Genomic DNA, 56,929 nt, shown 5'->3' on the forward strand with positions numbered 1-56,929 from the left:
ATCGTCAACGCGATGACGGTCACGCTCTCCACCGACCACCGCTGCGTTGATGGTGCGCTCGGCGCCGAGCTGCTCGGTGCCTTCAAGCGCTACATCGAAAGCCCGATGGGGATGCTCGTCTGATAGCGGGGTGCGACCATGAAGACGGTTCTCTGCTACGGCGACAGCCTGACCTGGGGTTACAACGCGGAAACGCTCGACCGGCATGCCTTCGAGGATCGCTGGCCGAGCGTGCTCGCCAAAGCCCTGGGACCTGACGTCACCGTCATCGCGGAGGGTCTCAACGGCCGCACCACCGCCTATGACGACCATCTGGCGGATTGCGACCGCAATGGTGCGCGCATTCTGCCGACGATTCTGCACAGCCACGATCCGATCGATCTCGTCATCCTGTTCCTCGGCGCCAATGACATGAAGCCGACCATCTGCGGCACAGCCTTCGGCGCCGTTCAGGGCATGGAGCGGCTGGTGGAGCTGGTGCGTCACCACGCCTGGTCGTTCGATAGCGCTGAGGGGCCGGAGGTGCTCGTCGTCTCCCCGCCGCAGCTTTGCGAAACGGCCAACACTGCCTTCGCGGCGATGTTTGCCGGCGGCGTCGAGCAATCGGCGATGCTAGCGACGCTCTATGCGGACCTGGCGGATGAAACCGGCTGCGGCTTCTTCGATGCCGGCTCGGTCGCGGAGACGACACCGCTCGACGGCGTGCATCTCGATGCGAAGAACACACGCGCAATCGGCAAGGGTCTCGAGCCGGTCGTGCGCATGATGCTCGGATTGTAATTCTAGAGAACGTGAGACGCGGCTATAGGCCCGCGCGAGAAACAAGGCAGGAAACGACATGGCTCAGACTTACGACGTCATCGTTATCGGTTCGGGTCCGGGCGGCTACATCGCCGCGATCCGTGCAGCGCAGCTCGGCCTGAAGACGGCCATCGTGGAGCGTGAACATCTCGCCGGCATCTGCTCCAACTGGGGCTGCATTCCGACCAAGGCGCTGCTGCGCTCGGCCGAAATCTTCCACTATGCCCAGCACCCCGGCGACTACGGCATCAAGGTCGAGGGAACGGTGACGCCGGACCTGAAGGCCATCGTCGCCCGCTCGCGCGGCATTGCCCAGCGCATGAACGGCGGCGTCGGCTTCCTGATGAAGAAGAACAAGGTCGACATCATCTGGGGTGAGGCCAAGATCACCAAGCCCGGCGAGATCGTCGTTTCCAAGACGACGAAGGCGATCCAGCAGCCGCAGGCACCGCTGCCGAAGAACGTTCTGCCCGAAGGCACCTACACGGCGAAGAACATCGTCATCGCAACGGGTGCGCGTCCGCGTGCGCTGCCGGGCATCGAGCCGGATGGCAAGCTGATCTGGACCTATTTCGAGGCGATGAAGCCGGAGGAAATGCCCAAATCGCTGCTCGTCATGGGCTCGGGCGCCATCGGCATCGAATTCGCCTCCTTCTATCGCACGCTGGGCGTCGATGTGACGGTCGTCGAAGTGATGAAGACGGTCATGCCGGTCGAGGACGTCGAAATCTCGGCACTCGCCAAGAAGCAGTTCGAAAAGCAGGGCATGAAGATCCATCTGGAAGCCAAGGTCGCCAAGGTGGAGAAGGGCGCCAACTCGATTACCGCCCATGTCGAAATGAAGGACGGCAAGGTCGAGAAGATCACCGCCGACCGCATGATCTCCGCCGTCGGCGTGCAGGCCAATATCGAGAATATCGGCCTTGAGGCCATCGGCGTGAAGACCGACCGCGGCTTCATCGCCATCGACGGCTACGGCAAGACCAACGTGCCCGGAATCTATGCCATCGGCGACGTCGCCGGCCCGCCGATGCTCGCCCACAAGGCCGAGCACGAAGCCGTCATCTGCATCGAGAAGATCGCCGGCCTGCCGAACGTCCACCCGATGGACAAGTCCAAAATCCCGGGCTGCACCTATTGCCACCCGCAGGTCGCCTCCGTCGGTCTCACGGAAGCCAAGGCCAAGGAACAGGGCCGCGATATCCGCGTCGGCCGCTTCACCTTCGCCGGCAACGGCAAGGCCGTGGCGCTCGGCGAGGACCAGGGCATGGTCAAGACGATCTTCGACAAGAAGACCGGCGAACTGCTCGGCGCCCATATGGTCGGCGCTGAAGTGACCGAGATGATCCAGGGTTTTGTCGTCGCCATGAACCTGGAGACGACAGAGGAAGAGCTGATGCACACGATCTTCCCGCATCCGACGATCTCGGAAACGATGAAGGAAAGCGTGCTCGATGCCTATGGGCGTGCGCTCAACGCTTGAACGTGCTAAAGCCCGCCTCCACATGAGGCGGGCTCGCTTTTTCAATGTCCGCAAGACAGGCGCAACGGCCTGCTAGGAAGTGGATAGACATGGTCACGATTCTCGACCGCACCAAACTTGATCCCGAAGCCAAGCGCGTGCGCCATCCGGAAAAGGCCAAGCGGCCGGACACGGAAGTGTTGCGCAAGCCGGAATGGATCCGCGTCAGGGCGCCGGTTTCCAAGGGCTATCAGGAAACGCGCGATCTGGTGCGCTCGCACAAGCTGGTGACGGTGTGCGAGGAAGCGGGCTGCCCGAATATCGGCGAGTGCTGGGACAAGAAGCACGCGACCTTCATGATCATGGGCGAGATCTGTACCCGCGCCTGCGCCTTCTGCAACGTGGCGACGGGCAAACCCAATGCGCTCGACATGGCGGAGCCGGAAAACGTCGCCAAGGCCGTCAAGCAGATGGGCCTTTCGCACGTCGTCATCACCTCGGTCGACCGTGACGATCTTGCCGATGGTGGCGCCGAGCATTTCGAGAAGGTGATCTGGGCCATTCGTGCGGCCTCGCCGCTGACCACGATCGAAATCCTGACGCCGGACTTCCTGAAGAAGCCGGGCGCGCTGGAACGTGTCGTCGCCGCCAAGCCCGACGTCTTCAACCACAATATGGAAACCGTGCCGGGCAACTACCTGACCGTCCGTCCGGGTGCGCGCTACTTCCACTCCGTGCGCCTGTTGCAGCGCGTGAAGGAACTCGACCCGACCATGTTCACCAAGTCGGGCATCATGGTGGGCCTCGGCGAGGAGCGCAACGAAGTGCTCCAGCTGATGGATGATCTGCGCACCGCCGATGTCGACTTCCTGACCATCGGCCAGTACCTCCAGCCGACCCGCAAGCACCATGCCGTCATGAGCTTCGTGACGCCGGAGGAGTTCAAGTCCTACGAAACCGTCGCCTATTCCAAGGGTTTTCTGATGGTGTCGTCGAGCCCGCTGACCCGCTCCTCGCACCATGCCGGCGACGACTTCGCCCGCCTCAAGGCTGCGCGTGAGCGCAAGCTTCTGGTCGCCGCGGAATAGACTTTCCGCCGCGAATGGATTTTCCCAAACGCTTCCTTTAAACCCGCCGTCCGCCCGACGGCGGGTTTTTCGTTTCAGGAGGCTGCGATGACGATGGCTCCGGAGGCTGCGGCCGAACGGTTGAAGACGGCGGAGCGTGTGCTGGTGATCGGTTGTTCGGGAAGCGGCAAAAGCACGCTGGCCCGACAACTCGCCGACAGGCTCAGCCTGCCTTATGTCTCGATGGACCGCGAGATCTTCTGGCTGCCGGGCTGGCAGTCGCGGCCGCGCGCCGAGGCCTTGGCGCGCCTGGAAGGCATGGTTGCGCAGGAGCGCTGGATCATGGATGGCACAAGTCCCGGCACCTTGCCGCTGCGCCTGCCGCGCACCGATCTCGTCCTCTGGCTGCGGCCGCCGCGCTGGATGTCGATCTATGGTGTGGTTTCGCGCTGGCTGCGCTATCGCGGACGCACGCGGCCCGAGATGGCAGAGAACTGCCCGGAGCGGATCAACCGCGAATTCCTGACCTATGTGTGGAATTTCGAGAAGACCGAGAGCCCGGAGATCGAGCATAATCTTGCGGCCTATGGCCGCGACGTGCCGGTTTGCGTGTTGAAATCGCGGTCGGAGAACCGGGCGCTACTTGCGCTTCTAGAGGCGAAATACTAGCTCTCGGCCATGCCCAAGTTCGAAACCCGCCGTTCTGTTCCCTATACCCCCAAGCAGATGTACGACCTTGTGGCCGACGTCGAGCGCTACCCACAGTTCCTGCCACTCTGCGAGGCCCTGACCGTGCGTTCGCGCAAGGAGCGCGAGGGCAAGGAACTGCTGATCGCCGATATGACCACCGGCTACAAGGCAATCCGCGAAACGTTCACGACGCAGGTGCTGCTGGACCCGGCCGAATGGGCCATCGACGTGAAATATATCGACGGTCCGTTCCGCTATCTCGACAACCGCTGGCGTTTCGAGCCGCTGCCTGATGGTGGATGCTCGGTGTATTTCTTCATCGATTACGAGTTCAAGAGCCGCATTCTCGGCGCGTTGATGGGCTCGATGTTCGACCGTGCCTTCCGCATGTTCACCGAGGCTTTCGACAAGCGCGCCGCCGCGATTTATCCGGCCGCCTGAATTTTTCTGATCGATCGTCCGTTACCGGGACATGATCACCCGGTTTGCGCCCTTCGCCCTCATCGCCTTCATTTGCACGCCTGCGGCCGCGCAGGAAGCGCCGGGAGACTACATCCTGCTTCTCGACGAACAGAGCCGGCCGCTCGCCGGCAGTTATCGTGTCGGGCCTGATGTGAAGATGACGATCGAGGGCAGAGAGGGCGGCTTGCCCCGAAATCCGGTCTATCTGGATCGCGCCTTCTTCCCCACGCGCGAGGCGGAGATGCTGGCTTTCTACAATACGCGCCATGCCTATTCCTCCGATCCGGCGGCCATCGACGTCGGCGGCGAGATGCGCATCGTGGACAAGGAGACGCTGCAGCCGCCGCTCTTCAAGGACCAGAAGCCGGAGCGCGAGAAGGCGCTGAAAGTGAAGGTCTCGGCGCGTCTGGCCTTCGAGGCGAGCGGCTACAAGCTCGTCGGCAAGGCCTATACCGTCGAAGGGGCCGAACTTGGCGACGAGGACCGGCGCCTCGGGGATTTTTTCCATGTCGAGACGTTCGATATCGTGCTGCCTGCGCCGGCGGCTCGCAAGATCGCTGCCGTCGAGATCGGCAAGGCCTTGAGTTCAAGCGATTTCGAGGCGCTTTTCGTGGAGCGGACAAGCCCCATTCCGGATTTCACGAAATGCATCAGCGACAAGCGCAAGACAGCTGACTACAAGGCGCTCGCCGAAAAGCAGAAGGCGAGCGTCGATGCTTTCCTCGCGAAGAATTTCCCGGAGGGGCAGGTTTTCTGGGCAGATACGGCGCGCTACGAGGCGAATTTCGCCATGAGCGTCTATGCGCTCTGCCCGAATTAATCCCGCGCGATCTCGATCAGCATTTCCAGCGCGGTGCGCACCGTCGCAAGTCTGACGGCATTGCGGCCGATATCGCCATAGCGCATTTCCCGATGCAGCGTCTCATGGCCCGTGCGCGCGGCAGCGAGGTGGACGAGACCGACCGGCTTTTCCTCCGTGCCGCCGCCCGGACCGGCAATACCGGTCACGGCAATCGAGATATTGGCGCCGGAATTGCCGATGGCGCCCTGCGCCATTTCCAGCGCGGTCGGGCGCGAGACGGCGCCGTGCGCCTTCAGCGTCGCGTTGGCGACGCCGATCATTTCGCGCTTGGCCTCGTTGGAATAGGTGACGAAGCCGCGGTCGAAGACAGTCGAGGAACCGGGGATTTCCGTGATCACGCCGGCAATCAGCCCTGCGGTGCAGGATTCGGCTGTGGCGATGAGCAGCTTTTTCTCCGTGAAATCGGCAACGATGCTGCGCGCGGTCTCTTCGATATCTTCAGGCCAGAAACTCATGCGTCGGTTCCCTTGTAGACGACGGTGGCGGTGGCGATGGCGGCAATGCCTTCGCGGCGGCCGATGAAGCCGATCTTCTCGTTGGTCGTGGCCTTCACCGAACAGCGGTCGATGGAGATGCCGAGGAAATCCGAGAGGTTCTGGCGCATGGCATCGCGGTGCGGGCCGACCTTCGGTGCCTCGGCGATCAGCGAGATGTCGGCATTCATGATCGTGCCGCCGTTCGCGCGCACGATGTTTGCCGCGTGTTCCAGGAAGATGCGCGAGGCGGCTCCCTTCCACTGCATGTCCGACGGCGGGAAATGATCGCCGATATCGCCGGCGCCACAGGTGGCCAGCAGGGCATCGGTGAGGGCGTGCAGCGCGACGTCGGCGTCGGAATGGCCGGACAGTTTCTGGTCGTGCGGAATGAACAGGCCGCAGAGCGTCACGCCATCGCCGTCGACGAGCTGGTGCACGTCATAGCCGTTGCCGGTGCGCACATCGGGCAAACCGTGGGAAAGGCGCTGATCGGCCATGGCGATATCCTTCTGCAATGTAAGCTTGACGTTACCGGCGCTGCCTTCGACGAGATGCACGCGCACGCCGGCCCATTCGGCAATCGAGGCGTCGTCGGTGAAATCCGTGCGGCCGGAGGCGGCTGCGCGACGATGCGCTTCGAGGATGGTGGCGAAGTGGAAGGACTGCGGCGTCTGCGCGGCAAAGAGGCCGGAGCGCGAGACGGTTTCCGCGACGTTGCCGTTCGCATCGGCGCGCTTCAACGTATCGGCGACCGCGACGGCGGGCAGGACGGCGCGCGCACCGTGGCTGAAGGCGGCAAGCGTGCGTTCCAGGATGGCAGGTTCGACAAAGGGGCGCACGGCATCCTGGATCAGCACATGACTGATCTCGTCCTTCTCCAGCACTTCGAGGCCGGCAAGCACCGATTGCTGACGGGTCGTGCCGCCATGCACGACGGTGAGGCGATCGCCGGCGGGCAGGGCGTTTTCGCGCGCCATCTCGAACAAGGCCGCGTCATCGGGATGTATCACGACCACGATACGCCGGGCGGGCTGCCAATTGACAAAGAGATCGAGCGTATGGGAGATGACCGGCCTTCCGCCGATGCGGCGGTATTGCTTGGGGCCTTCGGCATGACTGCCGGCCCGCTCACCGCGACCGGCGGCAACGATCACCACACCGCAGGAATGCGCGTTTTCCGCCTGCATTTCGGTCATCGACCTCCCGTTTCAAAGCGTTTTGAGGTGGTTTAGCCGGAAGGATGCCGCATTTCCAGCGCTGTCAGGAAAAATGCAGGTTCGCAGGATTGCGGCTTGGCAAGTACGACAATGATGGCTAAAAATAGTGCAGAGACATGACCTGCTTGAAAGATGAGCATTTGACGATCCCCGCCCTGTCGGCACCGCTGGCGATCCGAAACCAGACTCTGCGCAACCGCGTGGTCCTAGCGCCGATGTCGGGCGTCACGGACCTGCCGTTCCGCGATCTCGCCTGGCGTTTTGGCGCGGGGCTGGTCGTGACGGAGATGGTGGCGAGCCGGGAACTGGCGCTGAATGCGCGGGAAAGCTGGTCGCGCATCCGCAATTGCGGCATCGCGCCGCATATGGTGCAGCTCGCCGGGCGCGAGGCGCACTGGATGGCGGAAGCCGCGAAGATCGCCGAAGGCGAGGGCGCCGATATCATCGACATCAATATGGGCTGCCCCGCCAAGAAGGTGATCGGCGGTTATTCCGGTTCCGCACTGATGCGCGACCCCGATCATGCGCTCGGGCTGATCGAGGCGACGGTCAATGCCGTGAAGGTGCCGGTCACGGTGAAGATGCGGCTCGGCTGGGACCATGATTCGCTGAACGCGCCGCATATCGCATCCCGTGCCGAAGCGGCGGGTGCCGCGATGATCACCGTGCATGGCCGCACGCGCATGCAGTTCTACGAGGGCAAGGCGGATTGGGACGCCATTCGCGCAGTGCGCGACGTGCTGTCGATCCCGCTTGTCGCCAATGGGGACGTCGAGACATCCGAAGATGCCGCAGAGATCCTGCGCCGCTCGGGCGCCGATGCCGTGATGGTCGGCCGTTCCGCACAGGGCCGGCCCTGGCATCCGGCGGTTCTGGCCGACGCCATCGAACATCCCTCGCTGGATGTGGTCGCGTCGACGGCTGTGGAGCACTATCGCATGATGCTCGATTTCTACGGCGTAGAGGGCGGCCTGCGCCATGCCCGCAAACATGTCGGCTGGTATCTCGGACATTACGCACCGGACATATCAGGCGCGATGAAGGCGGAGATCATGACGGCGCGTGACAGCGACTTCGTCGCAAACCGCCTGGAGGCCGCCATTCTGGAGGCGGGTGCCGCAGGGATCGGAGAGGCCGCATGACGGACAAGGCCCCAGAACAGAATGCCACCAAGGCGCCGGACCTGGCGCTCGCGGTGCTCAACTCCATTCAAAATCCGGTTATCCTCGTCGATATCGATGGCCATGTCGCCTTCGCCAACTGGGAGGCGGAATCCTTCTTCGGTGCGAGCGCCAACCATCTGGCGAAACACAAGGTTTCGAGCCTCATTCCCTTCGGGAGCCCGCTTCTGACGCTGATCGACCAGGTGCGCGAGCGCAAGGCGCCGGTCAGCGAGTACCGGGTGGACCTGTCCTCGCCGCGTCTCGGCGCGGACAAGCTGGCCGATATCTACGTGGCGCCCGTGACGACCGGACCGGCGGGCTCCGTCGTGGTCGTCATCCAGGAGCGTTCGATGGCGGACAAGATCGACCGGCAGCTGACGCACCGGGGTGCCGCCCGCTCCGTCACTGGCCTTGCCTCGATGCTGGCGCATGAGATCAAGAACCCGCTGTCCGGCATTCGCGGTGCGGCCCAGCTTCTGGAAACTTCCGTCATCGACGAGGACCGGGCGCTGACGCGGCTGATCTGCGACGAGACCGACCGCATCGTCTCGCTGGTCGATCGCATGGAAGTGTTTTCCGACGAGCGTCCGGTCGATCGTGTGCCGCTGAACATCCATGCCGTGCTGGACCATGTGAAGGCGGTGGCGAAGGCCGGTTTCGGCCGCAACATCAAGATCACCGAACTCTACGATCCCTCGCTTCCGCCGGTCTTTGCCAATCGGGACCAGCTGGTTCAGGTCTTTCTCAATCTCATCAAGAACGCCGCGGAAGCGATCGGCGACCGGCCGGAGGGCGAAATCCAGCTGACGACGGCCTATCGACCCGGAATCCGGCTTTCCGTTGCGGGTACGCGGGAAAAGATTTCGCTGCCGCTGGAATTCTGCGTGCATGACAACGGCCCCGGCGTGCCGGCGGACCTGCTGCCGCATCTCTTCGACCCCTTCATCACCACCAAGACCAACGGTTCGGGCCTTGGCCTTGCATTGGTGGCAAAGATCATCGGCGGCCATGGCGGCATTGTCGAATGCGACAGCCAGGGTTCGCGAACCACCTTCCGCGTGCTGATGCCGGCCTCCCGCGGCGTCAGTGAAGACGACGGCTTTTCCAAGACCAAAGGACATATCTGATGACAGGCGCCACAGTCCTCGTTGCCGATGACGATGCCGCGATCCGCACGGTTCTCAACCAGGCGCTCAGCCGGGCCGGCTACGACGTGCGCATCACCTCCAACGCGGCGACGCTGTGGCGCTGGATTTCGGCCGGCGAGGGCGACATCGTCGTCACCGACGTCGTGATGCCGGACGAGAATGCCTTCGACCTCCTGCCGCGTATCAAGAAAGCGCGCCCGGATCTGCCGGTGCTGGTGATGAGTGCCCAGAACACCTTCATGACGGCGATCAAGGCCTCGGAAAAGGGCGCCTACGACTACCTGCCGAAACCCTTCGATCTGACCGAACTCATCGCCATCATCGGCCGGGCGTTGGCCGAACCGAAGCGCAAGCCGGCCCGCCTCGACGACGACACGCAGGACGGCATGCCGCTGGTCGGCCGCTCGGCGGCCATGCAGGAAATCTACCGCGTGCTGGCGCGTCTCATGCAGACGGACCTGACGCTGATGATCACCGGCGAATCGGGCACCGGCAAGGAGCTCGTCGCCCGCGCGCTGCATGACTATGGCAAGCGCCGCAACGGCCCCTTCGTCGCCATCAACATGGCGGCCATTCCGCGCGACCTGATCGAATCGGAACTGTTCGGCCACGAGAAGGGCGCCTTCACCGGCGCGCAGAACCGCTCGACCGGCCGCTTCGAGCAGGCCGAGGGCGGCACGCTGTTCCTCGACGAGATCGGCGACATGCCGATGGATGCGCAGACGCGCCTGCTGCGCGTTCTCCAGCAGGGCGAATACACCACCGTCGGCGGTCGCACGCCGATCCGCACCGACGTGCGCATCGTGGCGGCAACCAATAAGGACCTGAAACAGTCGATCAACCAGGGCCTGTTTCGTGAGGATCTTTATTACCGCCTCAACGTCGTGCCGCTGCGCCTGCCGCCGCTGCGCGACCGTGCGGAAGACATTCCCGATCTGGTGCGCCATTTCGTGCAGCAGGCGGAGAAGGAAGGGCTCGACGCCAAGCGATTCGACCAAGAGGCGTTGGAACTGATGAAGGCGCATGCCTGGCCGGGCAATGTGCGCGAACTGGAAAACGTCGTGCGCCGCCTGACCGCGCTCTACCCGCAGGACGTCATCACTCGCGAGATCATCGAGACGGAATTGCGCGCGGATATCCCTGACAGCCCGATCGAAAAGACCGTGGTGCGCAGCGGTTCGCTTTCCATTTCACAGGCGGTGGAAGAGAACATGCGGCAGTATTTCTCAAGCTTCGGCGACGCGCTGCCGCCGGCCGGTCTCTACGAACGCGTGCTGGCCGAGATGGAATATCCGCTGATTCTCGCCGCCCTGACCGCAACGCGGGGCAACCAGATCAAGGCTGCCGATCTGCTCGGCCTGAACCGCAACACACTGCGCAAGAAAATTCGCGAACTGGGCGTCTCTGTGTACAGAAGTTCGCGCTCTGCTTGACTTCACGGCAGGGGGCGTTGCATTTTGGCCACAATCTGTTGCTTGAGGGTAACAGAGGGGTTTGCGGCCGAATAGGTCCGCGTGCCTGATCGTCAAGGATCCGGGTGCGAATGCGGCCGGTCCTCCTGCGGTTGGCGCCATCCCGAAAACACGAGAAGAACGCCGACACCCTTCTACGGTGCACGGCCGGGGAAGCGATGCGGCAGATGGACCAGGGCATAGACCTGCTTGCAGGTGACAATGAGGGAAAGGTGTCGGCCGACCGGCGCGCATCCTTCGCCCTGCCGGGTCTCGTGCTGGCCGGTGGCGCGCTTGTGGCCGCGACGCTGTCGCTGTTCATCCTGCTCGGCCTGACGCCGATCAAGCCGGTCGCCAATGTCGTCATCGCCTCGGCCGCGATCAACGCAATCTTCATCGTTGGCCTGATGTTCCTGATCGGTCGGGAAATCCTGCGGCTGCTGCGTGCCCGTAGCCGCGGCCGTGCGGCCGCGCGTCTGCATGTGCGCATCGTCGCCCTGTTCTCGATCGTCGCGATCACGCCGGCCGTGCTAGTCGCCATCTTCGCCTCCATCACGCTCGACGTCGGCCTCGACCGCTGGTTCTCCATCCGCACGCAGTCGATCGTCAGCTCCTCGCTGAACGTGGCGCAGGCCTATATGTTGGAAAATGCCAGCTATTTGCAGGGCCAGACGGTTTCGATGGCGAACGACCTCGACCGCAACCGGCAGCTCTATAGCCTCGACCGTACGGGCTTTACCGATCTGATGACCCGGCAGGCGCGCGGGCGCGGCATGCTTGGCGCCTTCCTGCTGCGCGCCGACGGCTCGACGATCCTTCAGGCGAACATTCCAACCGAAAACCGGCTGCCGGCCGCGCCGGAGGATGCGCTGCGCGCTTCGGCCGCCGGCCAGCCGACGCTGATCCCGCCGGGCCAGACAAACCTCGTCGGCGCCATCATCAAGCTGGACAACGTGCCCGACGCCTTCCTCTACACGATCCGTACCGTGGACCCGGAAGTCATGCGTTCCATGCGGCTGATGGAGGAGAATACGGCCGAATACCGCGCGCTCGAAGCGGGGCGCACATCGCTGCAGATCGCTTTCGGCGTGCTCTATCTCGGCTTCGCGCTCATCGTGCTGCTCGCCGCGATCTGGACGGCCATCGCCGTTGCCGACCGGATCGTACGGCCGATCCGCCAGCTGATCGGCGCGGCCGATAGTGTCGCTTCCGGCAATCTCGACGTGACCGTACCGGTGCGCGCGGTGGATGGCGACGTCGGCAATCTCTCGCGCACCTTCAACAAGATGATCGCTGAAATCCGTACCCAGCAGGGCGAAATCCTCGACGCGAAGGACGAGATGGATCACCGCCGCCGCTTTATCGAGGCCGTGCTGTCCGGCGTCACGGCGGCCGTCATCGGCGTCGAGGGCGACGGGCGTATCACGATCGTCAACCTCTCGGCGGAAATCCTGCTCGGGCGCAATGCCGCGGACCTCGTCGGCGAGCCGCTGGTCGGCGTCGCGCCGGAAATCGCGGCGGTGCTTGCCGAGGGAGCCGCACGCCACCGCAATGAATTCCGCAAGCAGATCAATATCATGCATGGCGGCAAGGAGCGGACGCTGAACGTGCAGGTCATCCGCGAGGAACAGAAGGACGCCCAGGAATCCTTCGTGGTCAGCGTCGACGACATTACCGATCTCGTCATCGCGCAGCGCTCGACGGCCTGGGCGGATGTGGCTCGCCGCATCGCCCATGAAATCAAGAACCCGCTGACGCCGATCCAGCTCTCCGCCGAGCGAATTCGCCGGCGCTACGGAAAGCAGATCGATCAGGAGGATCGCGCCGTCTTCGACCAGTGTACCGACACGATCGTGCGTCAGGTCGAGGATATCGGCCGCATGGTGGACGAGTTCTCCTCCTTCGCCCGCATGCCGAAGCCGACGAAAGAACGTTCCGACCTGCGCAACATCCTCAAGGATGCCGTGTTCTTGCGCGAGATGGGCAACAACCACGTCGCCTTCCTGAAGGAACTTGGCGATGTGCCACTGACAGGGCTGTTCGACGCGCGCATGCTCGGGCAGGCGTTTGGCAATCTCGTCAAGAACGCGGTCGAGGCAATCGAGGCGCTGCCGCCGGATGCCGAGCGCACGGAGCGGAAAATCCTCGTGCGCGCCGAAGCCGACGATGCGGGGCGGCGTTTCGTCGTCGATGTCGTCGACAACGGCAAGGGCCTGCCGACGGAAAATCGCCATCGCATTCTCGAGCCCTATATGACGATGCGCGAGAAGGGCACGGGCCTTGGCCTCGCCATCGTCAAGAAGATCATTGAAGACCATGGTGGGCAGCTGGAACTGCACGATGCCCCCCACGATTTCGACAACGGCCAGGGGGCGATGATCCGCGTGATCTTGCCCTACGAGGAAACCGCGGCCGTCGATGCGGACAAGAATAAGAGCAAGGAAATGAGCCATGGCGTCTGATATTCTCGTAGTGGACGACGAAGAGGACATCCGCGAGATCGTCTCCGGCATCCTGTCTGATGAAGGGCACGAGACGCGCACCGCCTATGACAGCGACAGCGCGCTCGCGGCGATCAGCGATCGTGTGCCGCGCCTCGTCTTCCTCGACATCTGGATGCAGGGCAGCAAGCTCGACGGACTGGCGCTGCTCGACGAGATCAAGAGCCGCCATCCCGATCTGCCGGTCGTGATGATTTCCGGCCACGGCAATATCGAGACGGCCGTGTCGGCGATCCGTCGCGGTGCCTATGACTTCATCGAGAAACCGTTCAAGGCGGACCGGCTGATTCTCATTGCCGAACGCGCGCTGGAGAATTCCAAGCTGCGCCGCGAGGTGACGGAGCTGAAGAAGCGTTCGGGCGATCCGGCCGAGCTGATCGGCACCTCCGTCGCCGTCTCGCAGCTGCGCCAGAACATCGACAAGGTATCGCCGACCAACAGCCGTATCATGATCCTCGGCCCCTCCGGCTCCGGCAAGGAGCTGGTGGCGCGCATGATCCATCGCAAGTCGACGCGATCGGGCGGCCCGTTCGTGGTGCTGAACGCTGCGGCGATCACGCCCGAACGCATGGAAATCGCGCTGTTCGGCACCGAGGGCACACCCGGCCAGCCGCGCCGCACCGGCGCGCTGGAAGAGGCCCATGGCGGCATCCTCTATCTCGACGAGATCGGCGAAATGCCGCGCGAAACGCAGAATAAGATTCTTCGCGTGCTTGTGGATCAACAGTTCGAGCGCGTCGGCGGCTCCAAGCGGGTGAAGGTGGACGTGCGAATCATCTCGTCGACCGCGTACAATCTCGAAAGCCTGATCGCCGAGGGCGGTTTTCGCGAAGACCTCTATCACCGCCTCGCGGTGGTGCCGGTGCGCGTGCCACCGCTTGCCGAGCGGCGCGAGGACATTCCCTTCCTCGTCGACATGTTCATGCGCCAGGTCAGCGAGCAGGCGGGTATCCGCGCGCGAAAAATCGGTGACGACGCGCTCGCCGTGCTGCAGGCGCATGACTGGCCGGGCAACATCCGTCAGCTGCGCAACAATATCGAGCGCCTGATGATTCTCGCCCGCAGCGACGGTCCGGATACGCCGATCACCGCGGACATGCTGCCTACGGAAGTGGGCGACATGCTGCCGAAGATTTCCACGCAGGGCGACCAGCACATCATGACGCTGCCGCTGCGCGAGGCGCGCGAAATGTTCGAGCGCGATTATCTTATCGCCCAGATCAACCGCTTCGGCGGCAACATTTCCCGCACCGCCGAGTTCGTCGGCATGGAACGCTCCGCGCTTCATCGCAAACTTAAGTCGCTTGGCGTATAAGGCGCCAGGGGACTGAGGGATTCGCGGACATGAAGGTCATCATCTGCGGCGCAGGCCGCGTCGGCTACGGTATTGCGGAGCGGCTCTCCGAAGAGGGCAACGACGTTTCCGTCATCGATACGCAGCCGTCGCTGATATCGGCCATTACCGATACGCTCGATGTCAGCGGTGTCGTCGGTCACGGCGCGCATCCGGAGGTGCTGGCCAAGGCGGGCGCCGATCAGGCGGACATGCTGATTGCCGTCACGTTGTTCGACGAGATCAACATGGTCGCCTGCCAGGTGGCCCATTCGCTGTTCAACGTACCGACCAAGATCGCCCGTATCCGCGCGCAGAGCTATCTCGCGCCGGAATATTCCGACCTTTTTTCGCGCGACGACATGCCCATCGACGTCACCATCTCGCCGGAGGTGGAGGTGGGCAAGATGGTGCTGCGCCGTATTTCCTTCCCCGGCGCGACCGATGTCGTGCGCTTCGCCGATGATCGCATCGTCATGGTTGCGATCGAATGCATGGAGGATTGCCCCGTCGTCGAGACGCCGCTGAAGCAGCTCAGCGAGCTTTTTCCGGACCTCAACGCGACCGTCACGGGCATCTTTTCCAACGGCAAGCTTACCGTGCCGAATTCCTCCGACCAGCTGCATTCCGGCGACCTCGCCTATGTGGTCTGCGACAAGGGGCATGTGCGGCGCACGCTCGCCCTTTTCGGCCATGAGGAGCAGGAGGCCGCGCGCATCGTCATCGCCGGCGGCGGCAATATCGGTTACTTCGTTGCCAAGACCATCGAGGACTACCAGCCGAAGACCCGGTTGAAGATCATCGAAAGCGACCGGGAGCGGGCCGTGGTGGTGGCCGACAAGCTGCGCAACGCCGTCGTCCTGCACGGCTCGGCCCTCGACCAGAAAATGCTCCTGCAGGCCGACATTCAGGATGCCGACCTGATCGTGGCGCTGACCAACAACGACCAGATCAACATCCTCGGCAGCGTCATGGCCAAACGGCTCGGATGCAAACAGAACCTCGTTCTGATCAACGACCCGAGCTACCAGGGTTTCACCAAGACGCTCGGCATCGACGCCAGCATCAATCCGCGCGCCGTGACGATCTCCGGCATCCTGCAGCATGTACGAAAGGGGCGTATCCGTTCCGTCTACGCGGTGCAGAAGGGCTCGGCGGAAGTCATCGAGGCCGAGGCGCTGGAGACGTCGCCGCTCGTGGGCAAGCCGCTGCGCGAAATCGAGCTGCCACCGGGCATCCGCATCGGCGCGATCTACCGCGACAAGGCGGTGATCCGCCCGGATGGCAACACGAAGATCAAGGCGAAGGACCGGGTCGTCCTCTTTGCCGCGGCGGCAGCCGTGCGTCATGTCGAGCAGCTTTTCCGCGTCAGCATTCAGTATTTCTAGGATCGCCATGCCGCGTTTTGCCTATGTCAACGACCGCTATGTCCGCCATGCCGACGCCGCGGTCTCCATCGAGGATCGCGGCCTTGTCTTTGCCGACGCGGTCTACGAGGTCTGCCAGGTGCAGAAGGGGCTTGTCATCGACCTGACGCGCCACCTCGACCGGCTGGATCGTTCGCTCGCGGAAATCTACATTCGGGCGCCCATGACGCGCGCTGCCCTGACGGGGATCATGCGCGAGGTTCTGCGCCGCAACCGGGTCGTCAACGGCATGGTCTATCTCCAGGTGTCGCGGGGCGTCGCCCGGCGCGACCATGTGTTCCCGTCGCCGGAGGTGCGGGCGTCTCTCATCGTCACGGCAAAGAGCCTGAACCCAGCGGTGAACGCGGCGAAATACGCGACCGGCATCAAGGCGGTGACTGTGGCGGACAACCGCTGGGGCCGGGTGGATATCAAGACGGTCGGCCTGCTTCCGAATGTGCTGGCCCGCCAGCAGGCGAAGGAAGCGGGCGCGCAGGAGGCGATTTTCGTCGATTCCGAGGGGAACGTCACCGAGGGTGGCGCAACGAACCTGTGGATCGTCGACAAGGCGGGAACGCTGGTGACGCGCCCCGCCGACCACGCGATCCTGCGCGGCGTCACCCGGACGACGTTGATGGATGTCGCCGAAAAACTCGGTCTTTCCGTAGACGAAAGGCGCTTTTCCGTCGCGGAAATGCTCGAAGCGCGCGAAGTGTTCGTCACGGGTGCCACAACCATCTGCCTTCCGGTCGTGTCCATCGACGGACAGACCATCGCCAATGGCCATCCCGGCATGATGGCGCAGAAAATCAGAGACGCTTTTTTCGCCGTTGCGGAGAAGACCGTGATTTGATACCAAAATCGACGGCCGGGCACATTGGCTGCCGGGCCTGGGGGCAATTTATTTCAGTCAACCGGTCTCAAGGGCCGGCAATCAGAAAGAAGCGGCGCGATGGCGGAACGTTCTCAGAACCTGCAGGATCTTTTTCTTAATACCGTTCGCAAGCAAAAGATTTCTCTCACGATCTTTCTCATCAACGGGGTCAAGCTGACCGGGGTTGTCACCTCCTTCGACAATTTCTGCGTGCTGCTCCGTCGCGACGGTCACTCGCAGCTCGTGTACAAGCACGCGATCTCGACTATCATGCCCGGCCAGCCGCTGCAGATGTTCGAGACCGAGGAAAGCGGCTCCTGACAGGACCCAAGACCATTAAAACACCTGATTCATCCAAGGAATCCATCGTCCCGGACGTCGAAAAGCGCCGGGACGACATGCGTGCCGTCGTGATCGCGCCCGTTCTGAAGGGGCGCACGAAGCCGGATCCGACCGTTGTGACGCGCTCCGACGAGGCTCGCCTCGAAGAGGCCGTCGGCCTTGCGCGCGCCATCGATCTCACCATCGTTGCTTCGATGCTTGTGCCCGTCAGCCAGCCGAAGCCCGGCACGCTGCTGGGCACCGGCAAGATCGAGGAGATCAAGGCGGCGCTCGACGCGCACGACGCCGGTCTCGTCATCGTCGACCATCCGCTGACGCCGGTGCAGCAGCGCAATCTCGAAAAGGAATGGAACGCCAAGGTCATCGACCGCACCGGCCTCATTCTCGAAATCTTCGGTCGCCGCGCCTCCACCAAGGAAGGCACGCTGCAGGTCGAGCTTGCGCATCTCAACTATCAGCGCGGACGCCTCGTGCGCAGCTGGACCCACCTGGAACGCCAGCGCGGTGGCGCGGGCTTCATGGGCGGCCCCGGTGAAACGCAGATCGAAGCCGACCGCCGCCTGCTTCAGGACAAGATCGTCAAGCTGGAGCGCGAGCTGGAACAGGTGCGCCGCACCCGGCAACTGCATCGCTCCAAGCGCAAGAAGGTGCCGCATCCGATCGTGGCGCTCGTTGGCTATACCAATGCCGGCAAGTCGACGCTGTTCAACCGTATCACCGGTGCGGGCGTGCTGGCGGAAGACATGCTCTTCGCCACGCTCGACCCGACGCTGCGTCGCATGAAGCTGCCGCAGGGACGCACCGTCATCCTGTCCGACACCGTGGGCTTCATCTCGGATCTGCCGACCCATCTCGTCGCCGCCTTCCGCGCGACGCTGGAAGAGGTGCTGGAAGCCGACCTCGTGCTCCATGTGCGTGACATGTCCGATCCGGACAATGGCGCGCAATCGTCCGACGTGCTGCGCATTCTCGGTGAACTCGGCATCGACGAGAAGGACGGCGCGGAGCGTATCCTCGAAGTCTGGAACAAGATCGACCGGCTTGAGCCCGAGGCGCGCGACGCGCTGGTGCAGAAGGCCGAAACGCAGCCGAACGTCATCGCGGTCTCGGCGATTTCGGGCGAGGGCGTCGATGCGTTGCTCTCCGAAATCAACCGGCGGCTTTCCGGGGTGCTTGTCGACCGCGATATCATCGTGCCGGTGACAAAGCTGCAGCTTCTGCCGTGGCTCTACGAGCATTCGATCATCGATGCACGTGAGGACTTGGAGGACGGCACCGTGCGGCTGGAACTGCGGTTGACAGAAACGGAAGCCGCCGAACTCGACCGTCGCCTCGGCATCGGCGGCAAGCCGGCGCGTGAGGATTGGGAGCGGTAACGTTACGTCATTTTTCTGACGTAACGTTACTTGAGGCTGCGTTCGATCTGCTTTGCGGCCTGCCAAAGCTCTTCCATCCGCTCCAGCGTCGCGGCTTCAAGGCTTTCCCCGCTGGCCGCGAGACTGTCCTCGATATGCGAGAAGCGGTTGCGGAACTTGGTGTTCGTCCCCCGCAGCGCCGTTTCCGGATCGGCGCCGACATGACGGCCGATATTGACCAGCGCGAAGATGAGGTCGCCGAGTTCGTCCGCCACGGCCTTCTGATCACCGTCGCGCAGGGCTTCCCGCAGTTCAGCGACTTCTTCCTCGATCTTGTCGAGGATGGGGGTCGGTTCCGACCAGTCGAAGCCGACTTTTGCGGCGCGTTCCTGAAGTTTCAGCGCTTCGACGAGGGCCGGGAAGGAGCGCTGCACCGAGCCGAGATGGCCGCGTAGCGGGTCTGCCGGCAGCCCGCGTTTCTCGCGCCGTTCCTTGCGCTCGCGCTTTTCGGCCTGCTTGATCGCATCCCATTGCAGCTTCACGGCCTCGGGCGTATCCGCATCCGAGCGGGCGAAGACATGCGGATGGCGGCGGATCATCTTTCGCGTCACGGCCTCGACGACATTGCCGAAATCGAACTTGCCAAGCTCTTCCGCCATGCGGGCGTGGAAGACCACCTGAAGAAGAAGATCGCCGAGCTCGTCGCAGAGATCGTCCATGTCATCCCGCTCGATCGCATCCGCAACCTCGTAGGCCTCCTCGATCGTGTAGGGTTTGATCGTTTCGAAGGTCTGGACGATATCCCAGGGGCAGCCGGTTTCCGGCTGGCGCAGGGCGGCCATGATTTCGATCAGGCGCTCGATGTCGCGGCTCGGCTGCATGGTTCTCTCAGTTCAGTGGGATTCTGTTGTCGGCCTTGCCGGACTGGTAGCTTTCCGACAGCGCGTCATAGGCGGCGCGGATTTTCGCATCCTGCGCCTTAAGATCGGCCTTGGCCATCTCGTCGGCGGTGACGATCAGGTCGGCAATGGCGGCGGAATGCCAGAAGGCGTTGGTCTTCGCATAACCGCCGGCATCAAGCCGGAAGACTTCTTTCAGGATGCGCAGGTCATGCGGGATGGCGAAACTGTCGCGCGAATCTTCGTGGCTGAAGAAGTAATAGAAATTGTCGAATCCGGCCCAGGTGATGGCCGAAAGGCACATGGAGCAGGGCTCGTGCGTCGAGAGGAACACGTAATCCTTCGTATTCGGCTTCTCCACGCGCTCGTAGAGCCGCTTCAGCGTGTGCACCTCGCCGTGCCAGAGGGGGTTTTCCGTCTCGTTGTTGGTTTCGGCGAGAACGAGCGAAAGGTCCGCCTTGTTGAGAATCGCCGCCCCAAAGACCTTGTTGCCGGCGGCGACGCCCTTTTGCGTCAGCGGCAGGATATCGTGTTCCATCACGTCGAGCAGACGTTTGGCGAGCGCGGCCTGGTCCATGGCGGGATTCCCTGTTGACGTCCTGCGGCATCCTTAGCGGGCGCCCGGGCGGAGAGGCAAGGGCGACCGGTGACTTATGCTCAAAATGCAGGGCGGTAGAGCAAAACAATACGTCGCCCCATGGGCATTGGAATTTCTGTTTCTTTTGTTTCTGGCTGTTTTTCGCGATAGTGCGCACACTTCAATCGGACCGAACCATGACCGCAGCCAACCAGAAGCTTTCGACATTCCCGGCGTTCTTCCGCGTCAGCGGCAGGACGGTCGTTGTCGTGGGGGAGGGGGACGAGGCCTTTGCCAAGGCTCGCCTGCTGTTCAACACGGATGCCCGGATCGTCGTTCTGGCCGAGGCGCCGGAAGCGGGTTTTGCCCGTTTCATCGCCGACAAGGGGCTGTCGCTGGTCCGTGCACCGTTTTCGAGGGACGCGATTGCCGAGGCCGCGCTGGTCTTCGCCGCGACGGGCGATGCCGCCGCCGATCGCGCCATTTCGAAGGCTGCGCGCGAAATGCGCATCCCGGTCAATGCCGTCGATCAGCCTGATTACTGTGATTTCTTCACACCGGCCCTCGTCAACCGGGCGCCTGTTGCCGTTGCTATCGGCACGGAAGGGGCTGGTCCCGTTCTGGCGCAGATGATCCGCGCGCAGGTCGACCAGATTCTTTCGCCGTCGCTCGGCCGTCTTGCAAGCCTTGCCAGCGGCTATCGTGAGGCCGTCGATCGCATCCTGCCGCGCGGCGTGACGCGCCGTGTCTTCTGGCGCCGTTTCTTTCAGGGCGCGGTTGCCGATGCCGTCAACAATGGCGATATCGCTCTGGCCCGCCATACGGCCGACACGCTTCTCAATGCGCAGGGCAAGGCCGCCGGCCATGTCTGGCTCGTCGGCGCCGGTCCGGGCGCGGAAGACCTGCTGACGCTGCGCGCCCAGCGCGTGATGATGGAAGCCGATGTCATCGTGTTCGATGCGCTGGTGCCACAAGCGATCGTCGATATGGGCCGCCGCGATGCCGAGCGCCTGTCGGTCGGCAAGCGCAAGGGTTGCCATTCCAAGTCGCAGGAAGAGATCAACGACCTGCTCGTCGAATTCGGCAAGGCTGGCAAGCGCGTCGTGCGTCTGAAATCCGGCGATCCCCTGGTCTACGGCCGTGCCGGCGAGGAAATGGCGGCACTGCGCCAGGCGGGCATCACCTATGAGGTCGTGCCCGGCATTACCTCCGCCTTCGCCGCCGCCGCCGATTTCGAACTGCCGCTGACGCTGCGCGGCGTGGCCTCCTCGCTGGTCTTTACGACCGGTCACGACCTCACCGGCTCCGTGCTGCCGGATTGGGCGCGCCTTGCGATTTCCGGCGCCACCGTCGCCGTCTATATGGGCCGCTCTGTCGCCGCCTCCGTCGCCGAACGCCTGATGGAAGCCGGCTTGCCGGACGAGACGACCGTCGCGGTGGTCGAAAATGCCAGCCGCCGTGAAAAGCGCCTGCTGCACGGCACGCTCAAGGATCTTCCGGGTCTCGAACACCGCGATGAACTGTCGGGTCCGGTCATGGTTATCATCGGCGACGCGGTTGCGGGCGCCAATTTCGAACATTCCGAGCCGCTTGCCGTCCGGCAGGCCGTTCGCGACACAGCAGCATTGGGAGCATGACATGGCCGACAAGGTTCTGACAGCCAACCGCCTTTCCGACGGCATTTCCGTCTGGCTGGATGCCGCCGGCACCTGGAACGAATCCCTGCAGGCCGCCTTCGTTGCGCGCCACAAGGAGGCTGTCGAGGCCCTGGAGGCCACCGGCAAGCAAGCTTTCGCCGACAACAAGGTGGTTGACGTGAACGTCGTCGACGTTGAAGAAGTCGATGGCGTTCTGCGGCCGCTGCGCATGCGCGAGCGCATCCGCGCCGAAGGTCCTTCGATCCCCTATGCCGCCGGCTACACCGGCTTGACTGCGACGGCCCCGGCCGCCTGAGGAAGTTCCAGATGTATCGCTACGACGAATTCGATCACGCCTTTGTCACCGACCGTGTGGAGCAGTTCCGCGATCAGGTCAGCCGTCGCCTTTCTGGCGAACTGGCCGAGGATGCCTTCAAGCCGCTGCGCCTGATGAACGGCGTCTATCTCCAGCTGCATGCCTATATGCTGCGCGTCGCCATTCCCTACGGCACGCTGAACGGCCGCCAGATGCGCATGCTGGCGCTGATCGCCCGCAAATATGACCGCGGCTATGGCCATTTCACCACGCGCCAGAACATCCAGTACAACTGGCCGAAGCTTTCGGAACTGCCGGATGCGCTCGCCGATCTCGCCACCGTCGAGATGCACGCGCTGCAGACCTCCGGCAACTGCATTCGCAACGTCACCGCGGACCACTTCGCTGGCGCTGCGGCCGACGAAGTCGCCGATCCCAGGCCCTATGCGGAAATCCTGCGCCAGTGGTCCTCGGTCCACCCGGAATTCTCGTTCCTGCCCAGAAAATTCAAGATCGCCGTTACCGGTGCGGAGCGTGATCGCGCGGCCATCCAGGTGCACGACATCGGCCTGCATCTGAAGAAGGACGAGACCGGCCGCATCGGCTTTGCCGTCTATGTCGGCGGCGGGCAGGGCCGTACGCCGATGATCGCCAAGAAAATTCGCGATTTCCTGCCGGAGGAGGATCTTCTCTCCTACACGACCGCGATCATGCGCGTGTACAACCTGCACGGCCGGCGTGACAACAAGTACAAGGCACGTATCAAGATTCTCGTGCACGAGACCGGCGCCGAAGAACTGGCACGCCAGGTGGAAGTCGAGTTCGCCGATCTCAAGGATACCGAACTGAAGCTTCCGGAGCGCGACGTTGCCGCCATCTCCGCCTATTTCGCACCGCCGGAGCTGTCGCCGCGTGCCGAAGGCTGGGCGAACCTTGCGCAGTGGAAGAAGGCCGATGCGGATTTTGCCCGCTGGGTGCAGCATAATGTGCAGCCGCACAAGCATCCCGACTATGGCATGGTGACGATCTCGCTGAAGCCGATCGGCGGCATTCCGGGCGATGCGACCGATGCGCAAATGGAAGCCGTCGCCGATATCGCCGAGGAATATGCCTTCGACGAGATCCGCGTCAGCCACGAGCAGAATCTGATCCTGCCGCATGTCGCGCTGGCCGATCTGGAGCCGGTCTATCGCGGCCTCGTCGCCGCTGGTCTGGCGACCGCCAATGCCGGCTTGATCACCGATATCATTGCCTGTCCCGGCTTGGACTACTGTGCCCTGGCAAACGCCCGCTCGATCCCGGTCGCGCAGGAGCTTTCGCTGCGTTTTGGCGCGCCCGAGCGTCAGGCGGAAATCGGCGAGCTGAAGATCAAGATCTCCGGCTGCATCAATGCGTGCGGCCATCACCATGTCGGCCATATCGGCCTGCTCGGCGTGGAGAAGAAGGGCGAGGAGCTCTACCAGATCACGCTCGGTGGTTCAGGGGACGAAAACACGTCGATCGGCGAGATCATCGGCCGCGGTTTCGAACCGGAGAAGGTGACGGATGCCGTCGAGGTGATCGTCAATACCTATCTCGGCCTGCGTCTCGATCCGTCGGAAATCTTCCTCGATGCCTATCGTCGCGTCGGACCGCAGCCCTTCAAGGATGCGCTCTACGGCGACAAGACGGCCGCGGCAGCCTGAGGAGTTTGGACATGACGAAAATCTGGAACGAAGCCGGCTTCGTGAGCGACGATCCCTGGATCATCGAAACCGAGGAAACCAAGGCTGGTTCGAACGAGAAGGCGATCCTTGGCCTCGATCATTTCCTGGCGAAGGTTGCCGAGGGTGATGAAACGGGCCTCGGCGTGCTGATCAACCCGGCCGACGACGTGCGCAAACTGGAAGGCCATCTCGACCGGCTGGCGCTGGTGGCGGTGGCGTTCCCGGCCTTCAACGATGGCCGCGCCTTCAGCCATGCTTCGCTCCTGCGCGCGCGGCTGCATTTCACCGGCGAGGTGCGGGCGGTCGGTGACGTGCTGATCGACCAGGTGCCACTGATGCTGCGCTGTGGCATCGACAGCTTCGCCGTCAGCAACGCGACGGCGCTGAAGCGTCTCGCCGAAAACCGCCTCCCGGGCATCGACAACCACTACCAGCCGACCGCGCGCGCATCGCAGGATGTCGGCTCCTACAGCTGGCGCCGCCGGGCCTGATTTCAGGCCCGGTTTGCGGGATCGACCGGCGAAAGGCCGCAATCGGGGTATAGTGTTGCGTCAGATCAAGGACGCAGGTCGGGCTTTGCGGGAAAACGCATCGGCGGCAAACTATTGCGCGGCCAATCGGCGCATTGGAACGGAATACCTTCCTTTGACGCTCCACATGTAATATCTGCCTATCGTCAAGATTTTCAGACGCAGCCAGGATCGATCCCGAAATGAACGCACCTGCCAAGACCGAAGAATTCGTGCCCGCCATTCCCGCCGGTGTTTTCGCCGAGACAGTGACGAGCGTGCAGCATTATACGGATCGCCTGTTCCGCTTCCGCATGACTCGCCCGGAAAGCTTCCGCTTCCGCTCCGGCGAATTCGCAATGATCGGCCTGATGGTCGGCGACAAGCCGGTTTACCGCGCCTATTCGATCGCCAGCCCCTCCTGGGACGAAGAACTCGAATTCTTCTCGATCAAGGTGCCGGATGGCCCGCTGACCTCGCATCTCCAGCAGATCAAGCCGGGCGATACCGTGCTGATGCGCAAGAAGCCGACCGGTACGCTGGTGCTCGACGCGCTCACCCCCGGCAAGCGCCTCTACATGTTCTCAACCGGCACGGGTATCGCGCCCTTCGCCAGCCTGATGCGGGATCCGGAAACCTACGAAAAATTCGACGAAGTCATCCTGACGCATACCTGCCGCGAAGTGTCGGAGCTGAAATACGGCTTTGATCTCGTCGAGGAGATCCGCAACCACGAATTCCTCGCCGAAGTCGTCGGCAACAAGCTGCGCCACTACGCGACCGTGACGCGCGAAGATTTCCCGTTCCAGGGCCGCATCACCGATCTCATCAAGAACGGCAAGATGTTTGCCGATCTCGGCGTGCCGCATTTCGACCCGGCGATCGATCGCGGCATGATCTGCGGGTCCTCCGCGATGCTGAAGGAAACCAAGGCGCTGCTGGAAGAAGCCGGACTCGTCGAGGGCTCCAACAACAAGCCTGGCGAATTCGTCATCGAGCGCGCCTTCGTCGATTGAACGGACGTGAAATTTTCCTGTAAGGGGCGGTCTTCGGGCCGCCCTTTCTATTTCAGCCCGAGAGAGCGTCGAGCAGATCGCTCATGGCCGCTGAAGCGGCAGGGCCGTCGCCATTGCGGATCGCGCGGATGACCTTGACGTGAAGATCCACCGAGCGATCCATATGCCTGTTGTCGGCGCGCGCAAACCAGAGGCGGCGTGCATGGGTCTGCAAGGGTGCAAGCGCGCCCGTCAGAAAGCGGTTCGGGCACGCTTCCTCGAGGATTTCGTCAAAGAGCTTGTCGGCGGCGAGAAAGCCCTCTAGGTCCGAACGGATCGAGCAGGCCGTCATGGTCTGCGCGCATGCGACGAGTTGCTCGCGATGCGCCTCACCGGCATGTCGGGCGACGAGATCGGCGGCAAGCGGCTCCAGCTGCCGGCGTGTCGCCATCACCTCCGCATGATCTTCCGGCCGGATATCCGTAATCTGCAACCCGGCGCGGGGGCGCACCGCGATCAATCCCTGCCATTCCAGCTTCTGGATCGCCTCGCGCACCGGCGTGCGTCCATGCCCGGCGAGCTCGATAAGCTGCCGCTCCGTGACGAGCGAGCCGGGCTTCAGCTTGAGCGTGACGATGAGGCCTTCAAGGGCGAGATAGGCGAGATGGGCCTGAGAGGCCGCTGCTTCGGTCATTCCGCGATTCCAATTGATATATCACATGGTGGCATGGCGCATTTTGAATGGCAAATCGACTGATATATCAGATGACTGCGTGCGCGATTCCGGCAAGGCAGGTGAACTGCCTGTGTTGATAGGGAAAGGCTATCGGCGGCGTGAGGATTACGAGCGGGGCGGCTCGCGTACCAAAAGAACCTCGCACGCCGCGCCGGCTTCCATTGCGGGCGCATTCGGCGGACGGATGAGCAAACCTTCCGACGCGGCAAAGATCTTCATCATCGACGAATCCTGCTTGCCGAAAGGGGTGACGCGCAGATTCCCGTCCGAGCCGCGCGTGATATGCGATCGGACATAGTCCTGCCGATGATCGTTTTCCTTGATCGGCACCGCAGCAATGGCCTTATGCCGTCGGTCCTTTGCCGGAAGACGGGCAAGACGGCGTACAAGGGGCTCCAGGAAAAGCAGCGCGCAGACGAGGCTGGAGACGGGGTTGCCCGGAAGGCCGACGATCTGCACGTGACCGAGGCGGCCAACCATCAGCGGTTTACCGGGACGCATGGCGATACGCCAGAAGTCCAGTTCCATGCCGGCTTCGCCGAGCACCGGCTGCACGAGGTCGAAATCGCCGACGGAAGCGCCACCGAGTGTGACGAGCACGTCGATATCGAGCGTGAGCGCCTTCTGCACCGCCTCGAGGATGGCCTGCTTGTCATCGCCGACAATGCCGAGATCGATGATCTCCGCGCCGGAGGCGCGGCCGATAGCCGAGACACCATAGGTGTTGGAGGCGATAATCTGGCTGTCGCCCGGTGACGCGCCCGGGGCGACGAGTTCGTCACCCGTGGCGAGCACCGCGATGCGCGGGCGGGCATAGACGGTGAGCTGCGCATGGTTCATCGCCGCGGCGACGGTGAGGCGGCCGGCATCGAGCACGTCACCGGCCATGAGCACCAGCTCGCCCTCGGTGAAATCCTGGCCGCGCGGACGAATGTGTCGGCCCTTCGGGGTGAGGAAGGTGGTGCGGATACGGTCGCCGTCGAGCTTTTCCGCATCCTCCTGCAGGAGCACGGTGTCGGCGAAGGCCGGAAGGGGGGCTCCGGTGAAGATGCGCACGGCCTCGCCAGGGCCGGCCGTCCCCTGAAAGGCATGGCCGGCGGCCGATGTGCCGACGACCTTGAGGATCGATCCGAGTGCGGCGATATCGGCATGGCGAACCGCATAGCCGTCCATGGCGGAATTGTCGAAGGGCGGTTGGGTCAGCCGGGCGGCGACATCCTGCGCCAGGACACGGCCTTCGGCGTCATGGAGCGAAACCATTTCCGTCCGTTGCGTGGGCTTGGCCGCGGAAAGCAGGCGGTCGAGGGCATCTGCAACGGGAAGAAGGGACATCAGGGATCTCTGCGTTTGTAGTCGCCGGATCGGCCACCGGATTTTTCGGCAAGACGGATGCCGCCGATCTCCATTTCGCGGTCGGCGGCCTTGGCCATGTCGTAGATCGTGAGGCAGGCCATGCTGACGGCCGTTAGCGCCTCCATCTCGACACCGGTGCGGCCGGTGAGCTTCGCCATTGCTTCGACGCGCAGGCCGGGCAGGGCGTGATCTTCACGAATATCGACCGTCACCTTCGTCAGCATCAGCGGATGGCAGAGCGGGATGAGGTTTGACGTCTGCTTGGCAGCCATGATGCCGGCAAGGCGCGCCGTGCCGATCACGTCGCCTTTCTTGGCGTCGCCCTTGAGGATGAGATCGAGGGTTTCCGGCGCCATGCGGATGAAACCTTCGGCACGGGCAATGCGCACGGTCTCGGCCTTGTCGCCGACATCGACCATGTGTGCTTCGCCCGAGGCGCCGATATGGGTCAGCGTACGGCCGTCCTCGGCCATCATTCCGCCGCCAGCATGCCGGCAGATCCGGTCAGGAGTTCGCGCGTCGCGGCGGTCACGTCGTCCTTGCGCATCAGGCTTTCGCCGACGAGGAAGGTGGAAATGCCGACCTTGCCGAGACGTTCGCAATCGGCATGGGTGAAGATACCGCTTTCGCCGACGAGCAGACGATCGTCCGGCACCATGCCGGCGAGTTTTTCCGAAACGGCGAGATCGACCTCGAAGGTGCGCAGGTTGCGGTTGTTGACGCCGACAAGCTTGGACTTGAGCTTCAGCGCCCGCTCCATCTCCTCTTCGTCATGCACCTCGATCAGCACGTCCATGCCAAGCGAGAACGCGGCGTCTTCCAGCATTTTGGCCGTGTCGTCGCTGAGCGAGGCCATGATGAGCAGGATACAATCCGCGCCCCAGGCGCGGGCTTCGAGCACCTGGTAGCTGTCGAACATGAAATCCTTGCGCAGCGCCGGCAGAGCGCAAGCCTGGCGAGCGGCCGTCAGGAACTCCGGCGCCCCCTGGAAGCTCGGCGTGTCCGTCAGGACGGAAAGGCAGGCGGCGCCGCCGGCCTCATAGGCCTTGGCCAATGCCGGTGGATCGAAATCCGGACGGATGAGGCCTTTGGAAGGGCTGGCCTTCTTGATTTCGGCGATCAGGCCGAAGTTGCCGGCCGCCTTCTTGTCCTTGAGGCTGGCGAAGAAGCCGCGCGGCGGCTCCTGATCGCGGATGCGGGCGCGCAACTCGGCAGGCGCGACACGCGCCTTGGCGGCGGCGATCTCGTCGAGCTTGTAGGCTTCGATCTTCTTCAGAATATCGGTCATAGCCAATCCTACTCCGCGGGCGCTTCGTTGGAAACCGCAACGAGGCGTTCCAGTGCGGTGCGGGCGCGGCCGCTTTCGAGCGATTCGGTCGCCAGCCGCATGCCGTCCTTCAGCGTCTCCGCCTTGCCGGCAACGACGAGGGAGGCGCTCGCATTGGCCAGCGAGATATCACGATAGGGCATATGCGCGCCGCCGAGCACGGAGAGCAAAGCGGCGGCATTGTGGGCGCCGTCGCCACCGCGAAGATCGTCCAGCGCCACCTGAGGCAGGCCGAAATCGGCGGGCGTCAGCTCGAAGGTGCGGATCTTGCCGTTTTCGAGGGCGGCGACCTTCGTCGTACCCGTGGTGGTGATCTCGTCGAGACCCTCGCCATGCACGACCCAGATGCTTTCCGAGCCGAGATCGCGCATCACCTCGGCGATCGGCACCAGCCAATGCGGCGAGAAGACACCGAGCAGCTGGCGCTTGACGCCGCCGGGATTGGAGAGCGGGCCGAGCAGGTTGAAGATCGTGCGCGTGCCGAGTTCGACGCGTGATGGTCCGACATGTTTCATGGCGGAATGATGCAACTGGGCGAACATGAAGCCGAGGCCGGCATCGTGTACGCAGCGGGCGATTTCCGCAGGGCCGATATCGAGCTTCACGCCGAGGCAGGAGAGCGCATCCGCCGTGCCAGACTTTGAGCTGAGCGCACGGTTGCCGTGTTTAGCGACCGGCACGCCGGCACCCGCGACGATGATCGCCGCGAGCGTCGAGATATTGTAGGTGCCCGCACCATCACCGCCCGTGCCCACGATATCCATGGCATCGTCCGGCACGCTGACCGGCAGCATGCGGGCGCGCATCGAGCCGACGGCGCCGTAGATCTCGTCCACGGTCTCGCCGCGCACGCGCAGCGCCATCAGGAAACCGCCGATCTGCGAAGGGGTGGCGGCACCCGACATGATGATCTCGAAAGCGCCGCGCGCCTCTTCGCGGTCGAGCGCGCTCCCCGTGGCAACCTTGGCGATGTAGGGTTTCAGGTCGGACATGCGGCTCCCGTCTCCCTTAGCGCGCCATGCTCTGCTCGGCGAGCGTGCGGTTGATCGAAACGCCGTAGGAGGTCTGGAGCGCGCTCACCATCTGGTCGAGAATGTCGTCGCCGCTGGCGCGGGCGACCGCCTCGATCTGCTGCTCGTCGTTGGACAGTGCATCGGTGGTCGCGTCGGAATTGACCTCGGTCACCTTCAGCAGGATCTGGCCTTCACCATCGACGCCGGGCGTGTTGGCAACCGTGCCGACCGGGCCGGAGAAAGCCGACGCAACGGTTGCCGCACTGAGAACCGCATCCTGCGCTCCACGGTGCAGGCCGGTCTTGTTCTCGACGGTCAGGCCAAGTTCGGTGGCGATGGCTGCAAGATCGCCGCCTGTGCGCACGCGCTCGGCCAGTTCGCCGGCCTTCTTGGCGAGCGTCTGGCGCTGCTGTTCGGCTGTCCAGTCAGCGGCGACGCGGTCGCGCACTTCGTCGAGCGTGCGGTCGCGATCCGGGATCACGTCGAGCACCTCGAACCAGGCATAACCTTCGCGCCCGACATTGATCGGCTGGGTTTCGGTACCGACGTCGGTCTTGAAGACTTCGCCGAGGAGGGCGGTCTCCTCCGGAAGGGCGCTGATCTCCTCGCCCTTCTGGTCATTGCCCTGGGCATCGGCGGCATCGACCGTCACGGCCTTGAGATTGTTCTTCGCAGCGGCTTCGGCGAGACTCAGGCCCTCGGCGCGGCTGTCCTCGATGCGGTCATGCACGGCAAGAATACCATCCGCGGCTTCCGAAAGGGCAAGCTCGCCACGCAGTTCTTCCTTCACCTCGTCATAGGTCTTGGTGGTTTCCGGACGAATGTTGGTCACGCGCAGGATGATCGGGCCGAAGGTGCCATCGATGACCGGCGTCGTGCCGCCATCGGCGGCAACCGCGAAGGCAGGCTCGGCCAGCTTCTGGTCGGGCATGTTCGCCTGCGTGAAATCGCCGAGCAAGACGTCGGCGGCAGTTTTTCCTTCTTCGGCCACGAGCGCGTCGAAGGTCGTGCCCGAAGCGAGCTTGGCCGCGGCCGCGTCGGCGCTCGCACGATCCTTGAAGGTCAGCTGCTCGATCGTGCGCGTGGCCGGCGTGCGATACTTGTCCTTGAGGCGCTCGTACTCGGCCTTTACCGCGTCTTCGGTGATGGCGGCGGTATCGACGAGATCCTTCGGTTCCAGCGCGACATAGACGAACTTGCGGTATTCGGGCGCGCGGTACTTCGCCTTGTTCTGCTCGAACCAGGGGGCCAGCACGTCGTCGCCGGGGGTCTTGATCGGGTCGATATTGGCGTTGCTCAAAAGCAGGAAGTCGATCGTGCGGGATTCGTTGCGGTACTGGCGAAGCGCGTTCGTCAGTGCCTCTGGCGCCTTGTAGCCATCGGAAACCGCCTCGACGATCTGCGTGCGCACGGCAACCTGGCTGCGGTTGTTGATATAGTCATTTTCACGCAGGCCCGCATTGCGCAGGACCGCGGAGAAGGCAGTGCGGTCGAACTGGCCGTTGACGCCGCGGAAGGCCGGATCGTCAGCGATCAGCTGCGCAAGGCGGCCCTCGGAGAGGCCGAGGTTCATGTCGCGCGACAGCTGGTCGAGGGCCGCACCCGCGACGAGTTCGGCGAAAACCTGGTTCTCGACGCCGAAGGCGCGGGCCTGCTCTGCATTGAGCCGCGTGCCGAAGCGCTGCGACAGCGTGGCAACCTGACGTTCATAGGCGAGGCGGAAATCCGTCGGCGACACGCTGACGTCGCCAACCGTGACGACGGAATTCGACGCGCCGGTCACAAGTGAGCTCGAAACACCCCAAACAGCGAAGGAGCCGACCAGTACGATCAGCAAGGCTTTTGCCACCCAGGTCTGGGAGGAGCGTCTCAGGGCTTCGAGCATCGTCTACATTTCCTCAATATCGGCGGCCATGCGGCCGGAGATCGTCTCTTATCGGAAAGTTTGCGCGAATTGAAGTGCGCAGACGGCGTTGGTGCGTCAGGAAAAACAACGTCGCGGTGGCACATGGCTTGCCCATCCATTTTGTTCGCCGGCGAAACATTTTTTTTTGAAATTATTGATGGATTGCTGTCACAATGCCCTATTCGCCCGGCTTGGTTCGTGATCGGATACGCGGTGAGGCGGGTTTGAGTCCCCATTCGGGGCAGGAGGAATATTGCGGTGGAATCGACAGTTGTCATGATCAACCTGTTCGGCGCGGTCGCGCTGCTCCTGTTCGGCCTCGCGCAGGTGAAGGATGGCATGACGCGCGCCTTCGGCGTGAAACTGCGCTCCGGGCTGGCGCTCGGCACGCGCGGCACCTTCCGGTCCTTCTTCGCCGGTTTCGTCGCAACCATCGCCCTGCAGAGTTCCACGGCCACCGCGCTGATGATCTCCTCCTTCGTGGAACGCAACCTGGTGCGCGCCCGCATGGCGCAGATTGTGCTGCTCGGCGCCAATGTCGGTACGGCGGTGACGGCCTGGCTGGTCGCGACGGGTATCGAGTCGGTCTCGCCGCTGGTCATTCTCGTCGGCGTCGTGCTCTATAAATCGAGCAGTTCCACGGCGCGGCAGGGGCTTGGCTCCGCGCTGGTCGGCATTGGCCTCATGCTGCTCTCGCTGCATCTGCTGAGCCTTGCAACCGAACCGATGCGCCAGTCGCCGGCGCTCGCCGCGTTCCTGAAGCTGCTCGACGGCGCCTGGCCGGTCGCTTTGGCGTTCTCCACGGTGCTTGCCATCATTTCGTCTTCCAGCCTCGCCGTGGTGGTGCTGATCCTGTCGCTGACGGCCATGGGCATCCTTTCACCCGCGCTGACCGTCATCCTCGTGCTCGGCGCCAATCTCGGTGGCGCCGTTCCACCCGTGATCGCGACATTGAAATCCACCGCGTCGGCGCGGCGCGTCACGCTCGGCAACCTTCTGGTGCGCGGTGTCGGTTGCCTCGTCGTGCTGCCCTTCGCCAGCCAGGTCGCGGCAGCGCTCGCCGCACTTCCCATTCCGGCCTCGAAACTGCCGGTGGACGTGCATCTCGCCTTCAATCTGGCGGTCGCACTGATGCTGTGGCCGCTCTCCGGGCTCCTGTCGCACCTCATGGAAAAGCTCATTCCCGACGAAAAGCAGCCGGAGACCGGGCCGAAATATCTCGACGATACCGCGCTTTCCAGCCCGGTCGTGGCGCTTTCCGGCGCGACGCGCGAGGTGCTGCGTGTCGGCGACCTCATCGAATCCATGCTGATTCGCACCATGCGGGCCTTCAACGACAACAACCTCGCGCCGATGAAGGACATCGGTGAGCTGGAGCGTCAGGTCGATGCCCTCCAGCAGGAGGTGAAGATCTATCTTTCCCGCCTCGGGCGACAGGGACTCGGCGGCGAACCCGCTGCCCGTTCCATCGTCATCATCGATTATGCCATCAACCTCGAACATGTCGGCGACATCATCGAAAAGGGCCTGCAGGAGCAGGTGCGCAAGAAGATCGTCAACGGCCTGAAATTTTCCGAAGACGGCTACAAGGAGCTCGCAAACCTCTTCAATCTGACGATCGAGAACCTCCGCATCGCCCAGACGATCTTCGTCACGCGCGATGCCGGTCTCGCCCGCCAGCTCATGGAGGTGAAGGTCGATGTGCGCCGCATGGAGAAACAATCCTCCGAACGTCACCTCGAGCGGCTGCGCGACGGTCGTCTCGACAGTCTCCAGACGAGCTCCCTGCATCTCGACATGCTGCGCGACCTCAAGCGCGTCAACGCGCATCTCGTCTCCGTCGCCTATCCGATCCTCGACGAAAGCGGTCTTTTGACCGAAAGCCGCCTGCGCAGCGCCAATTGAGAAATCCCTTTGTGTCCCCCGCCGCGTTTTTGCTAAGGAACGCCGTCGAATACGGGTGAACGAGGGATTCCCATGACTGCTGACCGGACGAAACGCACCTGCCTGGCCGTTATCCTGGCTGCCGGCGAGAGCACGCGCATGAAGTCGTCGCAGTCGAAGGTGCTGCACCCCGTCGCCAACCGTCCGATGATTGCCCATGTGGTGGATGCACTGGCAAAGGCCGGAATTTCCGATATCGCGCTGGTACTCGGCCGCGATGCGGAGAAGGTCGAGGCGGCTGCCGGGAATGCGGCGGTCCGCAGTTCCGTACACATCCAGACCGAGCGGCTCGGCACCGCGCATGCCGTACTTGCCGCCCGCGAGGCGATCGGCAAGGGCTATGACGACGTGCTGGTCGTCTTCGGCGACACGCCGCTCATCACGGAAACGCCGTTGATCGCCGCGCGCGAGGGACTTGCCGGCGGTGCCGACGTCGTCGTCATCGGCTTCCGCACGACCGACCCGACAGGCTATGGCCGTCTTCTTGTGGAGAACGGCGAGCTGCTGGCCATCCGCGAACACAAGGATGCCAGCGAGGCGGAGCGCGCGATCACCTATTGCAACGGTGGCCTGATGGCCATCGACGGCCGCAAGGCGCTCGATCTGATCGACCGGATCGGCAACAGCAACGTCAAGGGCGAATACTACCTCACCGACATCGTCGAGGTCGTCAGAGCCGCCGGGGGCCGCGCGATTGCCGTCGAGGCCCCTGAGGAAGAGCTGACCGGCTGCAACACCCGCGCCGAACTCGCCGTCATCGAACGCCTCTGGCAGCAGCGCCGTCGCCACGAGCTGATGATCGACGGCGTTTCGATGATCGCGCCGGAAACCGTTTTCCTCTCCTTCGATACGAGCATCGCGCGCGATGTGACGATCGAGCCGAATGTCGTCTTCGGTCCCGGCGTCACCATCGAAGGCGGCGCGGTGATCCATTCGTTCTCGCATATCGAAGGGGCGCATGTTTCAGCGGACGCTGAGGTCGGCCCCTATGCCCGTCTGCGTCCCGGTGCAAATCTCGGCGCGGGTTCTAAAGTCGGCAATTTTACCGAGGTGAAGAAGGCGGAGATCGGCGCAGGAGCGAAGGTCAACCACCTGAGCTATATCGGCGACGCCTTTATCGGCGCGCATACCAATGTCGGCGCCGGCACCATCACCTGCAACTATGACGGCATCAACAAACATGTCACGCGCATCGGCGCGGACGCCTTCATCGGCTCCAACACGGCGCTCGTCGCTCCCGTTACGGTCGGCAACGGCGCCTATGTCGCTTCCGGCAGCGTCATCACCGCTGACGTGCCTGACGATGCCGTCGCTTTCGGCCGTGCCCGCCAGGAAAACAAGGACGGCCGCGCCGTCCTCATCCGCCAGCGCAACCAGGCGATCAAGGACGCGAAGAAAAAAGCCGCCAAATAAATCACCCAATGGGCGCGCCCACGTTAACGGCTGCAATCGAAAGTGAGTGCGGCCGTGTTGCACTGCCGCAAAAACACTCTACGAAAGAGCGAAATCGAAGCGTTTCGAAAAAGGAAAGCAACTCATGTGCGGAATTGTCGGTATCGTTGGAAACCAGCCTGTCGCGGCTCGGCTTGTCGATGCCCTGAAGCGCCTCGAATATCGCGGTTATGATTCTGCCGGCGTTGCTACCATCGTCGAGGGCAAACTGGCGCGCCGCCGCGCCGAAGGCAAACTCGTCAACCTGGAGAAACGCCTTGCCGAAGAGCCGCTCGCGGGCACGACGGGCATTGCCCACACCCGCTGGGCAACGCACGGCGCGCCGACGGAAGGCAATGCGCATCCGCATTTCGTCGATGGCGTCGCGGTCGTGCACAATGGCATTATCGAGAACTTTTCCGAATTGAAGGACGAGCTTGCCGCCGGCGGCGCGACATTCTCCACCCAGACCGATACGGAAGTCGTCGCGCAGCTGGTCGCAAAGCTGCGTCGCGAAGGTCTCGGCCGACGGGAGGCCATGCATGCCATGCTGCGCCGCGTCACTGGTGCCTATGCGCTCGCCGTCATCTTCGAGGACGATCCGTCGACCATCATGGCTGCCCGCAGCGGTCCGCCGCTCGCCATCGGCCATGGCAAGGGTGAGATGTTCCTCGGATCGGATGCCATTGCGCTGGCGCCCTTCACCAATGAAATCACCTACCTCGTCGATGGCGACTGGGCCATTCTCGGCCGCGACGGCGCGCATGTCTTCGATCTGGACGGCGCAAGGGTCGAGCGCCCGAAGCAGATTTCCTCGGCTGCCGCCTATCTTGTCGACAAGGGCAATCACCGGCATTTCATGGAAAAGGAAATCCATGAGCAGCCGGAAGCGATTTCCCACGCGCTTGGACACTATGTCGACTTCCTGTCGCATACCGTGCGGCCCACCGCTGTCGACATCGACTTTTCCAAAGTTCCGAGCCTCGCCATTTCCGCCTGCGGAACGGCCTATCTCGCCGGCCTCGTCGGCAAGTACTGGTTCGAGCGCTACGCCCGCCTGCCGGTCGAAATCGATGTTGCCTCGGAGTTCCGTTACCGCGAGATCCCGCTCAATCCGGCATCGGCGGCGCTCTTCATCTCGCAGTCCGGCGAGACAGCCGATACGCTGGCTTCCCTGCGCTATTGCAAGGAGCACGGCCTGAAGATCGGCGCCGTGGTCAATACGAAGGAATCGACGATCGCGCGGGAATCGGACGCCGTCTTCCCGATCCTTGCCGGCCCTGAAATCGGGGTGGCATCCACCAAGGCCTTCACCTGCCAGCTGACCGTTCTGGCGGCCCTCGCCATCGGTGCGGGCCGCGCGCGCGGCACGATCAGCGAGGCGGACGAGAAGGAACTGGTGCGCCATCTCGCGGAAATGCCCCGTGTCATGGCAGGCGTGCTCAACACGATCCAGCCGTCGATCGAGCAGCTCGCGCGCGACCTCTCCAAGTGCAAGGACGTGCTCTATCTCGGCCGCGGCACCAGCTATCCGCTGGCCATGGAAGGCGCGTTGAAGCTCAAGGAGATCTCCTACATCCATGCCGAAGGCTATGCTGCCGGCGAGCTGAAGCACGGCCCGATCGCGCTGATCGACGAGAACATGCCCGTCATCGTGATTGCGCCGCATGATCGTTTCTTCGAGAAGACCGTCTCGAACATGCAGGAAGTGGCCGCCCGTGGCGGCAGGATCATCTTCATCACCGATGCGAAGGGCGCGGCCGCCTCGAAGCTCGAGACCATGGCGACGATCATCCTTCCCAATGTCGACGAAATCATCGCACCGATGATCTATTCGCTGCCGATCCAGTTGCTCGCCTATCACACCGCCGTCTTCATGGGCACCGATGTCGACCAGCCGCGTAACCTGGCGAAATCGGTCACGGTGGAATGATCCTTCGCCCCGAACGCACGGACGATGTCGATGCCATACGGCAGCTGACGGAAACGGCCTTCAGGACGGCGCCGCATGCCGATGGCACCGAGCATTTGATCATCGACCGCTTGCGGGCCGCCGGCGCACTTACACTTTCGCTGGTCGCCGAGGCGGGCGGTGCCGTCGTCGGCCATGTCGCCTTCTCTCCGGTCTCGCTTTCGGACGGCAGAACGGATTGGGATTGGTACGGCCTTGGCCCGATCTCGGTCGATCCTGCTCGTCAGGGCGAGGGGATCGGCGGCATGCTGATCCACGAAGGGCTCGAACGGCTGAGAGCGCTTGGCGCCGCCGGCTGCGTGCTGCTTGGCGACCCCGCATACTACAACCGGTTCGGCTTTGTCTCGGATCCGCGGCTGACACTGGATGGTGTGCCTCCCGAGTATTTCATGCATGTGGCGTTTTCCCCGGTTTACGGCGGGGGAACCGTTTCCTATCATCCGGGTTTCTACGGCTGAGCGGCCTCCCACGCTCGCCCAGGCTGGATATTCGATGACCGATCTTCTTCCGAGACAGTCGCTGGCGATGCGGCTGCGCAACAACTTCCTGACCGGCCTCGTCATCTGCGCGCCGATCGCCATCACGATATGGTTGACCTGGACCTTCATCCATTGGGCCGACAGCTGGGTGAAGCCGTACATCCCCGCGCGCTACAACCCGGAAAGCTACCTTCAGTTCGCCATTCCGGGCTTCGGCTTGCTGATCGCGCTGATGATGATCACGCTTGTCGGTTTCCTCGGCAAGAACCTGATCGGCCGCTCGATCGTTGAGTTCGGCGATGGGCTGTTCAATCGCACACCGCTCGTGCGCACGGTGCACAAGAGCCTGAAGCAGATTTTCGAGACGGTGCTGAAGGACAAGGGAACGTCTTTCAACAAGGCCGCGATGATCGAATATCCGGGGCCGGGACTCTGGGCCATCGTCTTCGTCGCAACGGATGCACGCGGTGAAATCGCGACGAAATTCAAGTCGATGGGCAAGGATATGGTCGCTTGCTTCGTGGCACCGACGCCGTTTCCGACGGCCGGCTGGCTTGTCTATGTTCCTCGGGAAAAGCTCGTGCCGCTCGACATGAGCGCGGAGGATGCAGCCAAGCTCATCATCTCCGTCGGCCTCGTCACGCCACCGGAAAAGGGATTGCAGCTCATCGAGAACGAAGAGCGCAAGGCCAAGGCGAAAATCAAGAAGAAGGGCTGAGGCAGTCTGAACGAGGCCGCTTTCGGTAGTTGGCCCGCGCATCCTGTACCCGGTTCCATCCGTTCGTCATCCTCGGATCAAGCCCGAGGATGACGAAGGAGAGGGACTTGGATATCAACGGAACTTCGAGCCGCCTCGAAAAAGGGGCAGCTCAAACGCACTATTCCGTAACGTCGGCGCTCTGCTGATCGCCCGCAAGCACCTTGCCGTCTTCGGCAGGAAGGCGGGACTGCTTTTCCGTGGTGGTGACGCTGGCGGTCGTGATGGTCTTATCGACCTTGACCTCCGCCGAGGTCTTGTTGTGCCAGGCGCAGTCCGCAAAGGCTGCGGATGCCGAAAGGCCGAGCGTCGCTGCGACTACGAGAACTGTCTTCATGGCATTTCTCCTTTTTCGCTTTACGCGAGAAGTATGCCTTCACGTCCGGTATCGGCGAAATCACGATTTTGTGGCTAGCCCGCTCGCAGGAAGCGTATCGCCTCGTCGCGCCGGTGGAGATAGAGCAGCGTGCGGATCGCTTCACCGCGCTCGCTCGTCAGGTCAGGATCGCGTTCCAGCACATAGGCGGCGTCCTTTCGGGCGATTTCCAGCAGGTCGCCATGCGCTTCGAGACTAGCGACGACGAAGCCCGGCGTGCCGGATTGCCTTGTGCCGAGGAGCTCGCCTTCGCCGCGCAGCTTCAGGTCTTCCTCGGCGATGCGGAAACCGTCCTCCGTTTCGCGCAGGATGGAGAGCCGCGCCTGGCCGTTCTCGCTGAGCGGCCCCTTGTAGAGCAGGACGCAGCTCGACGCCTCCTCACCGCGCCCGACGCGGCCGCGCAGCTGGTGGAGCTGAGCGAGGCCGAAGCGCTCGGCATGTTCGATGACCATGATGGAGGCGTCGGGCACATCGACGCCGACCTCCACGACGGTTGTCGCCACCAGAAGGCGCGTCTCGCCGTTCTTGAAGGCGAGCATGGCGGCGTCCTTCTCCGGCCCGCTCATGCGCCCGTGCACGAGGCCGGCGGCATTGCCGAAGACGCTGGCGAGCGTCGCATGCCGTTCCTCGACGGACATCAGCTCGCTTTCCTCGGTCTCCTCGACCAGCGGGCAGATCCAGTAGGCCTTCTTGCCTTCCGCCAGCGCGGCACGCAGGCGGTCGACGATATCGCCGACACGCTCCTGCGGCATGATGACGGTCTGGATCGGTTTGCGGCCGGCCGGCTTCTCGGTGAGCTTCGAAACGTCCATGTCGCCGAAGGCGGCCAGCACCAGCGTGCGCGGAATGGGCGTAGCCGTCATGACGAGCATATGCGGGGAAATGCCCTTGGCCGTCAGCCGCAGGCGCTGATGCACGCCGAAGCGATGCTGCTCGTCCACCACGGCGAGCACGAGGTCCTTGTAGGCGACATTGTCCTGGAAGAGGGCGTGCGTGCCGATGACGATCTGCGTTTCGCCGGATGCGATGCGCTCCAGGATGGCGTCGCGCTCGCGGCCCTTGGTGCGACCGGTCAGCACGTCGATGGTCACGCCGGCCGGTGCTGCCATGCGCGACAGCGTCGCGAAATGCTGCCGCGCCAGAATTTCCGTCGGGGCCATCAGCACGGCCTGTCCGCCCGATTCGACGGCGGCGAGCATGGCCATCAGCGCCACGGCCGTCTTGCCGGCGCCGACGTCACCCTGCAGAAGCCGCAGCATGCGCTGCTCGCCGGCCATGTCCTTCAGTACCTCGGCAATCGCCGTCTGCTGGCTGTTGGTCAGCGAAAAGGGCAGGGCGTCGAGGACGGGGCGGCTGAGCGCGCCGGTCGCGAGGACAGGCCGGCCGGCAACCTTGCGCAGGCGCTGGCGCACGAGGGCAAGCGACACCTGCCCGGCCAGGAATTCGTCATAGGCGAGGCGGCGACGGGCAGGGGCCTGCGGATCGAGATCCGTTTCATCACGGGGATCGTGCAGGCGATGGATCGCATCGTAGGCGCTCGGGAAACTCTGGCGCTGGTCAAGCGGCGGATCGATCCATTCCGGCAGATGCGGCACGCGCGCGACCGCCGCCTCGACCGCCTTGCGCAGCACACGCGAGGTGAGGCCGGCGGTGAGGCCATGCACGGGCTCGACCAGCGGCACGTTGTCGGCCTCGCCGAGCCGCGCCATATAGTCGGGATGTACCATGGAGGCGCGGCCGTTGAACCAGTCCACCTTGCCGCTGACGACGACGGTTTCATCAATCGGCAGTGCCTTCTCCAGCCAGTTGCCCTTGGCGCGGAAGAAGGTGAGCGCCAGATCTCCCGTCTCGTCATGCAGGAAGACGCGGTAGGGCATGTTCGATTTGCCGGGCGGTGGCGGCTGGTGGCGGTCGATGCGGCCGGTGATGGTGACGATGACGCCCTGCTGGGCGTTGGCGATGCCGGGCTGGTTGCGCCGATCGACGATGGAATGCGGGAAATGGAAGACAAGATCGATGACCCGGCAGTCCTCGATGCTTTCCTGCCCCAAGAGACGCGCGAACAGTTCGCCCAGCTTCGGGCCGATGCCGGGAAGCGTGGAGAGCGGTGCGAAGAGGGGATCAAGCAATGCGGGTCTCATGGCGGGCAAAATCGCCGGAGATGGTGCCTTTGGCAAGGCTGACAAGCGGCTTTTGCCGGTTTATAGAAGCGCCGGACCGCATTTCAGGGAAGGCAGGACGATCATGACGGGAACGACACGCTCGAGCGCCGAGATCGACCCGCGCCGCAAGCGCATCCTCTTCCGCTGTTGGCACCGCGGCATCCGCGAGATGGACCTGGTGCTGGGCAGTTTTGCCGATGCCGAGATCGCCACGCTCTCCGAAATCGAGCTGGACGAGCTGGAACGCATCATGGCCGAGGAAGACAACGACCTCATCAAGTGGGTGACGGGCGAACGGCCGGTGCCGGAAGAGTTCCGCGACGGTCTCTTTGCGCGCATCGCCGCCTATCGTCCCGATTTCTCCCCGCTCTTCAAAGACGCCAGCGCATGATCCCCGGTTTCTCTCCTGAACGCATCGCGGCCTCCGGCCGACCGCTGACCATCGGCGCCGTGCCCTCCGGCGTAGAGCCGCTGATCCTTGCCGATCTCGCCCGCAAGACCGGCCCCGTCGCTTATGTGCTGTCCGACGGCCAGCGCATTTCCGATCTGGAGCAGATGCTCGGTTTCGTTGCGGCCGACATTCCGGTGCTGACGCTGCCCGGCTGGGACTGCCTGCCCTATGACCGCGTCTCGCCAAGCGCCGAAGTCTCCGCCCGCCGGCTTTCCGCACTCTCGGCGCTGATCGCGCACCAGAAGAAGCCGCATGCGGCGATCGTTCTGGTGACCGTCAATGCCATGCTGCAGAAGACGGCGCCGCGGCCGACCATCGAGAGCCTGGCTTTCTCGGCCAAACCCGGCAACACTGTTCGTATGGATGACATCGCCGCACGGCTGGAGCGCAACGGTTTCGACCGGGTTGCGACGGTGCGCGAGGTCGGTGAATTCGCCGTGCGCGGCGGCATTCTCGACGTGTTCGTGCCCGGCAGCCTGGAGCCGGTGCGTCTCGATTTCTTCGGCGATACGCTGGAGAGCATCCGCTCCTTCGATCCGGCCAGCCAGCGCACGACGGGGCAGGCGCGTTCGCTCGATCTCAACCCGATGAGCGAGGTGACGCTGACGCCGGAGACGATCTCGCATTTCCGCAAGCAATATCTCTCCTCCTTTGGCGCTGCGACGCGCGACGATGCACTCTATCAGGCCGTCTCCGAGGGGCGGCGTTATGCGGGCATGGAACACTGGCTGCCGCTGTTCTACGACGAGCTGGAAACCGCCTTCGACTATCTCGACGGTTTTCGCATCGTCACCGACCACACCGTCCGCGAGGCCGCCGTCGAACGCTCCCGCCTCGTGCGCGACTATTATGATGCGCGCCTTGCCTCCGCGACGCCCGGCAAGGGGCAGGTGGCACAGGCCACACCCTACAAGCCGGTGCCGCCCGGCCTCCTCTATCTCGATGCCGAGCGTTTTGCGCGCGAACTCGACGAGCGCAACGCCATCCGCCTGACGCCCTTCAACGAGCACGAAGGCGAAGTGCGGCAGGTCGTGACCGTCGAGGCGCGCACGGGGGTTCGTTGGGCGCGGCCGGCGGGCAGCGAGGATGCCGAGGGCGCGCGCGTCAACGTCTTCGATCAGGCCGTGAAGTATATCGCCGATAGGCGGGCGGCGGGTGCCAAGGTTCTGGTCACCGGCTGGTCGGAAGGCTCACTCGACCGTCTGTTGCAGGTTCTCTCCGAGCATGGTCTCGGCAATGTCGTGCCGGTCGAAAAGTTCGGCGATCTCGCGAAACTGAAGCCGGGTGAGGCGGGCTCTGCCGTTCTCAGCCTCGAAAGCGGCTTCGAGGCCGGCGATGTCGTCGTCATCGGCGAACAGGACATTTTGGGTGACCGGATGGTGCGCCGCTCGAAGCGGCGCAAGCGCGGGGCGGATTTCCTCACGGAAGTCGCCGGTCTCGACGAAGGTTCGATCGTCGTGCATGCCGAGCATGGCATCGGCCGGTTCGTCGGGCTGCGCACCATCGAGGCGGCGGGAGCCCCGCATGCCTGCCTCGAACTCGTCTATGCCGACGAGGCAAAACTCTTCCTGCCGGTCGAAAACATCGACCTTCTCTCGCGCTATGGCGGCGAGGGCACGGACGCGATGCTCGACAAGCTGGGCGGCGTCGCCTGGCAGGCCCGCAAGGCCAAGCTCAAGAAGCGCCTGCTCGACATGGCCGGCGGGCTGATCCAGATCGCGGCCGCCCGCCTCGTGCGCCATGCGCCTGTTCTGACGGCGCCTGATGGCATCTATGACGAATTCGCGGCGCGTTTCCCCTATGACGAGACCGACGACCAAGCCAATGCCATCGACGCGGTGCGCGAGGATCTGGGCGCCGGCCGGCCGATGGACCGCCTCGTCTGCGGCGACGTCGGTTTCGGCAAGACGGAAGTGGCGCTGCGCGGCGCCTTTATCGCGGCGATGAACGGCGTGCAGGTCGCCGTCGTCGTGCCGACCACGCTGCTGGCCCGCCAGCATTTCAAAACGTTTTCCGAGCGCTTCCGCGGCCTGCCCATTCGTGTCCAGCAGGCCTCCCGCCTCGTCGGCACCAAGGAGCTGGCGCTGACGAAGAAGGAGCTGTCCGAAGGCAAGACGGATATCGTCGTCGGCACCCATGCGCTGCTCGGCTCGTCGATCAAATTCGCCAATCTCGGCCTCTTGATCATCGACGAAGAGCAGCACTTTGGCGTCAAGCACAAGGAGCGGCTGAAGGAGTTGAAGAGCGACGTGCACGTCCTCACGCTCTCCGCGACGCCGATCCCGCGCACGCTGCAGCTTGCCATGACGGGCGTGCGCGAGCTTTCGCTGATCACCACAGCGCCGGTCGATCGCATGGCGGTGCGCACCTTCATCTCGCCCTTCGATCCGCTGGTCATCCGCGAGACGCTGATGCGCGAGCACTATCGTGGCGGCCAGAGTTTCTACGTCTGCCCGCGCTTGAGCGACCTCTCGGAAATCCATGATTTCCTGCGGCAGGACGTGCCGGAGCTGAAGGTCGCCGTCGCCCACGGCCAGATGCCGGCGACCGAGCTCGAGGACATCATGAACGCCTTCTACGAGGGCCAGTACGATGTTCTGCTCTCGACGACCATCGTCGAATCCGGCCTCGACGTCCCCACCGCGAACACGATGATCATCCACCGCGCCGACATGTTCGGCCTTGCCCAGCTCTACCAGCTCCGCGGTCGTGTCGGCCGCTCGAAGGTGCGCGCCTTCGCTCTGCTGACGCTGCCGGTCAACCGGACGCTGACGGGCACGGCCGAGCGGCGCCTGAAGGTGCTGCAATCGCTCGATACGCTGGGCGCCGGCTTCCAGCTCGCCAGCCATGACCTTGATATCCGCGGTGCGGGCAACCTGCTCGGCGAAGAGCAGTCCGGCCATATCAAGGAAGTCGGTTTCGAGCTCTATCAGCAGATGCTCGAAGAGGCCGTCGCCGAGATCAAGGGTGATGAAGAAGTCGCCGACAGCGGCTGGTCGCCGCAGATTTCCGTCGGCACGCCGGTCATGATCCCCGACGATTACGTGCCGGACCTGCATCTGCGCCTCGGCCTCTATCGTCGCCTCGGCGAGATCACCGACCTCGGGGATATCGATGCCTTCGGCGCCGAACTCATCGACCGCTTCGGCCCGCTGCCGATCGAAGTGCAGCACCTCTTGAAGATCGTCTACATCAAGTCGCTCTGCCGCGTGGCGAATGTCGAAAAACTCGATGCCGGCCCGAAGGGCGTCGTCGTGCAATTCCGCCACAAGCAGTTCCCCAACCCGGCGGCCCTCGTCGGCTATATCGCCAAGCAGGGCACACTGGTGAAGATCCGGGCCGACCAGAGCCTGTTCCTGTCGCGCGATTATCCGACGCCGGAGAAGCGCCTGACGGGCGCGGCACAGGTGATGACGCAGCTGGCGGGTCTGGCAAAACAGCAGGCATGAAAAAGGCCGCTCGGTAAAACCGGGCGGCCGTATATTCGATCAGAACCGTTTCCTCGTCATGGTCGGGCTTGACCCGACCATTCATGCTCCGAGTTCGGCGGTGGATCCTCGGGTCGCGCCCGAAGATGACTTCGAGAGTGGCGTTCGGCTCAGTTCTGGCCGACACGTTCCTGCGCCTTCATCGAGGCGATCTCGCGGAAGGCATTGGTCAGCACATCGACGGACTGCGCACCCATCACGGCGTATTTGTTGTCGATGATGAAGCAGGGCACGCCGGTGACGCCCATGTCGCGGGCCATGCCGATCTCTTCCTTGACCGAATCGACATCCGCGCCTGCGGAGAAGAGCGCGGTGACGACGGCGCGGTCCATGCCGGCGGCTTCCGCAACGTCGAGCAACACGGCGCGGTCGCCGACATTGCGGCCTTCTTCGAAATAGGCCTTGAACAGGGCGACGGCCACGCGGCTCTGTATCTCGGGACCTTCGATCATCGCCCAGCGCAGCAGGCGGTGCGCGTCGAGCGTGTTGGGGCTGATCTTCACGGCCGGGAAATCGAAGGCAATGCCATCTTCCTTGCCGAGGCCGGCCAGCATATCGTGCGCGCGGTCCACGGCATCCTTGCCGCCGAGCTTTTCGGCGAGGTGCTTCTTGTGGTCGACGCCTTCGGCCGGCATTTCGGGGTTCAGCTGATAGGGGCGAAACGTCACCGAGACGGCAAGGTCGTCCTTCACGTTCTCGATTGCCTGTTCCAGCCGCTTCTTGCCGAGGTAGCACCAGGGGCAGACGACATCAGAGACGACATCGATCGTAATGGCTTCCATCCGGGTATCCTTTCGAGAGGCCGGACTTCTCCGGCTTTGGCGCGATTCTGTCCAGGACTTGCGCCGTCACTTCATACTTACCGCCGAGATAGGCCCACCGGCTACAGCTTTCAACAGGTTACCTCGAGGTAACCCCAATTCTGGGGATGGCCCCTTTACTGCGCGCGCTCGTCCCACCATGCGGGAAGCTGGAAGCCCCAGAGCGGCGTCATCTCGGGCCGCCCGATATGCTTGTGGCGGGCAATCCATTGCTGGCCCAGATGATAGAGCGGGACAATATAGTTGCCCGACAAGAGCATCCTGTCCTGCAGGCGCACGGCCGAGCGGAAATCCTCCGCCGTGCGGGCGGCAAGAATGGCGGCCATGACACGGTCGATATCCGGATCGGCGACACCGGCGAAATTTTCGCTGCCCTGTCGGTCGCGCGCATCCGTACCCCAGCGCCGCACCTGCTCCAGGCCGGGCGATAGCGACGAGAGGAAGGCCTTCATGATGACATCGTAATCGAAGGTCTGGCTGCGGCTTTGATATTGCGAATCATCGACCGTCCGAAGGCTCACACGAACGCCGAGCGCGGCGAGGAAGCGCTGGTAGGCCAGCGCCAGCTTCTCCTGGTCGGCATTCTGCGTCATGATCTCGAAGGCGAGCGGCTTGCCGGAAGCATCGACCATGCGGCCTTCCTTGATCGAGTAGCCGGCCTTCACGAAATGGTCCATCGCCTGACGCAGAACCTTGCGGTCGCGGCCAGAACCGTTGGTGACCGGGAAGCGGAAGGTGCCGTCGGCCACGGCAGGGTCGATCCGGTCTGCCGCCGCACCGATGATCTCACGCTCGCGCGCGTCGAGGGGGACATTCAGCGCGGAGAGTTCGGAGTTCTGCCAGAAGCTTTCCGTGCGGGTATAGGCGTTTTCGAACAGCGTGCGGTTGACCCATTGGAAATCGAAGGCGAGCGAGAGCGCCTTGCGCAGTTCCGCATTCTGGAAGATCGGCCGGCGCGTGTTGAAGACGAAACCGAACATCACGGGGGGGAGTTGCGAATCCACTGCATCCTTGATGACGGTGCCCGACCGGACCGCCGGGAAATCGTAGTTGCGCGTCCATTTCGTCGGATTGCCTTCCTGATAGACGTCGATGACGCCCTTCTTGAAAGCCTCGAACAGCGAATTGTCTTGCAGGAAATACTCGACGGAGATTTCGTCGTAATTGTCGAAGCCGACCTTGGAGGGAATATCCTTGCCCCAGTAGTTCGGATCGCGCTCGTAAACGATCCGCTCGCCGGGCTTCACCGCCTTGACCTTGTAGGGGCCGGACCCGAGCGGCAAGGCGACCGACGACCGGTCGAACGTTTCCGGATCGATCGCGTGTTTGGGCAGGATCGGCGAGAAGGCGATCAGGAGAGGGGCCTCGCGGTCGCTTTTGTCGTTGAATGTGAAGCGGACGCTGCGCTCTCCGGTCTTCTCAAGTTTCTCGACCACGTTCAGGCGCGTGCTGAAGGGCGCGCGGCCCTTGTCGCGCAGCAGTTCGAAGGAAAAGATCACATCTTCCGGCGTGACCGGCTGGCCATCCGCCCAACGCGCCCTGGGGTTGAGATGGAATTCGATGAAGCTGCGATCGTCGTCCCACTCCACGCTTTCGGCGAGTAGGCCATACATGCTGAAGGCCTCGTCGCGCGAGCGCACCATCAGTGATTCGTAGACGAGATTGCCGAATTCCGGGTCCCACATGCCGCGGGCGGTGGTGCGCATGCTTTTCAGGATGAAGGGGTTCAGGCTGTCGAAGGTGCCGACGACCCCATAGGCGATGCGTCCGCCCTTCTTCACGTCGGGATTGACGTAGGAGAAGTGCTTATAGTCAGCCGGCAGCGCCGGTTCGCCATGCATCGCGATCCCGTGCAGGGGGGCGGCCACGCCCAGTGAAACGGGCAGGCCGAACATGCAGGCCGCAAGGGCCGTCAGGATGGGGCGCAAAGGGGCTCTCCTCGTCGATTCCATGTGATTCCCGTGTTTATACTGCGCGCAATAGACACAATAGTGCGGCGAGCGCGGGAAATCGGTCCTATAGGCGAATTTCGCAAGGAAAGGCTGGATATCCGGCGCGGCCCATTGTAACAGGTGTCGCCGAAGCGGGTCATGCAAATGCCTCAATTCGCCGACAGGAGAGCGCACGACTGACCCACGCCAGAGGGGCTTGGAGGAGCGTCGTTGCTCCGGCACCGGATTTTCAGGAGACCGAACTCGTCATGATCTTCACATCGAACCTCATCAAGCGGACCGTGCTTTCCGCTTTCGCCGCGTCGGTCGCCCTGGCGGCGGCTCCGTCCGTATCGCTCGCCCAGGAAGCCGCTCCGCCGAAGGGCTGGTTCAAGGTCTGCACCAAGCAGGAAGACAACGACGTCTGCATCGTGCAGAACCTGCTGACGGCAAGCAGCGGCCAGCTCATCACCGCCGTCGGCCTCATCACCGTCACCGGCAAGACCAACCGCAAGATCATGCAGGTCTCGGTTCCGAGCGCACGCCTCATCCCGCCGGGCATCCAGATGCAGATCGACGGCGGTAAGGGCCTGAAGCTCGACTACGCCATCTGCATGCCCGACAAGTGCGTTGCCGAAGTCCTGCTGACCGACCAGATGATCGCGAGCCTCAAGAAGGGCGGCGAGCTGGTCCTGACCTCGATCAATTTCCAGCGCGCGCCCAACCCGATCAAGATGTCGCTCGAAGGCTTCACCGGCGTCTTCGACGGCGAGCCGATCGAGCAGTCCAAGCTCGAAGAGCGCCAGCGCCTGCTGCAGGAAGAAATGCAGAAGAAGGCCGAGGAAGCCCGCAAGAAGCTGGAAGACGCGCAGAAGGCTGCCAAGAGCCAGTAAGCGTCACGCTTCATTCACATATGGAAAACCCGGCCAAAAGCCGGGTTTTTTGTTGCCTGAGCGTGTGAGGAAAGCCGGTCAGTGGAAAACGCCGGTCTCTTCCTTCCAGCGATAATGGCCCTGGTCAGCGTCCATCAGCGCGCGAACCTGCGGATGACGAATGGGTTCGCCGCTATCGTCAGGCACCAGGTTCTGTTCGGAGACATAGGCGACATATTCGCTGTTCTCGTTCTCCGCAAACAGGTGATAGAACGGCTGGTCCTTCGAGGGGCGGATTTCCGCCGGAATGGCGTTCCACCATTCCTCCGTGTTGGCGAATTCCGGATCAACGTCAAAGATCACGCCACGGAAGGGAAAGACCCGGTGGCGGACGATGTCGCCGATGGCAAATTTTGCGTTACGCATCTTCATGGCGTACCTACCTTTCCCCTTATATTTGGGTAATTGCCGGAAAACATCAATAGTTCCACCCCTGTCATACGTCCTTCATGCACGGGGTGTTGCGCTTGCGCCTCCGGCGGTTTCGGCGTACCTCGAAGAACAGCGTCTCAGGCGGATCGAATGGCATGAACACACAGTGGGGCAGGAGCGGCAACGGACAGACTTCCGGTGGCGGGGGAATAGGCGGTATCCTGTTCGCCGTCGTCGTCAGCCTGGCGCTCGGCGCTGCCGGCGGCTATGGAGCGTTCCGCATTCTGGACGGTGCGGCGCCATCCGGCGAGATCGAGGCGCGCGACCGACGCATTGCCGATCTTGCCAGGGAGCTTGATGCCCGAACGGCACAGATCGAGGAAAGCAGCCGCAAGGCGCAGGCGCTGACGGAGGAGAACGGCAGCCTCAAGCGACAGGTCGATACGCTCAAGAGCAACACGGACGCCTCCGAAGCGGCCGTTGCCGTCGCCGACAATGTCCGCCTGACCCGTGACGTCGTGCCGAAGCTCGAGAACGATCTGGAGCTTGCTTCGCAGCGCGTCGCGGATGCCGAGGCATTGAAAAAGCGTGCGGAAGAGGCGGTCCTCGACCGTGAGCGCCGGCTTTCATTGGTGTCCGATCAGATCGCGCGGCTGGAAAAGGCACTGGATCAGGCCCGAAGCACGCAGGGCGCGGCACAGAACGCGCAGACCGAACGTCTTGAGGCCGAGATCGATACGCTACGCCGCGCGCTCGGGGAAGCGCGGAGCGCGGAAGAACAGCTGCGCACGAAAGAACTCCCTATCCTGCATGAAGGCATTGCCAGCAAGGAGCGGGAAATCGCCACGCTGAACGCACGCAATCTGGCGCTCGCGGCGCGGATCGAGGCGCTTGAGGCCGCGGCGGGCGCCACGAGGCCGGATGGTCAAAAGGATGGTGGCAACAAGCCGGCGCTCGACAATGCGAAGCCCTCGGATGGCCAAAGCCCGCGCAACGCTGCCCTGGTGGCCGCGGCAGTGCGCGCGATGCCCGGTCTCGACCGGCTGACCGGCACGCAGCGCGACCAGCTCGAGCGCACGCTGGTGTCCGGCGAATGCGTTACCATTGCACTTGGCAGCGTCTTCAAACACATTCCGGTGCTGGCGATGCGCAACCTGATGCGCGATCTCGACAGCGGCTGCTAATCGCGCCGGCGTTTGCCGGCTCTGGAAGGAGATTTCGATGAAGCGATCTGTTCTGATGGCCGCGCTCGGCCTTGCGCTTTCGGTCGGCGGCGCTGGGGCGCAGAGCTTTGAGCGCAACATCATGACCGGCGGGCCGCAGGGCACCTATATCAAGATCGGTCGTGACATCGCCGCCCTCGGCGCCGAATGCGGGCTCAACCTCAACGTCGTGGAAAGCGCCGGCTCCCTGGAAAACTTCGTCGGTGTGCGCAACCGTCGCAACACGCAGTTCGGTATCGTGCAGAGCGACGTGCTGGAATACCTGAAGACCTTCGAGGCGAACGACCCGGAGGTGCAGAAGGCGGTCAAGGGCGTGCGCATCATGTTCCCGCTCTACAACGAGGAAATCCATGTTCTGGCCCGCAAGGACATCGCCGGAATGAAGGATCTCGCCGGCAAGAGGATCGCTGTCGGCAAGAAGGATTCGGGCACCTTTCTGACGGCCACGCTCGTCATGGACATCCTGCAGGTGAAGGCCGGGGAGAGGCTGGACATCAACCCGGACGAGGCGCTTCCGAAGCTGCTCTCCGGCGAGATCGACGCCTTTTTCTATGTTGCCGGCGCGCCGGCTTCCCTGTTTACCGGGAATACGATCGACAAGGCGAAGTTCCATCTTCTTCCGATCACCGAGGCGCCGTTGCTGGCGACCTACACGCCCTCGCGCATCGAGCCCGGTACCTATTCCTTCCAGGACCAGCCAGTCGACCTCGTCGCGGTCAAGGCCGTGATGATGACCTATGATTACGACATCAAGCGCAATGCCTATCACCGCGATAGCTGCAAGACGGTGGCGGATTTCTCGAGCCTCATCCTTTCCGGGCTCGGCAAGCTGAAGACGACCGGCCATCCGAAGTGGAAGACCGTGGACCTCACCGCACTGCCGCCCGGCTGGCAGGTCGGCGTCTGTGTAAAGGCCGGCATGGCGCTGGATTACAAGCCCGCCTGCAAGCCGGTCTCCGGCAACGCCGCTGGCAGCACGGCCGACGACACGAATGAAGAATATCTCGACCTCCTGAAGCAGCGCCTCCAGCAATAAAATCTATGATCCGGTCATCGGCATTATGTGCCGTGCCGCCCGCGCTTTTCCAGTACTATGTTGCCGAGAGGGCGCTGAGCATCACTCCAGGCCGGCCATAACGGCCGGTCTCGCAGAATGAAGCCCTTCGGTCGCTTCAAACAGCCTCACGCAATCAACAAACTCTACGTTGGCCAGATTAGCTTGTGCGTCCCATTGAGCGGGGATCTTATTTTGACGCAAACCGATAATCTGAGCGAACCGATCTGGCGCTTTGGAGGCTCTGGCGGAACGATCTCGGAGGGCATGATCCTCGGTGAGCGAGGCACCGTTCACAACGTGCCGCAGCACGATGCCGTCTACTGGGTGCTGAGCGAGCAAACCATCATCCTGGTCAACCAAAACAAGGAGCCGATCGCCGCACTGAAGAAGGTGTCGGAGGATCGATATGCGGGGCTTGCTCTGCCTGCGGCCCGCGGCTACCAGCCCGGCCTGACATATTTCATGGAAAAAATCGAGCTGACCTATCCGCTGGCGCTGACCTGGGAAAACGGCTGCACGGAGTTCTTCAAGCGCAATCGCATCTTCCTCCTTCACGGAATGCGCAATGACGGTGTCATAGAGCGTGGCGAACGGGTGCCGTTCGCAAGGCCGGTGTTCGTTGAACCCGAAGTGACGCTCCCCCTCAAGCGGTTCGTCAGTATGGGCGCCTATAGTTATGTCGTCGGCGCCATGAACGGGGACTACTCCGTCGGCAGGTACACCAGCATAGCACAGAGGGTGCAGATCATGGGCGAGAAACATCCGATGGATCGTCTCACCATGCATCCGATCACCTATCACTATAAACATGCAGAACTGGCGCGAGAGCTCGGCATCCCGCAGGAGGCGTTCGACGCGGTCGGCGGGCCAGTCACGATCGGAAACGACGTCTGGATCGGCGAAGGCGTGTTGATCGCGACCGGCGTGACGATCGGGAATGGAGCAGTGGTGGCCGCCCGGTCAATCGTCACTAGGGACGTACCTCCCTACACGATCGTCGCAGGCTCTCCGGCAAAACCCGTTCGCATGCGTTTCGAAACGGATCTCGTCGATCTTCTGCTTCAGTCGAAATGGTGGGAGTTCAATATCGTGGATATACCGCCCCACTGGTCTGACCCCAGACGCGCCGTGATGGAGCTGCTCGATCGGGAAGCCGATGGAAAGGTTCAGCGTTGGAAACCCAAGCCGATCGATCTGGCTCCCGCCCTGTTCAAGGCATCGATCCTCGGCTGACCGTTTCCAGGCAGCTCCGACAATCCGGTCATGTTCCTGGGAAAGTCGCCGCTGTTCCGGCGTTCCCGTCATCGAGTGAAGGTTGGCTGTCCCTTGTCTGCGGAGGATGTTCCGGCTATCTGCCAGGACATCGTGATCGTTTTCCGAACTCTTTGCCCTTCGAGGGGCTGACACAATCGGTTGCGGTTTGGCGTTCCACGCTGGCCTCGAAATCCGGCTTGCGAGCCGGATTTCCTGCCAAATTTCATGCGAATTTCAACCCGATGTTTTGGAGAGGTCTACGATGTAAACCTCTCCAAATTCGAGGTTAGGCCGAATAGTACATGTCGAATTCGACGGGGTGCGGCGTCATTTCGAAACGCATGACTTCGACCATCTTCAGCTCGATATAGCTGTCGATCTGGTCGTCGTCGAACACGCCGCCGGCCGTCAGGTACTTGCGATCCTTGTCGAGGCTTTCCAGCGCTTCGCGCAGCGAGCCGCAGACCGTCGGGATCTTCTTCAGTTCCTTCGGCGGCAGGTCGTACAGGTCCTTGTCCATGGCCTTGCCGGGATGGATCTTGTTCTTGATGCCGTCGAGGCCGGCCATCAGCATGGCGGCGAAGCCGAGATAGGGGTTGCCCAGCGGGTCGGGGAAGCGGATTTCGACGCGCTTGGACTTCGGACCCGTGCCGAACGGAATGCGGCAGGAGGCCGAGCGGTTGCGGGCGGAGTAAGCCAGCAGAACCGGCGCTTCATAGCCCGGGACGAGACGCTTGTAGGAGTTCGTCGTCGGGTTGGTGAAGGCGTTGATCGACTTGGCGTGCTTGATGATGCCGCCGATGAAATAAAGGCAGCTTTCCGACAGGCCGGCATATTCGTCGCCGGCGAACTGGGGCTTGCTGTCCTTCCAGATCGACAGGTGGACGTGCATGCCCGAGCCGTTGTCGCCGAAGATCGGCTTCGGCATGAAGGTTGCCGTCTTGCCATAGGCGTTGGCGACCTGGTGCACGACGTACTTGTAGATCTGCACCTTGTCGGCGCTGCGAACGAGCGTGTCGAACTTCACGCCGAGCTCGTGCTGGGCGGCTGCCACTTCATGGTGCTGCTTTTCGACGGTGACGCCCATCTCGGTCAGCACCGTGAGCATTTCCGAGCGCATGTCCTGGCACGAATCGACCGGGGGAACCGGGAAATAGCCGCCCTTGACGCGCGGACGATGGCCGAGGTTGCCCGTCTCGTAGTCGGTGTCGTCGTTGGACGGCAGTTCCGACGAGTCGAGCTTGAAACCCGTATTGTACGGATCGGCCTTGTACTTGACGTCGTCGAAGACGAAGAATTCCGGTTCCGGGCCGGCATAGACGGTGTCGCCGATGCCCGAGGCCTTGAGGTAGGCTTCGGCCTTCTTGGCCGTGCCGCGCGGGTCGCGGTTATAGGCTTCGCCCGAGACCGGGTCGAGGATGTCGCACATGATGACGAGGGTCGACTGCGCGAAGAACGGGTCGACGTGAACCGTTGCCGGATCGGGCATCAGCACCATGTCGGACTCGTTGATGGCCTTCCAGCCGCCGATCGAGGAGCCGTCGAACATGACGCCATCGGCAAACATGTCTTCGTCGACGCAGCCGACATCCATCGTGACGTGATGCAGCTTGCCGCGCGGATCGGTGAAGCGCAGGTCGACGAACTTGACGTCGTTTTCCTTGATTTGCTTGAGGATTTCGTTGGCAGTCGTCATGTGTATTGGTCCCTGTGTGAAATGACGAGTGGATAAGCCTTGGCCGGACGGCCAGGCGGGATCAGATGGCGTCGACGCCGGTCTCGCCGGTGCGGATGCGGATGACTTCCTCGACATTGGAGACGAAGATCTTGCCATCGCCGATGCGGCCGGTCTGCGCCGCGTTACGGATCGCCTCGATCACGGCCTCCGCATTTTCGTCCGCCAGAACAACCTCGACCTTCACCTTCGGCAGAAAGTCGACAACATATTCGGCACCACGGTAAAGTTCCGTGTGCCCCTTCTGGCGTCCAAAGCCCTTCGCCTCGGTGACGGTGATACCCTGCAGGCCGACTTCCTGCAGCGCCTCCTTCACCTCATCGAGCTTGAAGGGCTTGATGATCGCTTCGATCTTTTTCATGAGAAAATGTCTCTCCGCTTCTCCCGTTCGCGCGCGGTGTGCGCCCGCTGCAAACTCCAAATGCACGTAGCATGCCAACTTGAAGCAGAATGCATGCCAGATCGGACGAATTTCGTGTCTCTATTGATCCCGCTCGTCATCACATGCAGATGATGCGGCTTTCCAGCCAAAAGGGCTAGTGCCATCTGCCTAAAATTTGTCACTTTCCATGCCGGCCAGCGACAGCTCACACGCGGTGACGCGGAAGTGGCGCGCAAAGCTGCAAAATTGAGCACATAGACTATGCAGATGCCGAAAAAATAAGCGGCAATATGCGTTTCAGTCGGGCTTGTCTCACCCGGCGCTTTGCGGGCATGGTGCGGCATGCACCAGGAAATCGATACGCTGATCGTCACACCGGAGGAAATGGGCGCCATCGACCGCGCGGCGGCCACATCGGGCCTTTCGAGTTTTGCTCTGATGGAGCGGGCAGGGCAGGCGGTCGCCGCCGTGGCGCTGCGCCGCTTCCCGAGTGCCCTGCGTTTCGTCGTGCTTTGCGGGCCGGGCAACAATGGTGGGGACGGCTATGTCGCCGCGCGCGCGCTCGCGCAAGCGGGAGCCGTCGTCGTCGTTCATGCACTCGGTGAGCCGGCCACGCTCAAAGGAGACGCCGCCACCGCCTTTGCCGCCTTTCACGGCAGCGTAAAACCGCTTTCCGATTGTGCGCCGCGTGTCGGCGATGTCGTCATCGACGCCTTGTTCGGGGCGGGCCTGACGCGCGACGTGCCGGATGCGGTGGCAAGCCTGATTGCGGCTGTGGCAAGGGCCGTCGTCCCGGTACTCGCGGTCGATCTGCCCTCCGGCGTCGATGGACGCACGGGTAGGGTGCGGGGCGCCGCCTTCGAGGCGGAGGCAACCGTCACCTTCATGTGTCGCAAGCCCGGTCATCTGCTCCTGCCGGGCAGAAGCCTCGCCGGCGCCCTCGATGTCTTCGATATCGGCATTCCTGCCCGCATCCTTGCCCGCCATGGCGGGCACATGCGGATCAATTCGCCCGCAGTCTGGCGCCTGGCGCTTCCGGTCGCGACGGGCGCGATACACAAATATGTCCGCGGCCATCTCGTCGTTTTTTCCGGCCCCGCCGCAGCGACGGGCGCAGCACGGCTATCTGCGACGGCCGGCCTTCGCGCCGGCGCCGGGCTCGTAACGCTGCTGTCGCCGCACAATGCCGCACCGATCAATGCCGCGCATCTTACCGCCGTCATGTTGAAGACTGTCGATGGCAAAAAAGACCTCGCGAAGGTGCTTGAGGACGAACGGCTGAACACCTTCGTGCTCGGCCCCGGTTTCGGCGGTGCGGCGGCGGCGAGGCGGTATGTCCGCCTGCTTGCCGAACACGACCGCCGGCTCGTTCTGGATGCCGACGGCATCAGCGCTTTCCGCGACGACCCCGATGCGCTGTTTTCCGTCTTCGCCGAGGGGCCTGTGCGGCTCGTGCTCACCCCGCATGACGGCGAATTCGTTCGGCTTTTCCCCGATCTTGCCGGTGACAGAACCCTTTCGAAAATCGACCGTGCCCGCAACGCGGCGGCCCGCAGCAATGGCGTCGTCATCCTCAAGGGAGCCGATACTGTCATCGCCGCGCCTGACGGCCGTGTGCTCGTCAACGACAACGCGCCGCCCTGGCTCGCCACCGCCGGTTCCGGCGATGTGCTTGCCGGGATCGTCGGCGCCCATCTCGCGCAGGGCATGCCGATCTTCGAGGCCGCCGCCAGCGCCGTCTGGCGTCATGGCGCGGCGGGACAGCGCGCGGGCGAAGGATTGACCGCGGAAACCCTCATCAGCGCGCTTGATGGCTTCGATCAAATCAAATGACTTTGGCCGGAATGCCGTGCCGGCTAAGAATAGCGCTCGGGTGAAAGAAGGATTCGCAGTGTCATGGGGTTGATCGACGTTGCTCTGCTCGTGCTTGCCGCCATCGCCTGGGGCTTCAACTTCGTCGTCATCAAGATTGGCATCGCCAATTTCCCGCCGATCCTGTTTTCGGCCCTGCGCTTCCTTTTCGCTGCCCTGCCGCTCGTCTTCTTCCTGCCGCGACCGGCCGTCTCCTGGCGCATCATCCTCGCCATCGGCATCGTGCTCGGCGTGATAAAGTTCAGCCTGCTGTTCATCGGCATGGCTGTTGGCGTCTCTGCCGGCCTAGCCTCGCTTCTGATGCAGTCGCAGGCCTTCTTCACGGTCGCGCTTGCGGCGATCTTCTACGGCAACCGGCCGCAGCCGACGCAGATCGGCGGCATCCTGCTGGCGTTCTGCGGCATGGTGTTGATCGCCACGACCGTCGATGGCAGCTTCACCTATCTCGGTCTGGCCCTGATATTGGCCGCCGGCCTCGCCTGGGCCTTCTCCAACATGCTGACCAAGCAGGCCGGCAATGTCGATATGCTGGCGCTTATGGTCTGGGTCAGCCTCGTGCCGCCCATTCCGCTAGCGATCATCTCGCTTGCGACGGAAGGTTTCGACCGAGACATGGCCGCCTTGCAGGCGCTTTCCTGGCAAGGGCTCGGCGCGGTCGCCTATATTGCCTACATCGCGACGATCTTCGGCTTCGGCGTCTGGGGCG

Annotated in this window: 52 protein-coding genes (2 of these 52 only partly in view); 34 read left to right on the forward strand and 18 right to left on the reverse strand. The window is 63.1% G+C overall.

The features are described from left to right. The 7 genes from MUU55_RS00590 to MUU55_RS00620 form a co-directional block, all read left to right on the forward strand. On the forward strand, positions 1–123 hold the end of the coding sequence (locus tag MUU55_RS00590) for a pyruvate dehydrogenase complex dihydrolipoamide acetyltransferase (protein WP_244758836.1). 1,215 nt of this gene lie to the left of the window's left edge; the window shows 123 of its 1,338 coding nt (coding positions 1,216–1,338); the start codon falls outside the window, past its left edge; it ends in the stop codon at positions 121–123. 15 nt (positions 124–138) lie between these two features. Then, positions 139–780: an SGNH/GDSL hydrolase family protein gene (locus MUU55_RS00595; RefSeq protein WP_244758837.1), complete on the forward strand. Its 642-nt coding sequence runs from the start codon at positions 139–141 to the stop codon at positions 778–780. A gap of 58 nt (positions 781–838) precedes the next feature. After that, positions 839–2,284 (forward strand): dihydrolipoyl dehydrogenase, encoded by a 1,446-nt coding sequence (gene lpdA / locus MUU55_RS00600; protein WP_244758838.1) that lies wholly within the window; start codon positions 839–841, stop codon positions 2,282–2,284. A gap of 89 nt (positions 2,285–2,373) precedes the next feature. Further along, on the forward strand, positions 2,374–3,351 hold the full coding sequence (lipA, locus tag MUU55_RS00605; RefSeq protein ID WP_244758839.1) for a lipoyl synthase: 978 nt from the start codon (positions 2,374–2,376) through the stop codon (positions 3,349–3,351). A gap of 87 nt (positions 3,352–3,438) precedes the next feature. Then, complete coding sequence (locus MUU55_RS00610) at positions 3,439–3,999, forward strand: P-loop NTPase family protein (protein WP_244758840.1); 561 nt, start codon at positions 3,439–3,441, stop codon at positions 3,997–3,999. A 9-nt stretch (positions 4,000–4,008) separates the two neighbouring features. Continuing rightward, positions 4,009–4,461 carry a type II toxin-antitoxin system RatA family toxin gene (locus tag MUU55_RS00615; RefSeq protein WP_244758841.1) on the forward strand — a complete coding sequence of 151 codons (453 nt, stop codon included), beginning with the start codon at positions 4,009–4,011 and terminating at the stop codon, positions 4,459–4,461. Between the two features lie 31 nt (positions 4,462–4,492). Further along, positions 4,493–5,302 carry a hypothetical protein gene (locus MUU55_RS00620; RefSeq protein ID WP_244758842.1) on the forward strand — a complete coding sequence of 270 codons (810 nt, stop codon included), beginning with the start codon at positions 4,493–4,495 and terminating at the stop codon, positions 5,300–5,302. On the opposite strand, the gene MUU55_RS00625 is transcribed toward MUU55_RS00620, so the two are convergent. Genes MUU55_RS00625 through MUU55_RS29025 form a run of 3 tightly spaced genes read right to left on the reverse strand, consistent with a single transcriptional unit; the run spans position 5,299 to position 7,177 of the window. Further along, entirely contained in the window at positions 5,299–5,799 is a 501-nt protein-coding gene (locus MUU55_RS00625) for a CinA family protein (protein ID WP_244758843.1), read from the reverse strand. The genes MUU55_RS00620 and MUU55_RS00625 overlap by 4 nt on opposite strands. Next, positions 5,796–7,016 (reverse strand): bifunctional 2-C-methyl-D-erythritol 4-phosphate cytidylyltransferase/2-C-methyl-D-erythritol 2,4-cyclodiphosphate synthase, encoded by a 1,221-nt coding sequence (locus tag MUU55_RS00630; protein WP_244758844.1) that lies wholly within the window; start codon positions 7,014–7,016, stop codon positions 5,796–5,798. Before MUU55_RS00630 ends, MUU55_RS00625 begins: the two co-directional genes overlap by 4 nt. 32 nt (positions 7,017–7,048) lie before the next feature. Continuing rightward, positions 7,049–7,177 carry a hypothetical protein gene (locus MUU55_RS29025; RefSeq protein WP_280518879.1) on the reverse strand — a complete coding sequence of 43 codons (129 nt, stop codon included), beginning with the start codon at positions 7,175–7,177 and terminating at the stop codon, positions 7,049–7,051. Between MUU55_RS29025 and dusB the strand changes: the two genes are divergently transcribed. From dusB to hflX, 9 genes are all read left to right on the forward strand, one after another. Further along, on the forward strand, positions 7,154–8,179 hold the full coding sequence (gene dusB, locus MUU55_RS00635; RefSeq protein WP_244758845.1) for a tRNA dihydrouridine synthase DusB: 1,026 nt from the start codon (positions 7,154–7,156) through the stop codon (positions 8,177–8,179). The two genes, MUU55_RS29025 and dusB, sit on opposite strands and share 24 nt — an antisense overlap. After that, positions 8,176–9,327 carry a two-component system sensor histidine kinase NtrB gene (locus MUU55_RS00640; protein WP_244758846.1) on the forward strand — a complete coding sequence of 384 codons (1,152 nt, stop codon included), beginning with the start codon at positions 8,176–8,178 and terminating at the stop codon, positions 9,325–9,327. Before dusB ends, MUU55_RS00640 begins: the two co-directional genes overlap by 4 nt. Then, positions 9,327–10,781 carry a nitrogen regulation protein NR(I) gene (ntrC, locus tag MUU55_RS00645; RefSeq protein WP_244758847.1) on the forward strand — a complete coding sequence of 485 codons (1,455 nt, stop codon included), beginning with the start codon at positions 9,327–9,329 and terminating at the stop codon, positions 10,779–10,781. The genes MUU55_RS00640 and ntrC overlap by 1 nt, the downstream gene beginning before the upstream one ends. 206 nt (positions 10,782–10,987) lie before the next feature. After that, positions 10,988–13,261: a sensor histidine kinase NtrY-like gene (locus tag MUU55_RS00650; protein WP_244759834.1), complete on the forward strand. Its 2,274-nt coding sequence runs from the start codon at positions 10,988–10,990 to the stop codon at positions 13,259–13,261. Beyond that, positions 13,251–14,615, forward strand: coding sequence for a nitrogen assimilation response regulator NtrX (gene ntrX, locus MUU55_RS00655; protein WP_244758848.1), 1,365 nt, complete (start codon positions 13,251–13,253; stop codon positions 14,613–14,615). The genes MUU55_RS00650 and ntrX overlap by 11 nt, the downstream gene beginning before the upstream one ends. A 29-nt stretch (positions 14,616–14,644) precedes the next feature. Next, positions 14,645–16,021: a Trk system potassium transporter TrkA gene (gene trkA, locus MUU55_RS00660; RefSeq protein ID WP_244758849.1), complete on the forward strand. Its 1,377-nt coding sequence runs from the start codon at positions 14,645–14,647 to the stop codon at positions 16,019–16,021. A 7-nt stretch (positions 16,022–16,028) separates the two neighbouring features. Then, on the forward strand, positions 16,029–16,892 hold the full coding sequence (locus MUU55_RS00665; RefSeq protein ID WP_244758850.1) for a D-amino-acid transaminase: 864 nt from the start codon (positions 16,029–16,031) through the stop codon (positions 16,890–16,892). 99 nt (positions 16,893–16,991) lie between these two features. Beyond that, entirely contained in the window at positions 16,992–17,234 is a 243-nt protein-coding gene (gene hfq / locus MUU55_RS00670; RefSeq protein WP_023514954.1) for an RNA chaperone Hfq, read from the forward strand. 77 nt (positions 17,235–17,311) lie between these two features. After that, positions 17,312–18,631: a GTPase HflX gene (hflX, locus tag MUU55_RS00675; RefSeq protein ID WP_244758851.1), complete on the forward strand. Its 1,320-nt coding sequence runs from the start codon at positions 17,312–17,314 to the stop codon at positions 18,629–18,631. A gap of 26 nt (positions 18,632–18,657) precedes the next feature. Here the strand turns inward: hflX and mazG are convergent, their stop codons facing one another. Continuing rightward, positions 18,658–19,491, reverse strand: a complete 834-nt coding sequence (mazG, locus tag MUU55_RS00680) for a nucleoside triphosphate pyrophosphohydrolase (RefSeq protein ID WP_244758852.1) — start codon at positions 19,489–19,491, stop codon at positions 18,658–18,660. A 7-nt stretch (positions 19,492–19,498) separates the two neighbouring features. Further along, the gene (locus tag MUU55_RS00685) at positions 19,499–20,086 is read right to left on the reverse strand and encodes a nucleoside deaminase (RefSeq protein ID WP_244758853.1); all 588 of its coding nucleotides are present in this window, start codon (positions 20,084–20,086) and stop codon (positions 19,499–19,501) included. Between the two features lie 197 nt (positions 20,087–20,283). Here MUU55_RS00685 and cysG point away from each other — a divergent pair, with 197 nt between their 5' ends. The 5 genes from cysG to MUU55_RS00710 all read left to right on the forward strand — a co-directional run bounded on the left by cysG (position 20,284) and on the right by MUU55_RS00710 (position 25,270). Next, complete coding sequence (cysG, locus tag MUU55_RS00690; protein ID WP_244758854.1) at positions 20,284–21,723, forward strand: siroheme synthase CysG; 1,440 nt, start codon at positions 20,284–20,286, stop codon at positions 21,721–21,723. 1 nt (position 21,724) lies between these two features. Beyond that, the gene (locus tag MUU55_RS00695; RefSeq protein WP_244758855.1) at positions 21,725–22,039 is read left to right on the forward strand and encodes a DUF2849 domain-containing protein; all 315 of its coding nucleotides are present in this window, start codon (positions 21,725–21,727) and stop codon (positions 22,037–22,039) included. Positions 22,040–22,050: 11 nt separating this feature from the next. Next, positions 22,051–23,724 (forward strand): nitrite/sulfite reductase, encoded by a 1,674-nt coding sequence (locus MUU55_RS00700; protein ID WP_244758856.1) that lies wholly within the window; start codon positions 22,051–22,053, stop codon positions 23,722–23,724. Between the two features lie 11 nt (positions 23,725–23,735). After that, positions 23,736–24,236 carry a DUF934 domain-containing protein gene (locus MUU55_RS00705; protein ID WP_244758857.1) on the forward strand — a complete coding sequence of 167 codons (501 nt, stop codon included), beginning with the start codon at positions 23,736–23,738 and terminating at the stop codon, positions 24,234–24,236. Positions 24,237–24,457: 221 nt separating this feature from the next. Next, the gene (locus MUU55_RS00710; RefSeq protein WP_244758858.1) at positions 24,458–25,270 is read left to right on the forward strand and encodes a ferredoxin--NADP reductase; all 813 of its coding nucleotides are present in this window, start codon (positions 24,458–24,460) and stop codon (positions 25,268–25,270) included. Between the two features lie 52 nt (positions 25,271–25,322). On the opposite strand, the gene MUU55_RS00715 is transcribed toward MUU55_RS00710, so the two are convergent. From MUU55_RS00715 to MUU55_RS00740, 6 genes are all read right to left on the reverse strand, one after another. Continuing rightward, positions 25,323–25,943: a GntR family transcriptional regulator gene (locus MUU55_RS00715; RefSeq protein WP_244758859.1), complete on the reverse strand. Its 621-nt coding sequence runs from the start codon at positions 25,941–25,943 to the stop codon at positions 25,323–25,325. 147 nt (positions 25,944–26,090) lie between these two features. Next, the gene (locus MUU55_RS00720) at positions 26,091–27,317 is read right to left on the reverse strand and encodes a molybdopterin molybdotransferase MoeA (RefSeq protein WP_244758860.1); all 1,227 of its coding nucleotides are present in this window, start codon (positions 27,315–27,317) and stop codon (positions 26,091–26,093) included. After that, the gene (moaC, locus tag MUU55_RS00725) at positions 27,317–27,811 is read right to left on the reverse strand and encodes a cyclic pyranopterin monophosphate synthase MoaC (RefSeq protein ID WP_425314136.1); all 495 of its coding nucleotides are present in this window, start codon (positions 27,809–27,811) and stop codon (positions 27,317–27,319) included. The genes MUU55_RS00720 and moaC overlap by 1 nt, the downstream gene beginning before the upstream one ends. Next, on the reverse strand, positions 27,811–28,626 hold the full coding sequence (trpC, locus tag MUU55_RS00730; RefSeq protein ID WP_244758862.1) for an indole-3-glycerol phosphate synthase TrpC: 816 nt from the start codon (positions 28,624–28,626) through the stop codon (positions 27,811–27,813). Before trpC ends, moaC begins: the two co-directional genes overlap by 1 nt. 8 nt (positions 28,627–28,634) lie before the next feature. After that, positions 28,635–29,657 (reverse strand): anthranilate phosphoribosyltransferase, encoded by a 1,023-nt coding sequence (trpD, locus tag MUU55_RS00735; RefSeq protein ID WP_244758863.1) that lies wholly within the window; start codon positions 29,655–29,657, stop codon positions 28,635–28,637. Between the two features lie 16 nt (positions 29,658–29,673). Further along, positions 29,674–31,563 carry a peptidylprolyl isomerase gene (locus MUU55_RS00740; protein WP_244758864.1) on the reverse strand — a complete coding sequence of 630 codons (1,890 nt, stop codon included), beginning with the start codon at positions 31,561–31,563 and terminating at the stop codon, positions 29,674–29,676. A gap of 279 nt (positions 31,564–31,842) precedes the next feature. Here MUU55_RS00740 and MUU55_RS00745 point away from each other — a divergent pair, with 279 nt between their 5' ends. The 5 genes from MUU55_RS00745 to MUU55_RS00765 all read left to right on the forward strand — a co-directional run bounded on the left by MUU55_RS00745 (position 31,843) and on the right by MUU55_RS00765 (position 38,128). Next, complete coding sequence (locus MUU55_RS00745) at positions 31,843–33,489, forward strand: Na/Pi cotransporter family protein (protein ID WP_244758865.1); 1,647 nt, start codon at positions 31,843–31,845, stop codon at positions 33,487–33,489. A 72-nt stretch (positions 33,490–33,561) separates the two neighbouring features. Beyond that, positions 33,562–34,941, forward strand: coding sequence for a bifunctional UDP-N-acetylglucosamine diphosphorylase/glucosamine-1-phosphate N-acetyltransferase GlmU (gene glmU, locus MUU55_RS00750; protein ID WP_244758866.1), 1,380 nt, complete (start codon positions 33,562–33,564; stop codon positions 34,939–34,941). A gap of 124 nt (positions 34,942–35,065) precedes the next feature. Continuing rightward, positions 35,066–36,892: a glutamine--fructose-6-phosphate transaminase (isomerizing) gene (glmS, locus tag MUU55_RS00755; protein ID WP_244758867.1), complete on the forward strand. Its 1,827-nt coding sequence runs from the start codon at positions 35,066–35,068 to the stop codon at positions 36,890–36,892. Further along, positions 36,889–37,389 carry a GNAT family N-acetyltransferase gene (locus MUU55_RS00760; RefSeq protein WP_244758868.1) on the forward strand — a complete coding sequence of 167 codons (501 nt, stop codon included), beginning with the start codon at positions 36,889–36,891 and terminating at the stop codon, positions 37,387–37,389. Before glmS ends, MUU55_RS00760 begins: the two co-directional genes overlap by 4 nt. Positions 37,390–37,423: 34 nt before the next feature. Continuing rightward, entirely contained in the window at positions 37,424–38,128 is a 705-nt protein-coding gene (locus MUU55_RS00765; RefSeq protein ID WP_244758869.1) for a DUF502 domain-containing protein, read from the forward strand. A gap of 160 nt (positions 38,129–38,288) precedes the next feature. Here the strand turns inward: MUU55_RS00765 and MUU55_RS00770 are convergent, their stop codons facing one another. Together MUU55_RS00770 and recG are read right to left on the reverse strand one after the other, a co-directional pair. Further along, the gene (locus tag MUU55_RS00770) at positions 38,289–38,504 is read right to left on the reverse strand and encodes a hypothetical protein (protein WP_244758870.1); all 216 of its coding nucleotides are present in this window, start codon (positions 38,502–38,504) and stop codon (positions 38,289–38,291) included. Between the two features lie 74 nt (positions 38,505–38,578). Then, complete coding sequence (gene recG, locus MUU55_RS00775; RefSeq protein ID WP_244758871.1) at positions 38,579–40,684, reverse strand: ATP-dependent DNA helicase RecG; 2,106 nt, start codon at positions 40,682–40,684, stop codon at positions 38,579–38,581. Between the two features lie 103 nt (positions 40,685–40,787). Here recG and MUU55_RS00780 point away from each other — a divergent pair, with 103 nt between their 5' ends. Both MUU55_RS00780 and mfd read left to right on the forward strand, forming a co-directional pair. After that, on the forward strand, positions 40,788–41,096 hold the full coding sequence (locus MUU55_RS00780) for an FAD assembly factor SdhE (RefSeq protein ID WP_244758872.1): 309 nt from the start codon (positions 40,788–40,790) through the stop codon (positions 41,094–41,096). Next, positions 41,093–44,605, forward strand: a complete 3,513-nt coding sequence (mfd, locus tag MUU55_RS00785; RefSeq protein WP_244758873.1) for a transcription-repair coupling factor — start codon at positions 41,093–41,095, stop codon at positions 44,603–44,605. The genes MUU55_RS00780 and mfd overlap by 4 nt, the downstream gene beginning before the upstream one ends. 149 nt (positions 44,606–44,754) lie before the next feature. Here mfd and MUU55_RS00790 read toward each other — a convergent pair whose 3' ends face one another. Both MUU55_RS00790 and MUU55_RS00795 read right to left on the reverse strand, forming a co-directional pair. Then, positions 44,755–45,426: a DsbA family oxidoreductase gene (locus MUU55_RS00790; protein ID WP_244758874.1), complete on the reverse strand. Its 672-nt coding sequence runs from the start codon at positions 45,424–45,426 to the stop codon at positions 44,755–44,757. Positions 45,427–45,581: 155 nt separating this feature from the next. Then, a complete protein-coding gene (locus MUU55_RS00795; RefSeq protein WP_425314137.1) occupies positions 45,582–47,384 on the reverse strand; it encodes an extracellular solute-binding protein in 1,803 nt (600 codons plus the stop codon). A gap of 281 nt (positions 47,385–47,665) precedes the next feature. Here MUU55_RS00795 and MUU55_RS00800 point away from each other — a divergent pair, with 281 nt between their 5' ends. Further along, the gene (locus tag MUU55_RS00800) at positions 47,666–48,289 is read left to right on the forward strand and encodes an invasion associated locus B family protein (RefSeq protein ID WP_244758875.1); all 624 of its coding nucleotides are present in this window, start codon (positions 47,666–47,668) and stop codon (positions 48,287–48,289) included. A gap of 78 nt (positions 48,290–48,367) precedes the next feature. Here MUU55_RS00800 and hspQ read toward each other — a convergent pair whose 3' ends face one another. Then, on the reverse strand, positions 48,368–48,700 hold the full coding sequence (gene hspQ, locus MUU55_RS00805) for a heat shock protein HspQ (RefSeq protein WP_244758876.1): 333 nt from the start codon (positions 48,698–48,700) through the stop codon (positions 48,368–48,370). A gap of 155 nt (positions 48,701–48,855) precedes the next feature. Between hspQ and MUU55_RS00810 the strand changes: the two genes are divergently transcribed. From MUU55_RS00810 to MUU55_RS29030, 3 genes are all read left to right on the forward strand, one after another. Continuing rightward, the gene (locus MUU55_RS00810) at positions 48,856–49,884 is read left to right on the forward strand and encodes a coiled-coil domain-containing protein (RefSeq protein WP_244758877.1); all 1,029 of its coding nucleotides are present in this window, start codon (positions 48,856–48,858) and stop codon (positions 49,882–49,884) included. A 37-nt stretch (positions 49,885–49,921) separates the two neighbouring features. Continuing rightward, on the forward strand, positions 49,922–50,959 hold the full coding sequence (locus tag MUU55_RS00815; protein ID WP_244758878.1) for a TAXI family TRAP transporter solute-binding subunit: 1,038 nt from the start codon (positions 49,922–49,924) through the stop codon (positions 50,957–50,959). 117 nt (positions 50,960–51,076) lie between these two features. After that, entirely contained in the window at positions 51,077–52,213 is a 1,137-nt protein-coding gene (locus tag MUU55_RS29030; RefSeq protein WP_280518832.1) for a CatB-related O-acetyltransferase, read from the forward strand. Between the two features lie 307 nt (positions 52,214–52,520). Here MUU55_RS29030 and glnA read toward each other — a convergent pair whose 3' ends face one another. After that, entirely contained in the window at positions 52,521–53,930 is a 1,410-nt protein-coding gene (glnA, locus tag MUU55_RS00825; RefSeq protein WP_244758879.1) for a type I glutamate--ammonia ligase, read from the reverse strand. A gap of 61 nt (positions 53,931–53,991) precedes the next feature. Next, positions 53,992–54,330, reverse strand: a complete 339-nt coding sequence (locus tag MUU55_RS00830; protein WP_003515720.1) for a P-II family nitrogen regulator — start codon at positions 54,328–54,330, stop codon at positions 53,992–53,994. A gap of 363 nt (positions 54,331–54,693) precedes the next feature. Between MUU55_RS00830 and MUU55_RS00835 the strand changes: the two genes are divergently transcribed. Further along, positions 54,694–56,184, forward strand: a complete 1,491-nt coding sequence (locus MUU55_RS00835; RefSeq protein WP_244758880.1) for an NAD(P)H-hydrate dehydratase — start codon at positions 54,694–54,696, stop codon at positions 56,182–56,184. 63 nt (positions 56,185–56,247) lie between these two features. Next, positions 56,248–56,929, forward strand: the 5' portion of a protein-coding gene (locus tag MUU55_RS00840; protein ID WP_244758881.1) for an EamA family transporter. Its footprint extends 212 nt past the window's final position; the window shows 682 of its 894 coding nt (coding positions 1–682); it begins with the start codon at positions 56,248–56,250; its stop codon lies beyond the right edge, outside the window.

It is taken from the genome of Shinella curvata, from assembly GCF_022899935.1.
GTDB lineage: Bacteria > Pseudomonadota > Alphaproteobacteria > Rhizobiales > Rhizobiaceae > Shinella > Shinella curvata.

Coding starts and splice junctions, on each gene's coding strand:
- MUU55_RS00740 (WP_244758864.1), bottom strand. CDS start 31,563: ATGCTCGAAGCCCTGAGACGCTCCTCCCAGACCTGGGTGGCAAAAGCC.
- mazG (WP_244758852.1), bottom strand. CDS start 19,491: ATGCAGCCGAGCCGCGACATCGAGCGCCTGATCGAAATCATGGCCGCC.
- MUU55_RS29025 (WP_280518879.1), bottom strand. CDS start 7,177: ATGCTCATCTTTCAAGCAGGTCATGTCTCTGCACTATTTTTAGCCATC.
- MUU55_RS00800 (WP_244758875.1), top strand. CDS start 47,666: ATGATCTTCACATCGAACCTCATCAAGCGGACCGTGCTTTCCGCTTTC.
- glmU (WP_244758866.1), top strand. CDS start 33,562: ATGACTGCTGACCGGACGAAACGCACCTGCCTGGCCGTTATCCTGGCT.
- mfd (WP_244758873.1), top strand. CDS start 41,093: ATGATCCCCGGTTTCTCTCCTGAACGCATCGCGGCCTCCGGCCGACCG.
- trkA (WP_244758849.1), top strand. CDS start 14,645: ATGAAGGTCATCATCTGCGGCGCAGGCCGCGTCGGCTACGGTATTGCG.
- MUU55_RS00630 (WP_244758844.1), bottom strand. CDS start 7,016: ATGACCGAAATGCAGGCGGAAAACGCGCATTCCTGCGGTGTGGTGATC.
- MUU55_RS00780 (WP_244758872.1), top strand. CDS start 40,788: ATGACGGGAACGACACGCTCGAGCGCCGAGATCGACCCGCGCCGCAAG.
- MUU55_RS00695 (WP_244758855.1), top strand. CDS start 21,725: ATGGCCGACAAGGTTCTGACAGCCAACCGCCTTTCCGACGGCATTTCC.
- recG (WP_244758871.1), bottom strand. CDS start 40,684: ATGAGACCCGCATTGCTTGATCCCCTCTTCGCACCGCTCTCCACGCTT.
- MUU55_RS00760 (WP_244758868.1), top strand. CDS start 36,889: ATGATCCTTCGCCCCGAACGCACGGACGATGTCGATGCCATACGGCAG.
- MUU55_RS29030 (WP_280518832.1), top strand. CDS start 51,077: ATGAAGCCCTTCGGTCGCTTCAAACAGCCTCACGCAATCAACAAACTC.
- trpC (WP_244758862.1), bottom strand. CDS start 28,626: ATGACCGATATTCTGAAGAAGATCGAAGCCTACAAGCTCGACGAGATC.
- MUU55_RS00685 (WP_244758853.1), bottom strand. CDS start 20,086: ATGGACCAGGCCGCGCTCGCCAAACGTCTGCTCGACGTGATGGAACAC.
- MUU55_RS00615 (WP_244758841.1), top strand. CDS start 4,009: ATGCCCAAGTTCGAAACCCGCCGTTCTGTTCCCTATACCCCCAAGCAG.
- MUU55_RS00770 (WP_244758870.1), bottom strand. CDS start 38,504: ATGAAGACAGTTCTCGTAGTCGCAGCGACGCTCGGCCTTTCGGCATCC.
- MUU55_RS00640 (WP_244758846.1), top strand. CDS start 8,176: ATGACGGACAAGGCCCCAGAACAGAATGCCACCAAGGCGCCGGACCTG.
- ntrC (WP_244758847.1), top strand. CDS start 9,327: ATGACAGGCGCCACAGTCCTCGTTGCCGATGACGATGCCGCGATCCGC.
- MUU55_RS00650 (WP_244759834.1), top strand. CDS start 10,988: ATGGACCAGGGCATAGACCTGCTTGCAGGTGACAATGAGGGAAAGGTG.
- MUU55_RS00625 (WP_244758843.1), bottom strand. CDS start 5,799: ATGAGTTTCTGGCCTGAAGATATCGAAGAGACCGCGCGCAGCATCGTT.
- MUU55_RS00835 (WP_244758880.1), top strand. CDS start 54,694: ATGCACCAGGAAATCGATACGCTGATCGTCACACCGGAGGAAATGGGC.
- MUU55_RS00715 (WP_244758859.1), bottom strand. CDS start 25,943: ATGACCGAAGCAGCGGCCTCTCAGGCCCATCTCGCCTATCTCGCCCTT.
- hfq (WP_023514954.1), top strand. CDS start 16,992: ATGGCGGAACGTTCTCAGAACCTGCAGGATCTTTTTCTTAATACCGTT.
- moaC (WP_425314136.1), bottom strand. CDS start 27,811: ATGGCCGAGGACGGCCGTACGCTGACCCATATCGGCGCCTCGGGCGAA.
- lpdA (WP_244758838.1), top strand. CDS start 839: ATGGCTCAGACTTACGACGTCATCGTTATCGGTTCGGGTCCGGGCGGC.
- MUU55_RS00610 (WP_244758840.1), top strand. CDS start 3,439: ATGACGATGGCTCCGGAGGCTGCGGCCGAACGGTTGAAGACGGCGGAG.
- hflX (WP_244758851.1), top strand. CDS start 17,312: ATGCGTGCCGTCGTGATCGCGCCCGTTCTGAAGGGGCGCACGAAGCCG.
- MUU55_RS00830 (WP_003515720.1), bottom strand. CDS start 54,330: ATGAAAAAGATCGAAGCGATCATCAAGCCCTTCAAGCTCGATGAGGTG.
- glmS (WP_244758867.1), top strand. CDS start 35,066: ATGTGCGGAATTGTCGGTATCGTTGGAAACCAGCCTGTCGCGGCTCGG.
- MUU55_RS00710 (WP_244758858.1), top strand. CDS start 24,458: ATGAACGCACCTGCCAAGACCGAAGAATTCGTGCCCGCCATTCCCGCC.
- cysG (WP_244758854.1), top strand. CDS start 20,284: ATGACCGCAGCCAACCAGAAGCTTTCGACATTCCCGGCGTTCTTCCGC.
- lipA (WP_244758839.1), top strand. CDS start 2,374: ATGGTCACGATTCTCGACCGCACCAAACTTGATCCCGAAGCCAAGCGC.
- MUU55_RS00720 (WP_244758860.1), bottom strand. CDS start 27,317: ATGTCCCTTCTTCCCGTTGCAGATGCCCTCGACCGCCTGCTTTCCGCG.
- MUU55_RS00595 (WP_244758837.1), top strand. CDS start 139: ATGAAGACGGTTCTCTGCTACGGCGACAGCCTGACCTGGGGTTACAAC.
- glnA (WP_244758879.1), bottom strand. CDS start 53,930: ATGACGACTGCCAACGAAATCCTCAAGCAAATCAAGGAAAACGACGTC.
- hspQ (WP_244758876.1), bottom strand. CDS start 48,700: ATGAAGATGCGTAACGCAAAATTTGCCATCGGCGACATCGTCCGCCAC.
- MUU55_RS00700 (WP_244758856.1), top strand. CDS start 22,051: ATGTATCGCTACGACGAATTCGATCACGCCTTTGTCACCGACCGTGTG.
- MUU55_RS00815 (WP_244758878.1), top strand. CDS start 49,922: ATGAAGCGATCTGTTCTGATGGCCGCGCTCGGCCTTGCGCTTTCGGTC.
- MUU55_RS00665 (WP_244758850.1), top strand. CDS start 16,029: ATGCCGCGTTTTGCCTATGTCAACGACCGCTATGTCCGCCATGCCGAC.
- MUU55_RS00620 (WP_244758842.1), top strand. CDS start 4,493: ATGATCACCCGGTTTGCGCCCTTCGCCCTCATCGCCTTCATTTGCACG.
- MUU55_RS00705 (WP_244758857.1), top strand. CDS start 23,736: ATGACGAAAATCTGGAACGAAGCCGGCTTCGTGAGCGACGATCCCTGG.
- ntrX (WP_244758848.1), top strand. CDS start 13,251: ATGGCGTCTGATATTCTCGTAGTGGACGACGAAGAGGACATCCGCGAG.
- MUU55_RS00810 (WP_244758877.1), top strand. CDS start 48,856: ATGAACACACAGTGGGGCAGGAGCGGCAACGGACAGACTTCCGGTGGC.
- MUU55_RS00790 (WP_244758874.1), bottom strand. CDS start 45,426: ATGGAAGCCATTACGATCGATGTCGTCTCTGATGTCGTCTGCCCCTGG.
- dusB (WP_244758845.1), top strand. CDS start 7,154: ATGACCTGCTTGAAAGATGAGCATTTGACGATCCCCGCCCTGTCGGCA.
- trpD (WP_244758863.1), bottom strand. CDS start 29,657: ATGTCCGACCTGAAACCCTACATCGCCAAGGTTGCCACGGGGAGCGCG.
- MUU55_RS00765 (WP_244758869.1), top strand. CDS start 37,424: ATGACCGATCTTCTTCCGAGACAGTCGCTGGCGATGCGGCTGCGCAAC.